At 53.4% G+C, this 56,939-nt stretch carries 59 protein-coding genes, 3 tRNA genes and 2 pseudogenes (2 of these 64 cut by a window edge); 51 read left to right on the forward strand and 13 right to left on the reverse strand.

From position 1 onward, the window contains the following. From thrS to QMN23_RS10555, 14 genes are all read left to right on the forward strand, one after another. Positions 1-276, forward strand: partial view of a threonine--tRNA ligase gene (thrS, locus tag QMN23_RS10490; protein ID WP_281999263.1) — the 3' portion only. It extends 1,635 nt beyond the left edge of the window; only the last 276 of its 1,911 coding nucleotides appear in the window; the start codon falls outside the window, past its left edge; its stop codon occupies positions 274-276. 11 nt (positions 277-287) lie between these two features. Continuing rightward, positions 288-806 (forward strand): translation initiation factor IF-3, encoded by a 519-nt coding sequence (infC, locus tag QMN23_RS10495; protein ID WP_282003857.1) that lies wholly within the window; start codon positions 288-290, stop codon positions 804-806. Positions 807-844: 38 nt separating this feature from the next. Beyond that, the gene (gene rpmI / locus QMN23_RS10500) at positions 845-1,042 is read left to right on the forward strand and encodes a 50S ribosomal protein L35 (protein ID WP_281999264.1); all 198 of its coding nucleotides are present in this window, start codon (positions 845-847) and stop codon (positions 1,040-1,042) included. 80 nt (positions 1,043-1,122) lie between these two features. After that, positions 1,123-1,476 (forward strand): 50S ribosomal protein L20, encoded by a 354-nt coding sequence (gene rplT / locus QMN23_RS10505; protein ID WP_281999265.1) that lies wholly within the window; start codon positions 1,123-1,125, stop codon positions 1,474-1,476. Between the two features lie 72 nt (positions 1,477-1,548). After that, a complete protein-coding gene (gene pheS, locus QMN23_RS10510; RefSeq protein WP_281999266.1) occupies positions 1,549-2,565 on the forward strand; it encodes a phenylalanine--tRNA ligase subunit alpha in 1,017 nt (338 codons plus the stop codon). A 49-nt stretch (positions 2,566-2,614) separates the two neighbouring features. After that, positions 2,615-5,026 (forward strand): phenylalanine--tRNA ligase subunit beta, encoded by a 2,412-nt coding sequence (gene pheT / locus QMN23_RS10515; RefSeq protein WP_281999267.1) that lies wholly within the window; start codon positions 2,615-2,617, stop codon positions 5,024-5,026. 98 nt (positions 5,027-5,124) lie between these two features. Beyond that, complete coding sequence (locus QMN23_RS10520; protein ID WP_281999268.1) at positions 5,125-5,400, forward strand: integration host factor subunit alpha; 276 nt, start codon at positions 5,125-5,127, stop codon at positions 5,398-5,400. A 20-nt stretch (positions 5,401-5,420) separates the two neighbouring features. Continuing rightward, positions 5,421-5,765 carry a MerR family transcriptional regulator gene (locus QMN23_RS10525; RefSeq protein WP_281999269.1) on the forward strand — a complete coding sequence of 115 codons (345 nt, stop codon included), beginning with the start codon at positions 5,421-5,423 and terminating at the stop codon, positions 5,763-5,765. A 15-nt stretch (positions 5,766-5,780) separates the two neighbouring features. Beyond that, a tRNA-Pro gene (locus tag QMN23_RS10530) sits at positions 5,781-5,857 on the forward strand. A 103-nt stretch (positions 5,858-5,960) separates the two neighbouring features. After that, a complete protein-coding gene (surE, locus tag QMN23_RS10535; RefSeq protein ID WP_281999270.1) occupies positions 5,961-6,707 on the forward strand; it encodes a 5'/3'-nucleotidase SurE in 747 nt (248 codons plus the stop codon). Positions 6,708-6,766: 59 nt separating this feature from the next. Then, a complete protein-coding gene (locus QMN23_RS10540; protein WP_281999271.1) occupies positions 6,767-7,417 on the forward strand; it encodes a protein-L-isoaspartate(D-aspartate) O-methyltransferase in 651 nt (216 codons plus the stop codon). 29 nt (positions 7,418-7,446) lie between these two features. Next, complete coding sequence (locus tag QMN23_RS10545; RefSeq protein WP_281999272.1) at positions 7,447-8,442, forward strand: sigma-70 family RNA polymerase sigma factor; 996 nt, start codon at positions 7,447-7,449, stop codon at positions 8,440-8,442. Positions 8,443-8,474: 32 nt separating this feature from the next. Continuing rightward, the gene (locus QMN23_RS10550; protein ID WP_281999273.1) at positions 8,475-8,990 is read left to right on the forward strand and encodes an adenine phosphoribosyltransferase; all 516 of its coding nucleotides are present in this window, start codon (positions 8,475-8,477) and stop codon (positions 8,988-8,990) included. 51 nt (positions 8,991-9,041) lie between these two features. Further along, positions 9,042-9,118: transfer RNA gene (locus QMN23_RS10555), tRNA-Arg, on the forward strand. A 123-nt stretch (positions 9,119-9,241) separates the two neighbouring features. Here QMN23_RS10555 and hypD read toward each other — a convergent pair. The 5 genes from hypD to QMN23_RS10580 form a co-directional block, all read right to left on the reverse strand. Next, a complete protein-coding gene (hypD, locus tag QMN23_RS10560) occupies positions 9,242-11,605 on the reverse strand; it encodes a trans-4-hydroxy-L-proline dehydratase (protein ID WP_281999274.1) in 2,364 nt (787 codons plus the stop codon). Further along, positions 11,602-12,501: a glycyl-radical enzyme activating protein gene (locus QMN23_RS10565; RefSeq protein WP_281999275.1), complete on the reverse strand. Its 900-nt coding sequence runs from the start codon at positions 12,499-12,501 to the stop codon at positions 11,602-11,604. The genes hypD and QMN23_RS10565 overlap by 4 nt, the downstream gene beginning before the upstream one ends. A gap of 334 nt (positions 12,502-12,835) precedes the next feature. Next, the gene (gene hisG / locus QMN23_RS10570) at positions 12,836-13,711 is read right to left on the reverse strand and encodes an ATP phosphoribosyltransferase (protein WP_281999276.1); all 876 of its coding nucleotides are present in this window, start codon (positions 13,709-13,711) and stop codon (positions 12,836-12,838) included. Then, positions 13,708-14,145 carry a phosphoribosyl-AMP cyclohydrolase gene (gene hisI, locus QMN23_RS10575; protein ID WP_348835147.1) on the reverse strand — a complete coding sequence of 146 codons (438 nt, stop codon included), beginning with the start codon at positions 14,143-14,145 and terminating at the stop codon, positions 13,708-13,710. The genes hisG and hisI overlap by 4 nt, the downstream gene beginning before the upstream one ends. Positions 14,146-14,195: 50 nt before the next feature. Continuing rightward, positions 14,196-14,270, reverse strand: a tRNA-Val gene (locus QMN23_RS10580). Between the two features lie 221 nt (positions 14,271-14,491). On the opposite strand from QMN23_RS10580, the gene cobO reads away from it, so the two are divergent. The 6 genes from cobO to QMN23_RS10610 all read left to right on the forward strand — a co-directional run bounded on the left by cobO (position 14,492) and on the right by QMN23_RS10610 (position 20,889). Continuing rightward, positions 14,492-15,022 carry a cob(I)yrinic acid a,c-diamide adenosyltransferase gene (cobO, locus tag QMN23_RS10585; RefSeq protein WP_281999277.1) on the forward strand — a complete coding sequence of 177 codons (531 nt, stop codon included), beginning with the start codon at positions 14,492-14,494 and terminating at the stop codon, positions 15,020-15,022. A 57-nt stretch (positions 15,023-15,079) separates the two neighbouring features. Beyond that, positions 15,080-15,484, forward strand: coding sequence for a cobalamin B12-binding domain-containing protein (locus tag QMN23_RS10590; protein ID WP_281999278.1), 405 nt, complete (start codon positions 15,080-15,082; stop codon positions 15,482-15,484). A 138-nt stretch (positions 15,485-15,622) separates the two neighbouring features. Further along, positions 15,623-16,582 carry a methylmalonyl Co-A mutase-associated GTPase MeaB gene (meaB, locus tag QMN23_RS10595; protein WP_281999279.1) on the forward strand — a complete coding sequence of 320 codons (960 nt, stop codon included), beginning with the start codon at positions 15,623-15,625 and terminating at the stop codon, positions 16,580-16,582. An 80-nt stretch (positions 16,583-16,662) separates the two neighbouring features. Beyond that, complete coding sequence (locus QMN23_RS10600) at positions 16,663-17,529, forward strand: L,D-transpeptidase (RefSeq protein ID WP_281999280.1); 867 nt, start codon at positions 16,663-16,665, stop codon at positions 17,527-17,529. 44 nt (positions 17,530-17,573) lie between these two features. After that, positions 17,574-20,216, forward strand: coding sequence for an A-adding tRNA nucleotidyltransferase (locus QMN23_RS10605; RefSeq protein ID WP_281999281.1), 2,643 nt, complete (start codon positions 17,574-17,576; stop codon positions 20,214-20,216). A 280-nt stretch (positions 20,217-20,496) separates the two neighbouring features. Continuing rightward, complete coding sequence (locus tag QMN23_RS10610; RefSeq protein WP_281999282.1) at positions 20,497-20,889, forward strand: hypothetical protein; 393 nt, start codon at positions 20,497-20,499, stop codon at positions 20,887-20,889. A gap of 178 nt (positions 20,890-21,067) precedes the next feature. On the opposite strand, the gene bioD is transcribed toward QMN23_RS10610, so the two are convergent. Continuing rightward, positions 21,068-21,796: a dethiobiotin synthase gene (bioD, locus tag QMN23_RS10615; protein WP_281999283.1), complete on the reverse strand. Its 729-nt coding sequence runs from the start codon at positions 21,794-21,796 to the stop codon at positions 21,068-21,070. Then, complete coding sequence (gene bioB, locus QMN23_RS10620; RefSeq protein ID WP_281999284.1) at positions 21,789-22,778, reverse strand: biotin synthase BioB; 990 nt, start codon at positions 22,776-22,778, stop codon at positions 21,789-21,791. Before bioB ends, bioD begins: the two co-directional genes overlap by 8 nt. Before the next feature lie 219 nt (positions 22,779-22,997). Here bioB and rimP point away from each other — a divergent pair, with 219 nt between their 5' ends. The 27 genes and pseudogenes from rimP (at position 22,998) to QMN23_RS10755 (ending at position 46,783) form a co-directional block, all read left to right on the forward strand. Then, entirely contained in the window at positions 22,998-23,477 is a 480-nt protein-coding gene (gene rimP, locus QMN23_RS10625) for a ribosome maturation factor RimP (RefSeq protein WP_281999285.1), read from the forward strand. A gap of 40 nt (positions 23,478-23,517) precedes the next feature. Then, a complete protein-coding gene (nusA, locus tag QMN23_RS10630; protein WP_281999286.1) occupies positions 23,518-24,678 on the forward strand; it encodes a transcription termination factor NusA in 1,161 nt (386 codons plus the stop codon). Positions 24,679-24,680: 2 nt separating this feature from the next. After that, a pseudogene (locus QMN23_RS10635) lies at positions 24,681-24,887 on the forward strand (YlxR family protein); the annotation flags it as partial. 27 nt (positions 24,888-24,914) lie between these two features. Beyond that, the gene (locus QMN23_RS10640; protein ID WP_282003861.1) at positions 24,915-25,298 is read left to right on the forward strand and encodes a L7Ae/L30e/S12e/Gadd45 family ribosomal protein; all 384 of its coding nucleotides are present in this window, start codon (positions 24,915-24,917) and stop codon (positions 25,296-25,298) included. Beyond that, positions 25,276-27,870 carry a translation initiation factor IF-2 gene (gene infB / locus QMN23_RS10645; protein ID WP_281999287.1) on the forward strand — a complete coding sequence of 865 codons (2,595 nt, stop codon included), beginning with the start codon at positions 25,276-25,278 and terminating at the stop codon, positions 27,868-27,870. Before QMN23_RS10640 ends, infB begins: the two co-directional genes overlap by 23 nt. A gap of 41 nt (positions 27,871-27,911) precedes the next feature. Then, positions 27,912-28,268, forward strand: coding sequence for a ribosome-binding factor A (locus tag QMN23_RS10650; protein WP_281999288.1), 357 nt, complete (start codon positions 27,912-27,914; stop codon positions 28,266-28,268). Then, positions 28,261-29,211, forward strand: coding sequence for a DHH family phosphoesterase (locus QMN23_RS10655; RefSeq protein WP_281999289.1), 951 nt, complete (start codon positions 28,261-28,263; stop codon positions 29,209-29,211). Before QMN23_RS10650 ends, QMN23_RS10655 begins: the two co-directional genes overlap by 8 nt. 4 nt (positions 29,212-29,215) lie before the next feature. Further along, positions 29,216-30,130 carry a tRNA pseudouridine(55) synthase TruB gene (truB, locus tag QMN23_RS10660; RefSeq protein ID WP_281999290.1) on the forward strand — a complete coding sequence of 305 codons (915 nt, stop codon included), beginning with the start codon at positions 29,216-29,218 and terminating at the stop codon, positions 30,128-30,130. A 115-nt stretch (positions 30,131-30,245) separates the two neighbouring features. Then, the gene (gene rpsO, locus QMN23_RS10665) at positions 30,246-30,512 is read left to right on the forward strand and encodes a 30S ribosomal protein S15 (RefSeq protein ID WP_281999291.1); all 267 of its coding nucleotides are present in this window, start codon (positions 30,246-30,248) and stop codon (positions 30,510-30,512) included. A gap of 253 nt (positions 30,513-30,765) precedes the next feature. Beyond that, positions 30,766-32,859 (forward strand): polyribonucleotide nucleotidyltransferase, encoded by a 2,094-nt coding sequence (gene pnp / locus QMN23_RS10670; RefSeq protein ID WP_282003863.1) that lies wholly within the window; start codon positions 30,766-30,768, stop codon positions 32,857-32,859. 51 nt (positions 32,860-32,910) lie between these two features. Then, positions 32,911-34,167, forward strand: a complete 1,257-nt coding sequence (locus QMN23_RS10675; RefSeq protein ID WP_281999292.1) for a M16 family metallopeptidase — start codon at positions 32,911-32,913, stop codon at positions 34,165-34,167. A 7-nt stretch (positions 34,168-34,174) separates the two neighbouring features. Further along, positions 34,175-34,648 (forward strand): dUTP diphosphatase, encoded by a 474-nt coding sequence (gene dut, locus QMN23_RS10680; RefSeq protein ID WP_281999293.1) that lies wholly within the window; start codon positions 34,175-34,177, stop codon positions 34,646-34,648. Further along, positions 34,645-35,748 (forward strand): aminopeptidase, encoded by a 1,104-nt coding sequence (locus QMN23_RS10685; RefSeq protein ID WP_281999294.1) that lies wholly within the window; start codon positions 34,645-34,647, stop codon positions 35,746-35,748. Before dut ends, QMN23_RS10685 begins: the two co-directional genes overlap by 4 nt. A gap of 4 nt (positions 35,749-35,752) precedes the next feature. Beyond that, on the forward strand, positions 35,753-36,361 hold the full coding sequence (locus tag QMN23_RS10690; RefSeq protein ID WP_281999295.1) for an L-threonylcarbamoyladenylate synthase: 609 nt from the start codon (positions 35,753-35,755) through the stop codon (positions 36,359-36,361). Continuing rightward, positions 36,361-36,720, forward strand: a complete 360-nt coding sequence (locus QMN23_RS10695; RefSeq protein WP_281999296.1) for a hypothetical protein — start codon at positions 36,361-36,363, stop codon at positions 36,718-36,720. The genes QMN23_RS10690 and QMN23_RS10695 overlap by 1 nt, the downstream gene beginning before the upstream one ends. A 197-nt stretch (positions 36,721-36,917) precedes the next feature. Continuing rightward, positions 36,918-37,457: a YceD family protein gene (locus QMN23_RS10700; protein WP_281999297.1), complete on the forward strand. Its 540-nt coding sequence runs from the start codon at positions 36,918-36,920 to the stop codon at positions 37,455-37,457. A 12-nt stretch (positions 37,458-37,469) separates the two neighbouring features. Then, positions 37,470-37,652 (forward strand): 50S ribosomal protein L32, encoded by a 183-nt coding sequence (gene rpmF, locus QMN23_RS10705; RefSeq protein ID WP_281999298.1) that lies wholly within the window; start codon positions 37,470-37,472, stop codon positions 37,650-37,652. A 44-nt stretch (positions 37,653-37,696) separates the two neighbouring features. Further along, positions 37,697-38,737, forward strand: a complete 1,041-nt coding sequence (plsX, locus tag QMN23_RS10710) for a phosphate acyltransferase PlsX (protein ID WP_281999299.1) — start codon at positions 37,697-37,699, stop codon at positions 38,735-38,737. Positions 38,738-38,747: 10 nt separating this feature from the next. Further along, positions 38,748-39,728 carry a beta-ketoacyl-ACP synthase III gene (locus QMN23_RS10715; RefSeq protein ID WP_281999300.1) on the forward strand — a complete coding sequence of 327 codons (981 nt, stop codon included), beginning with the start codon at positions 38,748-38,750 and terminating at the stop codon, positions 39,726-39,728. A 21-nt stretch (positions 39,729-39,749) separates the two neighbouring features. Then, the gene (fabD, locus tag QMN23_RS10720) at positions 39,750-40,685 is read left to right on the forward strand and encodes an ACP S-malonyltransferase (protein WP_281999301.1); all 936 of its coding nucleotides are present in this window, start codon (positions 39,750-39,752) and stop codon (positions 40,683-40,685) included. Then, the gene (gene fabG, locus QMN23_RS10725; RefSeq protein ID WP_281999302.1) at positions 40,682-41,422 is read left to right on the forward strand and encodes a 3-oxoacyl-[acyl-carrier-protein] reductase; all 741 of its coding nucleotides are present in this window, start codon (positions 40,682-40,684) and stop codon (positions 41,420-41,422) included. Before fabD ends, fabG begins: the two co-directional genes overlap by 4 nt. A 95-nt stretch (positions 41,423-41,517) precedes the next feature. Next, positions 41,518-41,751, forward strand: a complete 234-nt coding sequence (gene acpP, locus QMN23_RS10730; RefSeq protein ID WP_281999303.1) for an acyl carrier protein — start codon at positions 41,518-41,520, stop codon at positions 41,749-41,751. Positions 41,752-41,845: 94 nt separating this feature from the next. Next, positions 41,846-43,078 carry a beta-ketoacyl-ACP synthase II gene (gene fabF, locus QMN23_RS10735; RefSeq protein ID WP_281999304.1) on the forward strand — a complete coding sequence of 411 codons (1,233 nt, stop codon included), beginning with the start codon at positions 41,846-41,848 and terminating at the stop codon, positions 43,076-43,078. Between the two features lie 8 nt (positions 43,079-43,086). Next, positions 43,087-43,533 (forward strand): ribose 5-phosphate isomerase B, encoded by a 447-nt coding sequence (gene rpiB, locus QMN23_RS10740; RefSeq protein ID WP_281999305.1) that lies wholly within the window; start codon positions 43,087-43,089, stop codon positions 43,531-43,533. A gap of 91 nt (positions 43,534-43,624) precedes the next feature. Next, positions 43,625-44,872 carry a serine hydroxymethyltransferase gene (gene glyA, locus QMN23_RS10745; RefSeq protein WP_281999306.1) on the forward strand — a complete coding sequence of 416 codons (1,248 nt, stop codon included), beginning with the start codon at positions 43,625-43,627 and terminating at the stop codon, positions 44,870-44,872. Between the two features lie 99 nt (positions 44,873-44,971). After that, complete coding sequence (locus tag QMN23_RS10750) at positions 44,972-45,256, forward strand: hypothetical protein (RefSeq protein ID WP_281999307.1); 285 nt, start codon at positions 44,972-44,974, stop codon at positions 45,254-45,256. Between the two features lie 27 nt (positions 45,257-45,283). Next, positions 45,284-46,783: a TolC family protein gene (locus tag QMN23_RS10755; RefSeq protein WP_281999308.1), complete on the forward strand. Its 1,500-nt coding sequence runs from the start codon at positions 45,284-45,286 to the stop codon at positions 46,781-46,783. Between the two features lie 8 nt (positions 46,784-46,791). On the opposite strand, the gene QMN23_RS10760 is transcribed toward QMN23_RS10755, so the two are convergent. From QMN23_RS10760 to QMN23_RS10785, 6 genes are all read right to left on the reverse strand, one after another. Next, positions 46,792-47,487, reverse strand: coding sequence for an A/G-specific adenine glycosylase (locus QMN23_RS10760; RefSeq protein ID WP_281999309.1), 696 nt, complete (start codon positions 47,485-47,487; stop codon positions 46,792-46,794). A 161-nt stretch (positions 47,488-47,648) separates the two neighbouring features. Next, complete coding sequence (locus QMN23_RS10765; protein WP_281999310.1) at positions 47,649-48,053, reverse strand: CoA-binding protein; 405 nt, start codon at positions 48,051-48,053, stop codon at positions 47,649-47,651. 317 nt (positions 48,054-48,370) lie between these two features. Continuing rightward, positions 48,371-49,234 carry a chemotaxis protein CheX gene (locus QMN23_RS10770; RefSeq protein WP_281999311.1) on the reverse strand — a complete coding sequence of 288 codons (864 nt, stop codon included), beginning with the start codon at positions 49,232-49,234 and terminating at the stop codon, positions 48,371-48,373. A gap of 36 nt (positions 49,235-49,270) precedes the next feature. Then, positions 49,271-49,630: a response regulator gene (locus tag QMN23_RS10775; protein WP_281999312.1), complete on the reverse strand. Its 360-nt coding sequence runs from the start codon at positions 49,628-49,630 to the stop codon at positions 49,271-49,273. A 188-nt stretch (positions 49,631-49,818) separates the two neighbouring features. After that, positions 49,819-51,927, reverse strand: a complete 2,109-nt coding sequence (gene ldhH / locus QMN23_RS10780) for an L-lactate dehydrogenase (quinone) large subunit LdhH (RefSeq protein WP_281999313.1) — start codon at positions 51,925-51,927, stop codon at positions 49,819-49,821. Between the two features lie 2 nt (positions 51,928-51,929). After that, the gene (locus QMN23_RS10785; RefSeq protein ID WP_281999314.1) at positions 51,930-52,427 is read right to left on the reverse strand and encodes a LutC/YkgG family protein; all 498 of its coding nucleotides are present in this window, start codon (positions 52,425-52,427) and stop codon (positions 51,930-51,932) included. 184 nt (positions 52,428-52,611) lie between these two features. Here QMN23_RS10785 and QMN23_RS10790 point away from each other — a divergent pair. From QMN23_RS10790 to QMN23_RS10805, 4 genes and pseudogenes are all read left to right on the forward strand, one after another. Then, a pseudogene (locus QMN23_RS10790) lies at positions 52,612-54,147 on the forward strand (L-lactate permease). A 42-nt stretch (positions 54,148-54,189) separates the two neighbouring features. Continuing rightward, on the forward strand, positions 54,190-55,563 hold the full coding sequence (locus QMN23_RS10795; RefSeq protein ID WP_281999315.1) for an FAD-binding oxidoreductase: 1,374 nt from the start codon (positions 54,190-54,192) through the stop codon (positions 55,561-55,563). A 30-nt stretch (positions 55,564-55,593) separates the two neighbouring features. Next, positions 55,594-56,844 (forward strand): (Fe-S)-binding protein, encoded by a 1,251-nt coding sequence (locus QMN23_RS10800; RefSeq protein ID WP_281999316.1) that lies wholly within the window; start codon positions 55,594-55,596, stop codon positions 56,842-56,844. Positions 56,845-56,930: 86 nt separating this feature from the next. Then, positions 56,931-56,939, forward strand: partial view of a FadR/GntR family transcriptional regulator gene (locus QMN23_RS10805; protein ID WP_281999317.1) — the beginning only. Its footprint extends 717 nt past the window's final position; 9 of the gene's 726 nt are visible here — the first part of the coding sequence; it begins with the start codon at positions 56,931-56,933; its stop codon lies beyond the right edge, outside the window.

Consider the following 56,939-nt stretch of genomic DNA (forward strand, 5'->3'; position numbering starts at 1 on the left):
ACGGTAACTGACAATCAGATACCATATGCGACCCAGGTTTTTGAGCAGCTCAGAGCAAATGGCGTCAGGGTGCAAAAAGATTGTCGTAACGAAAAGCTTGGTTTCAAGATTCGCGAGGCCCAGCTACAAAAAGTCCCGTACATGCTGGTTATTGGCGACAAGGAAATCGAGACTGGCACGGTAACTCCCCGTTTCCGTGACGGATCGAATCTCCAGTCAATGACTCCTGAAGAATTTATTACTTTTGTCAGTAATGAAGTGAAGCACTTCAAATAGGAGGTGGCGCCATAGCGAAGCCCACAGTAAACATAAACCAGGCCATTCGGGCACGGGAAATCAGGGTCATTGGCCCGAACAGCGAGCAGTTGGGAATCCTGTCTCTCCAGGAAGCGCTTTCACTTGCCGAAAGCCAACAGCTTGACCTGGTTGAGGTGTCTCCTACAGCAGTTCCTCCCGTGTGTCGGATCATGGACTACGGAAAGTTCAAATATCAGCAGAGCAAAAAGCTGCAAGAGGCCAAGAAAAAGCAGTCTCATGTCCAAGTGAAAGAAGTGAAACTTCGCCCAAAAACCGACGAACACGATCTCCTTTTCAAGATCAAAAATGTTCGCCGGTTCCTCGAGGAAGGGAACAAGGCGAAAATCACGTTAGTATTTCGTGGCCGTGAGATTACCCACGTTGACATCGGGATGAAGGCCCTGGAGCGTTTTGCTACTGATCTGGAAGATATTGCCGTTGTGGAATTCAAACCTAAAATGGAAGGGCGCAATATGTTCATGATTGTTGCCCCCAAGGCCAAAAAATAATCGATCGATAATCTGCATAAAGCACAAGGGAGGAAGCAATGCCGAAAATCAAGACAAATAGGGGCGCTGCAAAGCGTTTTAAAAAGACCGGTACGGGTAAGATTAAGCGTAGCCACGCCTTTACGAGCCACATCCTCACCTCCAAGACGAGGAAGCGAAAGCGCCAGCTGCGTTCGGGCGCCGTTGTCGCCGCAGTTGATCAGAAAAATATTGCCAAGCTCATTCCGTACATGTAACGGATGACATAAGTCCGTGAACCGTGAGGACACGTCTCCCCTTGCGGATCCGGCGAAATACCATGAAAAAGGAGTAGTAGATGCCACGCGTAAAGAGAGGCTTTAAAGCGAGACAGAGAAGAAACAAGGTACTGAAACTGGCGAAGGGATTCCGTGGTGCACGGAGCAAACTCTTCAGAAGTGCGACTGAAGCGGTTGACCGGGCATTGAACTATGCTTTCCGCGACCGGAAAGTGAAAAAACGCGATTTCCGGGCACTCTGGATCACCCGGATCAACGCTGCATCGAGAGATAACGGGCTGTCCTATAGCAAGCTGATTTACGGGTTGAAAAAGGCGAATGTCGAAATCGACCGAAAAGTTCTTGCAGATCTGGCGGTTTCTGATCCGAAAGGATTCTCGGAAATCGCCACTCTGGCAAAAGCACAGAATTAAACATACGGATGCAGTTGAAAAAGAAATGGAATGCCTGGCGTTCCATTTCTTTTTTTATAAAGGATAAACTCCATGAAAGAACAGCTGGAACGCTTGCTGTCGTCAGCATTGGAAGAAGTTGCCCGAGCAGACAGTGAAGATCTCCTGCAAGAGATACGAATTAAATATCTTGGCAAGAAGGGTGCGTTAACCGCAGTAATGAAGGGCCTTGGCGCGCTATCGAATGATGAGCGTCCGGTCATTGGTCAACTTGCCAATTCTGTAAAAGTAGAACTCGAAGAAAAATTGTCGGACACACTGCTGCAGATGCGGGAGACCACGCGCCAGCAGAAATTGGAGAGAGAGCGAATCGATATTACGCTGCCGGGCCGTAGGCAACATCTCGGCACGCGTCATCCGATCACGCTCGTTGCCGATGAAATTGCCGAGATTTTTGCAGGCCTTGGTTTCCAGGTGGCCGAAGGGCCGGAAATCGAACTCGATTTCTATAATTTCGAAGCACTCAATTTCCCCAAGGATCATCCCGCCCGTGACATGCAGGACACCTTCTTCGTCGACGATAACATTCTGTTGCGCACTCATACTTCACCGGTGCAGGTTCGCACGATGTTGAAACATGCACCTCCGGTCAGAATTATTTCACCGGGCACCGTCTACCGCTGCGATTCTGACGCGACTCACTCGCCAATGTTTCATCAGGTTGAGGGGCTGATGGTGGATAAAGGAGTGACGTTTGGTGATCTTAAGGGGATTCTGACCATTTTTGTCAATCAGTTCTTCGGAAAAGGGACTGGTGTTCGCTTGCGGCCGAGCTTTTTCCCTTTCACCGAGCCGAGCGCCGAAGTCGATATTGCCTGTGTCATGTGCAAGGGCAAAGGATGCCGGGTCTGTAAGCAGAGTGGATGGCTGGAAATTCTGGGAGCGGGCATGATTGATCCGGAAGTATATCGACATGTGGGCTATGATCCGGAATCTGTTTCGGGTTTTGCCTTCGGCATGGGCATTGAGCGTATCGCCATGCTGAAATACGGGATTGGCGACATGAGGCTGCTATTTGATAACGATGTACGTTTTCTGGGCCAATTCTAACCGCAAATCTCTCAGTGAAACACAACTACAAAGTGGATAGTGTGAAATTATGATAGTTACCTATAACTGGCTCAAAGAATTTGTCGATTTCGAACTGCCGTCTGCCGAATTGGCCGATCTTTTGACGATGCTCGGTCTGGAAGTTGAGGGAATAGAGCACGTAGGAAGCGGGCTTGATGACGTCGTTGTTGCGGTAGTCCAGGAAAAGAACAAACATCCCAATGCGGACAAATTGTCACTTTGTCAAGTCAATGACGGGACTACGACCTTCACGATTGTTTGTGGCGCACAGAATTTCAAGACTGGCGACAAAGTTGCCCTTGCCCGGATTGGCGCCGTACTTCCCGGCGATTTTAAAATCAAGCGATCAAAGATCAGGGGCGAAGAATCATGCGGGATGCTTTGTTCCGAAAAGGAACTTGGCCTTGCTAACGAATCGGCCGGGATCATGATCTTACCGGAAACAACCCCGCTTGGGGGGCCGGTTTTTGATGCGCTTGGCCTCAAAGATACCATTTTCGAGATTGGCTTGACACCGAACCGAGCCGATTGTCTCAGCGTAATCGGGATTGCCCGCGAAATCGCCGCAAAACTCGGTAAGTCTGTTAAATATCCGGAGATCGCTATTAACGAGTCAGCGACCGATGTGCAGTCACTGGCAAAAGTTATCATCAAGGATCCCGATCTGTGCCCGCGCTACACGGCTCGGCACATCGGCGGCTGTACGATCGGTCCGTCTCCCGCGTGGCTTGTCAAACGACTGGAAGCGGTCGGACTGCGTTCCATCAACAACGTTGTTGATGTGACGAATTACGTACAAATGGAGTATGGTCACCCGCTCCACGCCTTCGACGCCGATTTTCTTGCCGATCGTTCGATTATTGTCCAGCGCGCCGGAGAGGGGGAGTGTTTTCTGACTCTCGATGGCCAGGAACGCCCCCTGACTACCGCCGATCTGACCATTCGGGATGCCGAAAAGGCAGTAGCGCTTGCCGGGATCATGGGGGGGAGAAATTCTGAAATTCAGGATACCACGGTTAATATCCTGCTGGAGAGTGCGTATTTTTCTCCCTCCGCGATCCGCAAAAGCGCCCGCAGACTCGGGATACACACCGAATCCTCACACCGTTTTGAGCGTGGGGCCGACATAAACATCCTGCCACGGGCGCTTGACCGGGCAGCTGCACTGATCGCCGAACTTGCCGGTGGGGCTGTTGCGGCAGGGGTTATCGATGTCTACCCGCAGCAGATCGCACCACGAACGATCCCATTCCGCATTGACCGTTGCACTTCGTTGCTTGGCATTTCTCTGAGCAGCGCCGAAATGACCCGACTCTTGGAAAGTCTTGAGATGGTCGTCAAGCCTGATTCAGAAGCCAATGGTGTTTTATTGGTTACCGTCCCGTCGTTTCGCGTCGATGTGGAACGCGAAATCGACCTGATCGAGGAAATCGCCCGACTGAACGGATATGACAAGATCCCGGTAACCATGCCTAAAGCCCGGGTTCTCTCTGACCGTCCGTCCTCCCACTTACGTCTCGAACGGCAACTCAAGTCGCTGATGACCGGTCAAGGTTTTAATGAAGTGATCACCTTCAGCTTCATGGCTCCCGGCCATCTTGACAAAATTCGTCTCGATAGCGAAGATCAACGGCGCACAGTCGTGAAGCTCCGCAATCCGCTTGTTGAAGAACAGTCGGTTATGCGAACCACGCTTCTCCCTGGTCTTCTGGAGACTACCGCCCGCAATCTGAATTATCGCTCACTGGACCTGAAGATGTTCGAACTTCGGAGGATTTACCAACCGGTAGAAGGGGCTGAACTCCCCCATGAGCCTCTTTACCTGGGGGGGGTGTTGACCGGAAAACGATTCACCGACGGGTGGAACCAGAGCAATGAATCGCTTGACTTTTACGATGTCAAAGGAGTTATCGAGAATATCTTCGCGTCATTTAGGTTTTCGGGAATATCCTACCGGCAAGAAGTCATCCAACACTATTATCACCCGGGCAAATCATGCTCCGTTTTCCACGGCAACGAATTACTCGGCTCTTTTGGTGAAATCCATCCGGATGTGCAAGAAAATTTCGCGATATCACAACCGGTTTTCTATTTGGAGCTGAATTTCGAAAAATTAGTTGCCTTGCATAATGAGAAAGTGACCATTGTGCCTCCTTCGCGGTTCCCTGATTCGTACCGCGATATTGCCATGCTGGTGGCTGAAGAACTGCCAGCAGATTCTATCACTGATAGCATTTACGGGCTAAAAATTGGTGAAATAGAGCAGGCAATGATCTTTGACCTGTACAAAGGTCCAAATATTCCTGACGGATACAAGAGTATCGCCGTCAGAGTGCGTTATCGTTCCCGGGAGAAGACTCTCAACGATGATGAAGTTTCATCGCTGCATCAGCGGGTTGTAAGCAATCTGCAAAAGAAGCTGGATGTCTCGATCAGGTAAAAACAGGTTGATTATATCGACTCGCTGTGATATAAAACCAAGCGCCTTAGGTAAGCGAATTTAGTTGAAAATAATGCAATAAACACTGAGGGATATGTATGACCAAGGCCGATATTGTTGAGCAGATTTATGAAAAGGTGGGGTTCTCGAAAAAGGAGTCTGCAGATCTCGTCGAGCGTGTTTTCGGCTTGATCAAGGAAACCTTGGAGCAAGGCGAGAAAATTAAAATTGCTGGATTCGGCAATTTTGTGGTTAAGGAAAAAGCTGATCGTCGCGGACGCAACCCCCAGACCGGCGACGAAATTATCATTTCAGCTCGCAAGATTCTTACATTTAAACCAAGCCAAGTCCTCAAGTCGGCGATCAATTCGTAGCGGTCTTCCCTGGAGGGAAGGTGGAAGCGACGCTTCCGGACAAGCTCTATTTCAAGATCGGTGAGGTTTCCCGCTTGACGGCACTGAGACCTACGGTGCTGCGTTTCTGGGAAACCGAGTTTGCCGGCTTGTCTCCGGTTAAGAGTCGTTCCGGCCAACGCCTCTATACGAAGAGCGATATTGAGCTGGTCATGGCGATCAAGCAGCTGCTGTATGGTGAAAAGCTGACTATTGAGGGGGCCCGGCACCGGCTCCAGCAACGAAGCAAGCTAATAGTGCCGGAACCGACAGGTGACCGACCGGAACGGCAACGGCTCATTGCAGAGATAAAAGCGGATTTACTGAAACTGAAGAATATGCTGTAACATGCGCGTTTTTGTCGGGGCGTAGCGCAGCCTGGTAGCGCACCAGACTGGGGGTCTGGTGGTCGCTGGTTCGAATCCAGTCGCCCCGACCAATAAAAAACAGGGGGTTAGCTTGAAAAGCTGCCCCCTTGTTTTTTGCCAAATATTCCTACAATTTCTCACATCAAGCTCTTCACTCCTTTCAGGTGGTGACGTATGCATATTCTTGTGACCAATGATGACGGCGTGCATGCCCCAGGGATTGTTGCCCTCGCAGATGCATTGCGGCCCTTGGGGAACGTGACCGTCGTCGCTCCGGATCGCGAGATGAGTGCGGTAGGCCATGCCCTGACCCTTCATCATCCCCTGCGGGCCACGGAACTTGCTCCAGATGTCTTTGCCGTTGAAGGCACGCCAACGGACTGTGTCAACCTAGGGGTTCACCGCCTGCTTTCCAACCGCCCCGATTTGGTTGTGTCAGGCATCAACAGGGGTGGCAACCTGGGAGATGACATTACCTATTCGGGTACGGTGTCAGCGGCTATGGAAGCTAACCTGATGGGTTTTCCGGCATTCGCTATCTCTCTCGCCACCACGGGCCATGACGGCTATTATAATACCGCCGCAGCCTTCGCCGCCCAATTGGCGCGTACTATCATTGTCAATGGATTGCCGGCCGACACCTTCCTCAATGTCAATGTTCCGGATCTTCCCGAGGACCAAGTGCAGGGCGTGGCAATAACCACTCAAGGAAAGCGTGTTTATGAAGGGCAAATCGTTGCCAAGACCGATCCACGGGGGCGCCACTATTTTTGGATTGGCAGCGGTATCCCCGATTTTAGCGACGAAGCCGGCACAGATTACTTTGCAGTGAGTCGTGGCAAGATTTCCATTACCCCCCTTCATCTTGATCTGACCAATTACGCTTCGCTCGAAGTATTGAAGAATTGGCGGCTTTCCTAGAACTGGACACGATCAAGGAGGTCTGTTATAGTCAGCACGCTGCTTGACAGAGAATATGCATGAATTTTGAGATCGCCCGAAAAAGAATGATTGAAACGCAGATCGTGGCACGCGGGATATCCTCCCCCCGCCTGATCGAGGCTATGCTCAAGATTCCGCGCCATATTTTTGTCGAAGAAGCCATGGCGGCCCAGGCGTACGGCGACACATCACTGCCGATCGGAGAAAAGCAGACCATCTCCCAGCCTTATATGGTCGCCTTAATGACTGATCTGCTCGTACTGACCGGAACAGAGAAAGTGCTCGAAATCGGAACCGGTTCGGGATATCAGGCAGCCATCTTGGCCGTTCTGGCCGATCGCGTCTATACAGTCGAAAGAATTCGCCCTCTGGCGCTCAGAGCCCGGAAGGCGCTCGATAGCCTCGGGCTGCTCAACGTCAATATCCGGATGGCGGACGGTACCATTGGCTGGAAAGAAGAAGCCCCATTCGATGCCATCATGGTTACTGCCGGTGCTCCCGACGTTCCCAATGACTTGATCGAGCAGCTCAAGCCGGGGGGGAGGCTGGTGATCCCTCTTGGTAATCAGGCGGCACAGACTCTGGTTAGAATAACAAGAAATGCTGACGGTTCTTTCGGTCGGGAGGAGATCACCGGCTGCAGATTCGTAAAGCTGGTAGGGAAATTCGGCTGGTCCTCAGAGGAATAGGAATATCACTCCGATGAATGAGGTTTTCTATGACAAGCGATAGCTTTGCTGAAAACGGGCTGGTTGAAGCGGAAGAGCCGCTGGAAGAACGCGCTGATGAGTTGACGGAACCAGAGCCGACCACCTTCGATTTTGAAGAGCAGGAGGAAGAGGAAGAGCAAGAGGAGAGCGAGGAGGAAGCCAAGCCTCTTGAGGAGGAGCATTTTGATGATGCCATCAAACTCTATCTCCGCGAAATCCAAAGGACTACACTTCTTTCTGCCGACGAGGAAAAAGCCCTGGCGAGCAGGATTGCCAAAGGGGACAAGGCGGCACGCGATAAGATGATTGAATCCAATCTCCGTCTTGTCGTTAAAATTGCCAAGCGCTATATCAATCGCGGTCTACCGTTCCTCGATCTTATTGAAGAGGGGAACATGGGGCTCATCAAGGCCGTGGAGCGGTTCAAGCTTTCCAAGGAATGCCGCTTTTCAACTTACGCAACGTGGTGGATTCGTCAATCAATCGAGCGCGCACTCGTCAATCAATCGCGAACCATCCGCTTGCCCGTGCATGTCTCCGACGACATCAACAAGATGCTTAAGGTTACCCGGGAGCAGGTACAAAAACTCAATCGCGAGCCAAGCGTCAAGGAAGTTGCCACTGCCATGGGAGTTAATCCCGCCTATATCCGCAGGCTCATGGTGTTGCTGAAAAAAACCTACTCCATCGAGCGGCCCATGGGCGAGAACAGCGACTACTTTCTGATCGATACCATCGAGGATACCTCCACCGTTTCACCTGCCACACTGCTTGAAGACCTGAACAAGTACGAGATCGTCTCAAAATGGTTTTCCTCTCTTTCGGAAAACGAGCAGAAGATTTTGACGCTCCGTTTCGGATTGAATGACAATGAACCACAGACTCTCGACACCATAGGGCGGAGCTTTGGCGTCACGCGTGAACGGATCAGGCAGATTGAAGCGAAATCACTTGAAAAGTTAAGGCGCTTCATTGAAAACACCGATGGCGCTAGCGTCGAGTGATTACAATTTTCACCAAGTAGAAGGAGAGCAGTATGGACGACCTGAAGAGCATTATTCGCGATGTTCCCGATTTCCCCAAAAAGGGAATCATCTTCAAAGACATAACTACCTTGCTGGCCGATGCAAAGTCATTCCAGCGGATGGTCGATCTTCTCTCCCACCGGTATATCGGCCAGAAAATAGACAAAGTTGTCGGCGTTGAGGCGCGGGGGTTTATTATCGGTGCTGCCCTGGCATATAAGCTCGGGGCCGGTGTCGTACTCGTCAGAAAACCGGGCAAGCTGCCTTCCGAAACCTTCAGCAAGAGTTACGCTCTCGAATATGGCTCGGACACCCTGGAAATCCATAAAGACGCAATTAAAAAGGGTGAGAAGATTCTTCTCGCCGACGACGTACTTGCAACGGGGGGAACGATGTCGGCGGTAGTCGATATGGTCAACGTTCTCGGAGGAGATCTCGTCGAGTGCTGCTTCATGGCAGAGCTGGAATTCCTTAAAGGGCGCAGCAAGTTACCGCAGGGCAAAGTATTTTCGCTCTTGAAATTTTAAGGAAAGAAGTTGCAATACCCCGGCATTTGGGCTATAGAAAAAAGTTCCATCGTCCCCGTAGCTCAGTAGGATAGAGCGTCGGATTCCTAATCCGCAGGTCGCACGTTCGAATCGTGTCGGGGACACCAAATATCAAAAGGCCACTTGAGCACGAAGTGGCCTTTCTCTTTTGATCCTCACCGTTGCTCGGTCAGATAGGTCGGGTATCAGCTCCGCACCACCTCACGGTATTCAGCAGGACAGTGGGGACATTACAGCGAACGATGCTCGGTCCTCGCGATGATCTCATCCTGCAGCTCGTCAGAGAGATCGCAGAAATAATCGCTATACCCAGCCACCCTGACAATTAAGCCGCGGTATTCCTGAGGATTTTCCTTCGCCCTTCGCAAAGTCTCCGCATTCACCACGTTGAACTGGACGTGATGGCCGTCCATCCTGAAGTAGCTTCTGACCAGTGCGGCAAGCCCGTCGATGCCATTCTCCCCACTTAACAGGGTTGGTGTGAATTTCATGTTCAGCAGCGTCCCGCCAGTCCTTATGTGATCCATCTTGCCGGCAGAGCGGATCACCGCCGTCGGTCCGTTGCGGTCGGCCCCCTGAACCGGGGAAATTCCTTCAGAGAGTGGCGCCCCACGACGTCTGCCGTCGGGCATGGCGCCTGTCGCCGTGCCAAAGTAAACATGGCAGGTGGTTGGGAGCATCTCAATGCGGTAGACGCCACCCTTGGTATTCGGCTTACCGTCCACCTCCTGAAAGAATGCCTCGAACACCAGCCGCATCAGTTCGTCCGCGTAATCGTCGTCATTACCGTATTTGTGGGTCTTGTTGAGCAGGCGCTGCCGGAGCGGCTCGTCATCCTCGAAATTGGCGTCAAGCTTGGAAACCAGCTCGGCGAGAGGAAGCCTTCGCTGATCGTACACAAGCGCCCTTAAGGCCGCCAGTGAATCGGTAATACTGCCGATGCCGACTCCCTGAATGAAGCTATTGTTGTACCTGGCACCACCGGCATTGTAGTCCATACCGCGACTAATGCAGTCGTCGGTCAAGACGGAAAGGAACGGAGCCGGCATCAAGGCGGCATAGATCATCTCGATCAACCGGTTGCCACGCATCTTTATGCCGATAAAGTGGGAGAGCTGGACTCTGAACGCATTAAAAAGATCATCGAAGGAAGCAAAATTATCCGGATTGCCGGTTTCCGGGCCGAGCCTTTCACCACTCATGGGATCAATACCGTTGTGCAGAGCCAGTTCCAGCACTTTCACCAAATTGAAATAACCAGTAAGAATGTATGCCTCCTTGCCGAAAGCGCCAACCTCCACACAGCCACTGCATCCGCCGGCCCGCGCGTCCACGAGACTTTTCCCCTGGCGAAGCTGCTCCTCCACCACGCTATCAGCATTGAAAATAGAGGGAAAGCCGTAGCCATTTCTGACCACCCTCAGGGTATGTTTCAGGAAGGCGTCCGGAGATTTTCTGGAGAGTTGGATGTTACTGGAAGGCTGCAGCAGGTGCATCTCGTCGATAATATCCAAAAGCAGGTGCGAGACCTCGTTGGAGCCGTCGGAGCCATCTGGAAGCAAGCCGCCCAGATTGATATTGGCAAAGTCGGTATAGGTGCCGCTCTCGGCGGCGGTCACCCCGACTTTGGGCGGGGAGGGATGGTTATTGAACTTGACGAAGAAACACTCCAGAAGCTCCCGCGCCCCATCTCTGGTCAGTGTGCCGCGGGAAAGGCCTCGCTCGAAGAAGGGCCAGAGGTGCTGATCAAGATGGCCAGGGCTGAAGGCATCCCAGCCGTTCAATTCGGTAATCACGGCCAGGTGGCAGAACCAGTAGGACTGTAACGCTTCCCAGAAATCAGTAGGGGCATGTGCCGGCACCCAACGGCAGTTGGCGGAGATTTTCAGTAGTTCCTGTTTTCTGACCGGATCGGCAGTGGCTGCTGCCATGCTCTCAGCAAGTTTCGCATGCCGCTCGGCAAAGAGGATTACCGCATCGCAGGAAATATCCATCGCCTTCAACTCTTCCCGCTTGTTAAAGGCAGCGGGATCGGTTGCAAAATCAAGAGCATCAACGGCCTGGGCAATGTCCTGTTTGAAGTCGAGCAGTCCCCTGTGATAAATCTTGTCGTCCAACACGGTGTGCCCCGGGGCACGCTGCTCCATGAACTCGGTGAACATTCCGTTATTATAGGCTTGGTGCCACTCTGCCGGCAGCGCTTCGAAAATCTTGTTCCGAAGCGCCCTGTTTCCCCAATACGGGATGATTGTCTCCTCGTATGCTTTCAAACAGCTGTCATCGACGCGATAGCTGGTTTTCTGGCGTGAGTTGAGAATACGCAGATCCTCAACGGAATGGCAGGTAAGTTCGGGATAGGTCGGGACCTGCTTCGGCGCCGGTCCCCGCTCGCCGACAATCAACTCGCCATCACCAAGATAGATGGTCTTCTGTTCGCAAAGATAATAGAAGGACTTGGCGCGCATCACCGGAATGGACCAACACCCCTCGTTTGCCCGGTAAAATTCCGTAAGCAGTTGAGCACGCTCGGCAGAAATTGCCGGTTCGGCTGCAAGGCTCTCCTGCCGCAGACGTCTCGTTCTTCCCGTCATCATTGTCCTCCTATCGATGTCGGGACTCCTATGTCCCTGAATATCTTGGCGAAAACTTCTAAAACTTCCATGGTCGGAGGAGCCGGTTGCGTCGCTCCCGTTGCCATCGTGCCAAAGCGGGCCTGTTTCCCCGTCCAGGTTGCATGGTAGGGGAGAAGCCAGACGTGGCGTATCCCAGGGGTTTCGGAGGAGACCTTGGCGAGGGCGCACATCTCCTCCTCACTGGCATTAAAGCCCGGCACGACTGGAATTCTTAGCCAGATGTTCGCATGCAACCGAGAGAGCAGCGCCAGGTTTGACACAATCCCGCCGTTGTCAATGCCGGTTCCCTGAAGATGTCGCTTCCCCTCAGCACATTTCAGGTCGAAGAGAAAAAGGTCTACAAGCGGCGCTATTTCAGCGAGCGTCTCGGGAGGACACAGCCCGGCGGTATCCACGGCAGTATGAATCTCATGGTCTCTGCAGCGGCTAAGGAGGGTCTTAAGAAAATCGGGCTGGCAAAGCGGTTCCCCGCCAGAGAACGTAACGCCCCCACCGGAGTCTTCATAAAAGAAACGATCCTTCAACAGGCTTGCCATCACCTCGTCAGCCGACATCTCGCGGCCGACGATCTGGCGTGCTCCGGTGGGGCAGGCTTCTGTACATGCACCACAGAGGGTGCAAGTGGTAGCCGTATCGAGCCGTTCGGGGCAGGCATCGAAACAAGCGCCACAAGAGAGGCAAACTTTCTGAAAAGAGGAGATTTCCGGCATCGGAAGCTGGCTTTCAGGGTTGTGGCACCACCAGCAGCGCGCCGGACACCCCTTCAGAAAGACCGTTGTCCTGATGCCCGGTCCGTCATGCAGAGAATAGCGTTGCAGGTTGAAGACCATCCCTTGCGAAGTCACATCATCTCCCATCGTTGCAATGCATTGCCAACCGGCGATTACCTCCCTTTATAAAATATTTCCGGCAAAAAATCACCATTTGACGTGCAAAGGAAGAGCGAGCACCATCATGACGTAATCATCGTGGCCGAGCATTTTTGGCTGGATGGGCGCACGAGATAGCGGTGCTTATCGTCGCAAGAGAAGGGGAGGGGGAATGCTCCTTAACGTTATCGGCAATTATGCCTGTTTGCGGGGCGCATGTCCGAGGAGATATAAACGTGCGGCGGGGCTGGCGGACGAAACACGGTCCAGCGTTACGGCAATATGCCGCGCCCCTGGACCGTGATAACGGGTGGGGTCGAAACTAAATGATCTTATTAAGCGAATATTCGATAATGCCTTCCGCCCCTAGCTTGATCAGTTCCGGGACAATTTTACGCACTTCTTTTTCGTTAAGGACGCTTTCAATCGACACCCAGTTCGAATTGAACAGATGGGCAACCGTCGGATTGTTCAGGCTGGGGAGTATCTTGATGATTTCTTCCACGCGATGATTTGGCGCATTCATCTTTAAGCCGACCATGCTCTCAGCCCGCAGTGCAGCCTGGAGAAGCGTCGCAATTTGCTCGATTTTCCCCCGTTTCCAGGGATCATTCCATGATTGCCGGTTGGCGATGACCACGGGAACCGACTCCATAAGATCCTGGATAATGCGCAAACCATTGGCCCGAATCGTGGACCCGGTTTCGGTTACTTCGACGATGGCATCGCACAGCCCCTCAACAACTTTTGCCTCGGTTGCGCCCCAGGAAAATTCAACCGTAACGGGAATGCTCCTTTCGGCAAAATAGCGTTGGGTGAAACCGACCAGTTCGGTAGCTATGGTCTTGCCTGCCAGGTCCTCGGCGGATTGAACCGGGGAATCCTGAGCCACGACCAGAACCCAGCGGGCAGGGCGGCGTGATACTTTCGAATAGATCAACTCACAGACGGTCATCACATCAGAGTCGTTTTCCCTGACCCAGTCGCGGCCAGCAATCCCTACGTCAATCGTCCCTTTTTCGACATATTTACTCATCTCCTGGGTTCTGATAAGGCTGCAGCGCAGTTCGTCATCATCAACCGTCGGGAAATAACTTCTCGAAGACACCGAGACGTTCCACCCGGCCTTGCCGAAGAGATCAATGGTGGCATTTTCGAGGCTCCCCTTCGGGATGCCGAATTTCAGCTGTTGGGTCATTTTTTATAAACCTCCTCCGGATCGAAAAGAGGATTTGAATGCTCAACCCATTGGCCGTTTTCCCAGCGGGTATAAAAACAGCTCCGGTTGCCGGTATGGCAGGCCGCTGGACCGTTCTGCTTCACCTTGATGACCACCGAGTCATAATCACAGTCGGTCAGAACTTCGACGACATCCTGGGTGTTGCCGGATTCTTCACCCTTCATCCAGTATTTGTTGCGGCTTCTGCTGAAAAACCATGTCTTACCCGTTTCAAGTGTTGACGAAAGAGTCTTTTCATCCATGAACGCGACCATCAGCACTTCGTTTGTCTCGTGATCCTGGATGATGGCAGGGATCAGCCCGCCCATCTTGGCAAAATCAATTTTGGACATCGTGACAGTCTCCTCTCTCTTTGGTGGCATTTTTCGGGACGCGAACAGGCTCGACGCCATAGTCCGCAAACGAAAAAAGGGGTGGTCGCTTGACCACCCCTTCGGTATTCTGGTGGGCGATACTGGGTTCGAACCAGTGACCCCTGCCGTGTGAAGGCAGTGCTCTCCCGCTGAGCTAATCGCCCGAAAAGTACGTTTCAAATAGCAGAATGAGAGAGTCGTGTCAAGAGCTGTTTTGGCCGGACGGTCCTCCGGTCGGGATAATTTTACTGGCAATAAAAAATCGTTCTATCTGTTTTTAATTCACCTTGACAGAGAATTGACACAGTTGTTATAGTTTCGGTCCGCAGATTTTATCATGACTAAACGAGCGCGGGTTTTAGACTTCAGTTGAAAAGAGACACCAATGCCTCTTGAACAAGGCTTGATTCAGGTTTATACCGGCAACGGCAAAGGTAAAACGACCGCTGCCCTCGGTTTGGCGTTCCGTGCTCTTGGCCGCGGATTCAAAGTCTGTATGATTCAGTTCATGAAAGGTGGCGGCCCATACGGCGAGCACTTTGCGGCGCAGCATTTCCCGGACCAGTTCACTATTGTGCAAACCGGCCGGCCAGGATGGGTCAACCGCGAAAACCCCGACGCAGAGGATATCCGCCTGGCGCATGAGGCTTTGCAAAAGGCAAAGGCGATCTTGGCCGAAGAGTGCTACGACCTGGTAATCCTCGATGAGATCAACGGGGCCATTTCCTTTGGCCTGCTGGCCGTCGATGATGTTCTGGATGTGTTGCGTCAGAAACCGCCGCGGGTTGAACTGGTTCTGACCGGGAGGAATGCCGATGAGCGCATTATCGAGCTGGCTGATCTTGTTACCGAGATGCGAGAAGTGAAGCATTATTACCGGGCAGGCGTACCCGCCCGGCTTGGCATTGAAAAATAACCGGCCTGCCAGGGTCTGGAGCGCATTGATACGATAAACCCGTGAAGGAGAAAATTCATGTCAGAAAGAACGTTACGCATTCTCGTGGGGAAACCGGGGTTGGACGGTCATGATCGGGGAGCGAAGATTATCGCCCGGGCCTTCCGCGATGCAGGCTTCGAAGTCGTTTATACCGGTTTGCACCAGACTCCCGAGCAAATCGTCGCCGCGGCGATCCAGGAAGATGTCGATGCAATCGGCTTGTCGATCCTTTCCGGGGCGCACAACTCGTTGTTGCCCCGGGTCTGTGAACTGTTACGCGACAGACAGGCCGATGACATCGTTGTGTTCGGTGGAGGGGTCATTCCCGAGGACGATATCCCCGGTCTGAAATCGGCCGGGATCAGCGAAGTGTTCACGCCCGGCACTTCGACCGAAGCGATCGTTGCCTGGGTAAGGGACAAAATCGCGCCACGCGCCTGATCGCAATTCCCGCTTCGCCCCGCCAAATGCACCGGAATCGCAGAGTTCGGCCCCGGCACACCCGTTTCTCGTTTCATCTCCACCGTCGGGAGTACGCCATGAGCACGTCGACTCTGCCGCTAACAAAAGGAAGATACAATGTCTTTGGCCGACAAGATTCTTGCAGGCGACCTCAGGGCCGCCGCACGGCTAATGCGTGACCTGGATGACGGCTTTCGCAGCGCTGCCGAGGAGATGAAGCTCCTGTTCCCGCGGACGGGCAATGCCTTTATTCTCGGGATCACCGGCCCTCCCGGCGCAGGGAAATCAACCCTCGTCGACCAGCTGACCGCCGCTTTCCGCGCACAAAACAAACGGGTTGGCGTTGTTGCCATCGACCCGACCAGCCCTTTCACTGGCGGGGCGATTCTAGGCGACCGGATCAGAATGAATCGCCACGCCGACGATCCCGGGGTGTTTATTCGAAGCTTGGCTACCCGCGGCCATATGGGAGGCTTGTCCCGCTCGACCGGCGATGTGGTGAACGTCATGGATGCCATGGGGATGGACATTATCATTATCGAAACCGTTGGGGTAGGGCAGGACGAAGTCGATATTGTCAGGATGGCACATACAACGGTGGTAGTATCAGTGCCCGGTCTCGGCGACGATATCCAAGCTATCAAGGCCGGGGTACTGGAAATCGGCGATCTGTTCGTCGTTAACAAAGCCGACCGCGATGGAGCAGAACGCACCGCGCGCGAACTCTCCACAATGCTGGAAATGAAACAGATTCTGCCCGGCGGCTGGCTCCCCCCGGTACTTCTGACCGAGGCAAGCCGCAATCGGGGGATCAATGAACTCGTCCAGGAAATCGAGGCGCACCGGCGATACCTCGAAGAGTCCGGCAAAGGGGAGAAAATCCGCGAAGAAAGGACGGTCCGGCAATTCACCGACCTGTTGAGGGATCGTCTATTTGCCGAAGTTTACGAGCACTTGCATGTCAACGGGCGGTTCAGGGTGCTTATCGACGAGATGATTGCCCACCGAACCGACCCGTATTCTACGGTTGACAAGATTCTCCGGGAACGCGCAGTCCGCGCCGGTAATCCTTCTTGACCTGACCGGGCTGGCGTGATATTTTGTAGAAGTTTTACGGGGCCTTGGCCCCGTTCATTTTTTAGAGTAGGCAAAAACTCATGACTCGCCGGATCGCAGTACTTCTCGCCCTGATTATCTTCGTTGCCATCGTTGTCCGGAAACCGCAGAGTATTTCTCTCCCCGCAGCATCGCCGCAGGACCCGGCAAAGGAAGATCTCACCCGGATCGACTACCCGAGCCAGCAAACCGTAGCCTGGCGGCCTCACTTCATCCGTCCGAACGAAACACTTGAATCGCTCTTCGGCAAGAACTGGATTTATGTCGCCCGATTCAACCGGATTGATCGCCGCCACGCCTATCCGGGGATGACAATCAAGGTTCCGCTCGATATGACGGCGGCCAGGAACTATCAACCACTGCCGATGGAATATCTACCGGCAAAGCGTTACGAAAAATTTATTCTCATCAACCTGTCCGAGCAGTGGATCGGTGCCTACGTAAAAGGGAAACTCCAGTTCTCCATCCCGGCAGCGACCGGAGGGGACGGCCATGAAACCCCAGTGGGCCTTTACCGCATTGATGCGCGCGACCAGACCCATGCGTCGTCGTTGTACAAAACCGAGGACCAGACGGCCCAATATCCAATGGACTATGCCATGCGATTCCATGTTGGTGCGGACAATGTCGCCTACTGGATTCATGCCCGGGATTTGCCCGGCCGGCCCGGCTCCCACGGCTGTGTCGGTGTCTATGATGAGCCGATGCAAAATCGAGTGTATGGCATTCCCGCCCAACCGGTGCTCTTCGATGCAAAAAAGCTGTACGACTGGGCCGTCGGGAACCCGGAATATGGCGAAGACAGTGGTCACGCCGAGCTGATTGAGGATGGCCCGGTTGTGGAGGTGGTCGGCAAAAACCCGACCTATTGTGCCACGCCGCTGAAACCGCTCGTTGCCACCCGCTAAGCCTTCAGACTTTACTTTGATCGCTCTTGAGGCACACTGTCAGCATGGACGTTATTACTACCCACGTAAATGCCGATTTCGACTGTCTCGGAGCGATGGTCGCCGCTAAACGATTGTATCCGGACGCATTAATGGTCTTTTCCGGTTCGCAGGAAAAGAGCGTTCGGGACTTTTTCCTCAAATCGTCCGGCTATGCACTTGACTTCACCCGGCTCAAGGATCTCGATCTCAGTTGCGTCACCCGCCTGATTATCGTCGATTGTCAACATTCCTCAAGAATTGGCCGTTTTGCCGAAATTCTCAACAAAGCGGGATTAGAAGTACATATCTACGATCACCATCCCAGTTCTCTCGGCGACATCCCGCCTCAAGGCGGAACGATCAGGGAATGCGGTTCATCGACGACCATTCTGGTCAAGATGCTCATGGCGCAAGGCCAATCTGTCACTGCAGTGGAAGCTACCCTGATGATGCTCGGGATTTATGAAGATACCGGCAATCTTACCTTCCCGTCGACGACTACCGATGATTACCACGCTGCCGCCTGGTTGCTGGAGCAGGGGGCAAACCTGAATACCGTTGCGGATTTTGTCACCCAGGAACTCACCTCTCCCCAGATCGCCTTGCTCAACACTCTTCTCCAGTCGCTGGAAACTTTTTCAGTCAACGATCTCGACATTTCCCTCGCCCATGCCACGGTTGATTACTATATCGGCGACATCGCCGTTCTTGCCCATATGATGCGGGACATGGAAAATCTGGGGGCAATTTTCGTGGTCGTCGGCATGGGGGACCGGGTTTACGTCGTCGCGCGCAGCCGGATTCCCGAAGTGAATGTCGGCAAGATCCTCCGCGAGTTTGGCGGTGGCGGCCACGCCACGGCGGCGTCGGCAACGATCAGAGACCGATCGGCGATCGAGGTTTTAACCGATCTTCGCCAGTTGCTCCATAAAATGGTCAATCCGAAGCGGTCGGCTGCTGACCTGATGTCTTCCCCCGTAAAAACGCTGCCATTAGCCACGACAATTGCCGAAGCTCGCGAGGTTCTCACCCGGTACAACGTGAACGCCATGCCGGTCCTGGATCGGGACCGAATGGTCGGGATAATTTCGCGCCGTATCGTCGAGAAAGCCCTTTACCACGGCTTGGGGAATCTGCCGGTGGGCGAGTATATGCACACCGAGTACCTGCGGGCGACTCCTGATACCCCGATCTCCGAGATCCAGGATTATATCGTCACCCAGCACCGCCGGCTCGTGCCGGTCTTTGATGGCGACCGGTTAAGCGGCATCGTCACCAGAACCGACCTGCTGCGCTACATGTACGCGGGTATGCAGCAGCAGAATGATGCCGTCTACGACCTCGCCCGCGAGAAACTCCCGGTGCGCAAGAAGGATGTGCTTCACCTGATGGCCCGACACCTGCCGAAGAGGACTGTGCAAGTGCTCCGCGATCTGGGCGGAGCGGGCGATTCGCTGGAGCTGCCGGTTTATGCCGTGGGCGGCTTCGTCCGGGACCTGCTGCTCGGCAACGAAAACAGCGACATCGACGTCTCCGTCGAAGGTGACGGGATTTTTTTCGCGGAAACATTTGCCGCTCGATACGGCTGCCGGGTCAAGAGCCATATCAAATTCGGCACGGCAGTGATCGTTTTTCCGGACGGCTTCAAAATTGATGTCGCCAGCACCCGTCTCGAATATTACGAAACGCCGGGAGCCTTGCCGACGGTTGAGCGTTCATCGCTCAAGATGGATCTCTATCGGCGCGATTTCACCATCAATACCCTGGCGATTCGGCTGAACAGCGCCGATTTCGCCCTACTTATCGACTACTTCGGGGCATATCGGGATCTCCAGGAAAAGTCAATCCGCGTATTGCACAATCTCTCGTTTGTCGAAGACCCCACCCGTGTCTTCCGGGCAATCAGATTTGAACACCGCTTGAACTTTGCCATCGCCCGGCACACAGAGAATCTGATAAAAAACGCCATCAAAATGGGCTTTCTCGAAAAAGTCGGCGGCAGACGTCTACTGAATGAACTGATGCAGATTTTCAAACATAGCGATCCGATCGGGGCAATTCAGCGAATGGCCGGTTTTGGCCTTCTCCGCTTCATACATCCCGATCTCGTTTTGACGACGGAAAACCTTCGGGTCATCGAAGAAGCAAAAAAAGTGATTACCTGGTTCGATCTACTCTACCTGGGCCAACGGGTTGAAAATTGGGTGGTGTATCTCCTGGCCCTCACATCGTCGCTCAGCGACGACCGCTTCTGGAAGATGTGTACTCGTCTTGCCGTCTCCGAACATTACCGGGAAAAGCTCATAGAACTGAGAATCCATGGCGAGCAGGTATTGGAAGTCATGGAACGTCGGGTCGCCCAGCACGAACCCGTAGTGCCTAGCGAGATTTATTTCTGGCTTGCCGGACTGACGCCCGAACTGCTTCTCTACATAATGGCCAAGTCAGGCAATGATGATGTGAAAAAGTTTGTTTCCCTTTACGTTACGAAGCTGCAACACGTTGCCAGTTCAATCACAGGCAATGATTTGAAAGCGCTTGGTCTTCCCGTCGGCCCTCGTTATCGCAAGATACTCGATCGTGTGCTGGCCGCCCGCTTGAACGGTGAGGTATTGACCCGGGAAGAAGAGCTTCAGCTCGCAACACGTGAAATCGACCAAGTGTAGCTTTTGTGCAACACAGGCACGTGAAATGGCCTTCTCTATAATTTCATACGCGCTCTCAAATAGTTATGCCGGGCAAAGCTCGTCACAACAGCGTGCTTACCAGCGAGCTGTTGCATTTTTACCTCGACATCCTGAACCGTTAGGGTCAACCGAATACATTCGCCTGGATTTTGTTCTGCAATTACAAGCAATTACAAAAAATGTTTAAATTTCTCTTCTCTGGCTTGCCGATTGCCCTTCAATTTGATACTATTTTGTTACCATTGACTCGGGAGGTGACATGGGTATCGTAAAACGAATCGGCTGGTACGGGGTAGTAGCTGCCTGGTTGATCGGTCTGAGTTCGCCTTGCTTTGCCGACGATTCCGGGTTTGAATCGATCTTTCGCAATGCTTTATACGGCGGGATGGCGGGGGGCTTGGTTGGTGCGGCAGTGCTTGCTTTTACCCATAAGCCGGCCAACCATCTCGATTATATCGGTTACGGAGCCGCCGGCGGCGTTCTTGCCGGAGCGGCATATGGGGTGGTTAAGTCTGCACACGCACTTGCCGAAGTTGAAAACGGTAAAGTCAGGCTGGCGGTGCCGACGGTTGTTCCAGACTACGTTCCGGCAGGAGCCCATGGACCAGGAGCCGTCGTCGTTTCTGCCGAATTGTTACGCGGTAAATTCTAGTTTTTCACGACCGTCATAATGAAAAAGGGGGCACCAGCCCCCTTTTTCATTATATGCCAAGCCGTCAATCCGATAATGGTCGGGCCGGGCGACTCGATTTCATTTACTGGCGGCACAATATCACCGGTCGCATGGCAAACAATGCCGTCTTGCCGTCGGCCAAACGCATTGTGCGCTTTCAGAGATCGTTAACGCCAATCTCTCGCAAAAGGATGCGGGTTGTCGCTTCTCGATCGAGGCGTTCTGCGAGATCGGCGACCATCTCCCGAGGGTCCGACGCGACAATCCGGGGAAAGATACCGAGCAGTGGCGCTCCGGAGAGAGAATCTATCAAATGGGGTGCATATTCTTCCGTCATATCGGGCTGATCGGGATAGCTATTGACGATGACGCCGCTGACCTTGATTCCCAGTTGTTTGGCTGAGTAACAGGTCAGGACAGCATGGTTGATCGTCCCGAGATTCGGCCGGGCGACCACCAACAACGGCAGGTTGAGGGCCGCGATCAGGTCTGCAATGAGCAGGCCGCCGCTCAAGGGAACCATCAGGCCGCCGGCACCTTCCACCAGCAGATAATCGTGTCGTTCTGCCAAACAGCCGTAAGCTTCTCTGATCCGGGCAAAGTCAATCCGGGTTCCCTCACGGGCAGCGGCCACGGAAGGAGCTATCGGCGTTCGCAGACAATAAGGCGCGCACGCATCATCCGGAGGGGTTCCCGCCGCCCACGCCAACAGCTCTGCATCCTCTGAAACCAGACGCCCGTCCTTCTCAATGCACCCGCTGGTCACCGGCTTCATCACTCCGACATTGATCCCACGATTTTTCAGCAGCCGGGCAATGGTTGCCGTAACAATGGTCTTGCCGACACCGGTATCCGTACCGGTTATGAAAATCCCCCGCTTATTCACCACAATTCCTCGTAGTAAGCCCTAAATCCGTGAACATCTGCCGATCTAGGGCTGCATTCCTGCCGGTTGTCGTTAAGTAGTTGCCGATCATGGTTCCACTGGCACCGGCTATAAACATCCATGATTGGAGATCACGTAGATTATATTCTCGACCGCCACACACAGTAATCTTTCGCTCAGGGAGGAGCAACCGAAAAAGAGCGATACTTTTCAAACACTCCAAGGGAGTTATCTGCGTAGCGCCCGCCAATCCGGTCCCCACAACGGGATTAAGGAAATTCAGCGGCACCGAATCAACGCCGAGTTCGCGAAGGGTTATTGCCAGTTCGATCCGTTGCCCTGCCGATTCCCCCAAGCCCAGAATCCCTCCGCAACACACCTTGAGCCCGGCCTGTTTAACTACCCGGATCGTCGCAACATCCTCCTCGTAATCGTGAGTCGTACAGATTTGGGGGAAAAAGCTTCGAGCAGTTTCGAGGTTATGGTGGTAGGTTTCGACGCCGGCCGCCTTGAGCTGGCAAGCAGTTTCGAAATCAATGATGCCGAGTGAACAGGACGGAGAAATGGCGGTCTCTTCTTTTATTCGGCGCACCGCCCGGCAGATTTGATCCAATTCTGCCCCTTTGCCGATTGAAGTTCCGCTGGTGACAATGCCATAACAGGTCGAGCCCGCACCCTCGGCTTCCTTGGCACCGGAGAGCATTGCATCTTCGTCAACGAGCGGATAAACGGGAACCTCTGTCGTATGATGAGCAGATTGCGCACAAAAGGCGCAATTCTCTGGACACCGTCCCGACTTGGCATTAATGATGGAGCAAAGCTCGATGTCACGACCGACATAGTGGTCTCTGACCCTGCTGGCGGCCAGGAACAGTGCCAAGGCGTCGGTACCATCCAATGAAGCGAGTTGCAACGCCTCTTCCGGGGTGAGTTTCTGACCGCCAATAACCTTCGTGGCGAGCAATTCTATCTGTGTAGCCATCAAACACCTCCCAGGTATCGAGTAGCATAGCAAACCGCTCGTTGTCAACCGTTTACGCACTACAAGTTAACGACCACCTTTCTGAAAATCAAAGCCGGGTCGCTTGGCAAAAAAAACTTGCATTTTCCACTAGTGCGTGATAAACACGACATACAAGTTAATGTTCACTAAAAAGTGAGCTCCTCCAGCTCACTTTTTTTATTTTTGAGGTATTGATAGATGGCAAAAGAAGATACTCTGAGTCATGCAACAGCTCTCGCAGAAGGTCTTCTGGCTCCCATGGGACTGCAGCTCGTCGACATTGAGTACCGAAAAGAAGGCCGGGATTTTGTCCTTCGGCTGTTTATCGACAAAGAAGGCGGTGTCACCCTTGATGACTGCGCTGCCGTCAGTCGCGAATTTTCTGAACTCCTCGATATTGAAGACTTCATCCAGGAGCATTACACTCTTGAAGTTTCATCACCGGGGCTTAACCGCCCCCTGAAAACTGATGCCGATTTCGAACGCTACCGAGGTCGTCTGGTCAAAATCAGGACTTTCGAGCTGGTGGCCGACGAAGAGGGCAATAAACGCAAAACATTTCTGGGCGATCTTGTCGGCAGTGAGAACCAAATAGTGGTTGTCAAACTCAGGGAAGGACAGCTGGCGAGAATTCCCCGGAACAAAATTGCCAAAGCAAATCTTGAATTCGAGTTCTAGATACCAGTTAAATCAATTAGTCTGTTAAGGAGATACGGACGTGGAAACAACCTTAAGCCTCAAGCATATCATCGATCAGATTGTAAAAGAAAAGGGGATTGACCGGGAGATCGTTGTTGATGCTCTCGAGCAGGCGGTTCTGACTGCTGCAAACAAGAAGTTTCGCAATACCCGTGATCTTGAGGCGCATTTTAACCCTGAAATCGGTGAAGTTGAGCTGTTTGAATTTGTAACGGTTGTTGAGGAAGTCCAAGACTCCTACAAGGAGATCGACCTCGAAGAAGCCCGGGAAATCGATCCCGATGTGGAAATTGGCGACTCCCTCGGCATGAAGCTGGATGCCAGTGGTTTTACGCGGATTGCCGCCCAGACTGCCAAACAGGTCATTATCCAGAAAGTGCGCGAAGCCGAGCGTGAAACGATCTTCAACGAATTCAAGGACCGTATTGGCGAGCTGATCAACGGCGTAGTGCGCCGTTTCGAAAAAGGCGATCTGGTTGTCGATCTTGGCCGGGCGGAGGCAGTCCTCTCGCAAAAAGAACAGGCTCCTCGCGAAGTGTATCGACAGGGAGACCGAATCAAGGCACTTATCACCGACATTCGCATGACCCCCAAAGGCCCGCAGATTCTGCTTTCCCGCACCCATCCCGGCGTACTGGCCAAGCTTTTCGAAGCAGAGGTCCCCGAAATTGCCGAAGGAATCGTGGAAATCAAAAACGTAGTTCGCGAACCGGGGAGCCGCTCGAAAATAGCGGTCTATTCGAATGATTCCGACGTGGATCCGGTTGGGGCCTGCGTCGGAATGCGTGGAACGCGGGTACAGAATGTGGTTTCCGAACTTCGCGGCGAAAAGATCGATATTATCCCCTGGTCGGAGGATCCGGCGCGATTTGCCTGCAATTCACTCCAACCGGCCGTTGTTTCCAAAGTATATATTGATGAAGAGAATCGCGCGCTGGAAATCGTTGTTGCAGACGACCAACTGTCGCTTGCCATTGGCAAGAAGGGGCAGAATGTCCGGCTGGCCGCCAAGCTCACCGGTTGGCGGATCGATATAAAGAGCGAGACACGGGCCGCCGAAGCCGAATTGCTCGAATATTCATCGTATGATGGCTCATTGGCCGAAGAGGTGGAAGAACCTGCTGAGGAATCTCTTGCCGTTAATGAAGCCGAAGCTGTGCCGGAGGGGTCTGAAGAATAACGATGCCTCGTCAGGAACCGCAACGGACATGTCTCGGCTGTCGACAGGAAAGGAACAAGACGGAACTTTTGCGTTTCGTCCTGGCGCCTGATTCTTCGGTAGTCCCGGACATTCTGGGCAAACTTCCCGGTCGAGGGGCATACACCTGTTTCAGCGACCGCTGCGTACGGGCGGCAATTACTCGCAAACAGTTTAACCGTGCCTTTCGGGGCGAAGTACGGGTCGACGGAGCAGATGTGGTTATCGACCAGGTGCTGGCCCGGCTTGAAGAGCGAATAGCCTCGTACCTGGCACTTGCCAACAAGGCGGGTAAGGTGGTTTCCGGAAGCGACACGGTCCTGGAGAACCTCCGCAGGCAGAAAAGGATCGGGTTGGTTCTCCTTGCGAGCGATATTTCAGAAGATATCGGCGCTAAGATTGCGCAGCAGGCATCCAGAAGCGGGATTCCACTCTTTCGCCTGCTCGACAAAGAGCGGATCGGCACACTTCTCGGCAAAAGTCTGCGAAGTGTGATAGCCATTGAAGATGGCGGTTTCGTGCCGTCGATCGTCAGCGTGTTGAAACATTATGGTAATTTCCTTGATGGGGGTGCGGTAGATGAGCAAGACCCACGTATATGAATTGGCAAAGAAGATGGGAATCGACAATAAGGAGCTTATTTCCCGGCTCAAGAGCCTGGGTATCGAGGTGAAAAGTCACATGTCGGTGCTTGAAGAAGAAGAAGTCAACAAAGTAACTGCTCCTCCCGCCCCCCCCAAAGAAGTCTCACAAGAGGAAGTCAGGGTAACCACGACCATCATCCGCCGACGGCCTAAAGTCGTTGAAGCCGCACCGGCCGAAGCGGTTACCCCCGCACCCGAAGTCGAGGCTCCTGCGGCACCGGCTGCGATGGCCCCGGCACCTGTTGCCGAACCCGAACCTGCCGAAGCGCCGGCAGCGATCGTCGCCGAGGCACCGGCACGCGCCCCGGAAGCCGAGACCCCGCCGTCACCGTCGGCCGCTGCTGCGCCGGTGACAGCACCGGCAGAGGAGCCTGTCGTGGAACGGCCTACAGCTACGAAAGCCCGGATTCTCGGGCGGGTGGAGATCCCCGGAATCACCCAGACCAAACCACCGGAAAAGCGTGAAGTCTTCATTCCCAAGAAAAGGGTTGAAGAGCGGCCGGCTCCGGCAGCGGCGCCCTCACCTGAAACCGCCGCCGCAGCCGAAGAGCGGAAAAAGGCACGGAAAGGGAAAGAATTCGTGGCTGTGCCGGAACCCGAACGGGCTCCGAAAAAGGCGCCGGCCGGCGGCAAAAAGAAGGAAGTGTTTAAGAAAGCTGAATTACTGGAGAAGCGCGAGAGAATTTTCGAGCCGGGGCCACGTTCTGGCAAAAATAGAAAGCGGGAACGCGAGCAGGTATCTGTCGGCAAGAAAACTGAGATCACGACGCCTAAGGCAATCAAGCGGATAATCAAAATCACCGAAACAATCACGGTTGGAGAACTGGCAAAACGGATGGGGGTTAAGGCTAATGATCTGATCCGCTCTTTGATCAAGATGGGGATGATGGTAACCATTAACCATCCTCTCGATGTCGATACGGCCACTCTTCTCGCCAGTGATTTCGGCTATGAAATCGAGAATGTCGCTATTGATCTCGACGAGATATTCGAAGCCGTGCCCGATGCGCCGGAGTTTCTGCAGAAGCGACCGCCGGTCGTCACCATTATGGGCCACGTCGATCATGGCAAGACATCGCTGCTCGACGCCATTCGCGAAACCAACGTCATTGCCGGCGAAGCTGGCGGCATCACTCAGCACATCGGAGCCTATGATGTCGAGCTGAAAGGGCGGAAAATCACGTTCCTCGATACCCCTGGTCATGAGGCGTTTACCGCTATGCGCGCTCGGGGTGCCAAAGTCACCGATATCGTTATTCTGGTTGTAGCAGCAGACGATGGAGTCATGCCGCAGACCCGCGAAGCGGTCAACCATTCCAAAGCGGCCGGTGTCCCCATTATCGTGGCAGTCAACAAGATCGACAAGCCGGAAGCCAAACCGGAAAGGGTCAAACAAGAACTCATGGAACTCGGACTCGTTTCCGAGGAGTGGGGAGGAGACACCATCTTCGTCGAGGTCTCTGCCAAAAAGCACATCAACATCAGTGAGCTGCTTGAGATGGTATTGCTACAGGCAGACGTTATGGACCTCAAGGCAAATGCCGACAAGGCCGCCCGGGGAACAATCGTCGAGGCAAAACTCGATCGCGGCCGCGGACCGGTAGCAACGGTTCTCGTCCAGGACGGAACGCTCAAGGTCGGTGATTTTTTTGTTGCGGGGGTTCACTCCGGCAGAGTTCGGGCGATGCAGAACGACCGTGGCGACAAACTTGTGTCCGCCGGCCCCTCCATGCCGGTCGAGGTAATTGGCTTTACCGGGGTTCCCGACGCCGGTGATGTCTTCATCTGTCTTCCCGACGAGAAAAAAGCGAAAGAAATCGCTTCGCATCGTCAGCAGAAACTCAGGGAGACCGAGCTTGCCAAGCACAGTAAGCTTTCTTTGGAGCAACTTTACGAAAAGATTCAGAAGGGCGAAGTCAAGGACCTCAACGTTATCGTCAAGGGCGACGTTCAAGGTTCAGTGGAAGCCGTTACCGAGTCGTTGCGAAAACTTTCGACCGATGCGGTACGCCTCAATGTAATCCACTCCTCGGTCGGGGCGATCACCGAAACAGACGTCAACCTGGCCACGGCAAGTAACGCCATCATCCTCGGTTTTAACGTTCGACCGGAGCCCAAGGCTGCCAACCTCGCCGAAAAGGAAGGGGTGGACCTGCGGCTGTACAACATCATCTACGACGCGGTGGAAGACATCAAAAAGGCCATGGAGGGCTTGCTCGAGCCGACACTTCGTGAAAAGCACCTGGGCCGTGCCGAAGTCCGCGAAGTCTTCTCTGTACCGAAGGTGGGAAATGTGGCCGGTTGCTACATTCTCGATGGCAAGGTGCTGCGGAATGCCCATGTCCGGCTGTTGCGCGATAACATTGTGATTTACGAAGGCAAGATGTCGAGTCTCCGCCGGTTCAAGGATGATGTCCGCGAGGTTGCGGCTGGCTACGAGTGCGGCATCGGCTTGGAAAATTACAATGACATCAAGGTTGGCGACGTCATCGAAGCATTCGAAATCGAAAAGATCGCTTCGACACTCTGATCGTAACATATTGTGTCGGCGCGGAAGTAAAGTGGGTACTTATGTATAAGCGATCTGACAAGGTTGCCGAGGCAATACACGAGCTTGTTTCCGGGCTGCTCATCAAGGGGCTCAAGGATCCGCGTATTGGTTTCGTCACGATCACCGGCGTAAAATTGACCGACGACCTCCACTTGGCAACGATCTACTACACGGTCATTGGCAGCGAGACGGAGCAGAAATCGACTCAGGACGGGCTCACGCGGGCTGCCGGCTTCGTGCGCAAGGAAATCGGCAAGGCATTGCGGATGAAGTACGTCCCGGATATTCTTTTCAAATATGACGAATCAGTCGACTACGGTAACCGTATAGAACGCCTGCTGAAGGAAATTCATTCCGGGGAAGGTGACAATGATTGAGAGGATTCTCGGGGAGATCCACGCGAACAGCAGTTTTCTGGTTACGACTCACGAGAACCCTGATGGTGATGCCGTAGGCTCATCTTTGGCACTTGCCGGTTACCTCAAGGCGTTGGGTAAAGATGTCACGATACATTTTTGCGATGCGGTGCCCGACCTGTACACCTTTCTCCCCCTGGCTTCGGAAGTGGTGCAGCAACTCCCGGAACGTGACTACGATGTCTGTTTCGTTCTCGATGTCGGCGAATTCCGCCGGGCTGGCGCACAGATCAACCAATGCCGCAGGGTCGGTAAATTCATCAACATCGATCATCACCTGACTATCGATAATTTTGGCTCGATCAATTACATCGACCCGGCTGCCGCAGCAAGCGGAGTGCTCGTCTATCGGATTATCAAGGCCTCCGACTGGCCAATCGACCTACCGATAGCCCTCAGCATTTACACCGCAATTATTACCGATACCGGCTCGTTCCGTTATTCCAACGCTAATCCCGAAGCATTTGCCATTGCCGGCGAAATGATCGAAGTTGGCGTAAATGCCTGGGACATATCGGAAAAATTGTATGAAAGCCAGCCACAGGAACGGCTCATGCTCCTGGCACTGGCCCTTTCTACGCTGACGACATCTTCCTGCGGCAAGTTCGCGTCACTCGCTGTAACCCTTGAAATGTATGCCCGGACAGGGGCGACTGCCGAACTGACCGATGGCTTTGTGAATTATCCCCGATCAATATCAGGGGTCGAAGTTGCGGTTTTTTTTCGCGAAATCAGCGCGGGTTTTTTCAAGGTCGGCTTCCGCTCCAAAGGCAAGGTTGACGTATCCAGTATTGCCGCCGCTTTTGGTGGAGGAGGACACCACAATGCTGCCGGCTGCAATCTGAAGGGCTCACTCGACGACGTTAAAACTCAGATTTTCAGCCACCTGGAGAAGGCTATTTAACTCGATGGATGGCTTTCTCGTTCTCGACAAGCCTGCAGGGATGACCTCCCATGATGTCGTTTCTGTCGTTCGGCGCACTCTAGGAGTGAAAAAAGTCGGGCATACCGGAACTCTTGATCCGTTTGCAACCGGCGTCCTTCCTATCGCCATCGGGGAAGGAACAAAAGCGATCCCCTTCCTCGACGAGCAGGTGAAGGAATACCAAGCAACTATGGCCCTCGGGATTGCTACCGATACGCAGGATTGCACGGGGACCGTCCTCTCGGTTGCCGACTGGCATAAAATAGAGGGACAGGATTTCGAGCGCGTGCTCGCCTCGTTCGTTGGCCGAATAGCCCAGACCCCTCCGATGTTTTCGGCAATCAAACGGGATGGCGTCCCTCTCTATCGACTGGCGCGAAAGGGAATCGATATCGAACGTCCATCCCGGTTGATCGACATCCATTCCTTGCATGCTGACCACATCTGTTTGCCTCACATTACGATGACGGTGAGCTGCTCTCGTGGAACCTACGTGCGGACATTGGCCCACGACATAGGAGCATCGCTAGGCTGTGGCGCCCATCTGGTTGCTTTGAGAAGGACGCGGAGCGGCCCTTTTTCACTGGCACAGGCAATTAAACTCGATGATTTGGCTGCCCTCGTCAAAAGTGGAACCCTTCGTGACCTATTTGTACCTGTCTTGACAGCTTTGAGCTACTTGCCCGCGTTGGCTTTGTCAGAGCAGGGAGAACGACAGGTTCGATGCGGGAGAATGCCAGCGCTGGCTGAAATCGAGTTATGCTCCCTTAATGATCTCCCCCTTGGTGGACGCGTCAGACTTGTCCGTGAGGACAAACTTGTTGCCATTGCGGAAAATACCAATCCCTTCTGGCAGGACGGCTGCGAAAACCTCAAGCTTTTAAGGGTCTTTAACTAGGTTTTCCCCTTTACAGCACTGGCCGTTTATGGTACAAGACACACTACCGAAGTGTGAACGTACCAGAAAACTGGTCGAGAATTTTACCGAAACAGAGAAAGGAGGTGTACAGAACGTGCTTGTAACCGAAAAGAAGCAAGAGATTATTTCGTCATTCAAGCGCCACGAAGGCGATACGGGGTCTCCCGAAGTACAGATTGCGCTGCTCACCGAGAGAATTACCTATCTGACGGAACATTTCAAAGTCCACAAGAAAGATCATCACAGCCGTCGGGGTCTTTTGAAGATTGTCGGCCAAAGAAGACGACTCCTCGACTATCTCAAGAAAAAAGACGTCGAGAGATACCGGACCATCATCGAACAGCTCGGCATTCGTCGATAAGAAGAGGCAGTATACTCCCGCAGGAGTATATTGCCTTTCCTTTTAACAGCCCCCCAGTAGCAGCTCCCGGTTGAGAACCGCTGGAGCTGATGCCGGTTGCACCGGACGGGGGCTTGTTTGTTGGCATTTACAGGGCGGGCTTTACAGCCCTATATTTTTGTCAGTTGGGGGCGTGGATTGGCCGGCCAAGATAGCCTTGGCCGGCCAATCGACGGCCCCAACATACCCCACAAGGCTAGGAGGCCAGTACATAATGACAGAACAAACTGTAGCGGTAGAAGTAGGCGGTAGGACCATAACGATTGCAACGGGTAAAATGGCCAAGCAGGCCAGCGGTGCCGTCGTCGTTAGCTGTGGCGATACAATGGTGCTCGTGACCGCCGTAGCGGCTAAAAACGCCAAGGAAGGTCAGGATTTTTTCCCGCTGACCGTCAACTATCAGGAAAAAGCTTATGCCGGTGGTAAAATCCCGGGCGGATTTTTCAAGCGGGAAGGGCGCCCTTCGGAGAACGAAACCCTGACATGCCGCTTCATCGACCGGCCGATCCGGCCGCTTTTCCCCGAAAACTTTTTGAACGAAACACAGATTATGGCAACGGTAATTTCGGCGGATCAGGACAATGACCCCGGAATACTGGCGATGATCGGTGCTTCTGCAGCACTTGAAGTCTCCGATATCCCTTTCCTTGGACCGATCGCTGGCGTCAAGGTCGGAAGGGTGGACGGAACTTTCGTTGCCAATCCTTCCGCCGAGCAACTGGCAAACAGCGATTTGGAAATCGTTGTTGCCGCGAGCAAGGATGCGGTAATCATGGTGGAGGGCGGTGCCGCTGAAGTTTCCGAAGCCGACCTGCTGGAAGCAATTTTCTTCGGCCATGCCGCCGTTCAGCCGCTTATCACTGCCCAAGAAGAACTCAAGCGGATGGCTTGTGTCGCCAAACGGGAAATCGTTACCGTGCCGGTGAACGAAACACTGAAAACCCGGGTCAGGGAGTTGGCCTATTCACGCATCGACGAAGCAGTCAGAATCCGTTCTAAACAGGAACGTCACAACTGCATTGCCACCATCACCCAGGAAACCCTTGAAGCCCTGTTGCCTGAATTCGAAGGACTCAACAGCGAAATCAAAGATTTCCTCGGCGACTTCGAGTACGAATTGGTACGTGAGCATATTCTGAAAGACGGCGAACGGATTGACGGCCGTGACACCAAAACCATCCGGCCCATCACCTCCGAAATCAACCTGCTGCCCCGGGCCCACGGCTCGGCACTCTTTACCCGTGGGGAAACGCAAGCGCTGGTTGCCGCCACTCTCGGCACCTCCATCGATGAGCAGCGCATCGACTCGCTGTACGGTGAAAGCAAAAAACGATTCCTGCTCCACTACAACTTCCCGCCGTATTCCGTTGGGGAAACAAGCATGCGCCTCGCTCCGGGGAGGCGGGAAATCGGTCATGGGAATCTTGCCGAGCGTGCGCTTGAGCGGGTTGTGCCGAAGCATGAGGAATTCCCTTACACGATCCGGATCGTTTCCGACATTCTCGAGAGCAACGGCTCCTCCTCAATGGCCACTGTTTGTGGCGGTTCCCTTTCCATGATGGATGCCGGGGTTCCGATCAAAGCGCCGGTTGCCGGGATCGCCATGGGTCTGATCAAAGAAGGTGACCGTATCGCCATCCTTTCCGATATCCTCGGCGATGAAGATCATCTCGGCGATATGGACTTCAAAGTCGCCGGTACTGCAGCAGGTGTTACCGCGATTCAGATGGATATCAAGATTACCGGGGTAACCCGTGCAATCATGGAGCAGGCGCTGAAACAGGCTAAAGACGGCCGTATCCACATCCTGGGCAAAATGGCAGAAGTGATTTCCCAGCCGAAGGGGGATCTTTCGCCGTTTGCACCGCGCATCACCACGGTCTGGGTCAAAACGGACAAGATTCGCGACGTCATCGGTGCCGGCGGCAAGAACGTACGGGGCATCACCGAAGCTACCGGCGTGTCCATCGATATCGAAGATACTGGCAGAATCAATATTGCCAGCACAAGCAAGGCTGCCTCCGAACAGGCGATCAAGATGATCAGGGACCTTACGGCTGAAGCCGAAGAAGGAAAACTGTACATGGGCACGGTCAAGAAAGTGATGGATTTCGGCGCATTCGTCGAAATCTTCCCCGGCACGGACGGCCTTGTCCATATTTCCGAACTCGATACCGAGCGGGTCAAGAACGTATCCGATGTGCTCAAGGAAGGCGACAAAGTTCTCGTCAAGTGCATTGGCATTGATAAACAAGGGAAAATAAAACTGTCCCGCAAGGAGGCTCTGGGGGCCGTTCTCCCGGAATAATTACCAGGCCGGCCTCTGGTAAACTCTACCATTCAGGGTATAGTTTTAAGCATGATCAGCAAAACGATCCTCGATAACGGCGTGCGGATAATCTCCGAATACATGCCTCATGTTCATTCCGTATCTATCGGAATCTGGGTTGCCAATGGCTCCCGCCATGAACGGCGGGAGCACAATGGCGTTGCTCATTTCACCGAGCATCTGCTTTTTAAGGGGACAAAGAAACGCACTGCGCTTGATATCGCCTGCGAAATCGATTCGGTCGGCGGCATCTTGAATGCTTTCACAAGCCGCGAGTACGTTTGCTATTATGCGAAGGTCCTCGACAAGTTCTTACCGAAGACAGTTGACCTGTTATCCGACATCTTTCTCCACTCGACATTCGATCCCGATGAAATAGAAAAAGAGCGCAAGGTTGTTCTCCAGGAAATCAGCATGATGGAGGACACCCCTGACGATTACATCCATGATCTTTTTCATCGCAGCATCTGGCGAGGGCATCCGCTGGGTATGTCAATCCTCGGTAGTGTTGAAAGCATCGAAAACCTCTCACGTGATGCAATCGTCGCACACAAAGAGCAGATGTATTGTGCTGAAGATATCATTATTGCAGCCGCAGGCAATGTGCGTCACGATGATCTCCTCAAACTCTTCAATGACATGTTTGCGAGGGTTACTGCAGGTACCGGCCGTGATTTTTGTCATCTGCCGGTTTATGAAAAACGGATTGAGTCGATCGAGAAAGAACTCGAACAGTTGCACATTTGCCTGGGGACAAAGGCACTGCCTCAGAACCATCCCCGGCGGTTCGAATTGTATCTCATCAACACAATCCTCGGCGGCAGCATGAGTTCCCGGTTGTTCCAAGAGATTCGGGAACGGCTTGGTCTGGCATATTCGGTCTATTCCTATGTAGTTTCCCACACCGACGCGGGTTCGCTGGTTATTTACGCGGGGACGAGCCCGGAAAAACTTGAAGACGTCCTTGACGTCACGTTCTCGGAATTCCGACGGCTGGCGAACGAAGCGGTGCCGAATCAAGAGCTCGATTCGGCGCGGGAACAGATCAAAGGTAATATGCTGCTCTCGCTGGAAAGTACCGACAATCGCATGACCAAACTGGCCAAAAATGAGATTTACTTTGGCCGTTATCTTTCCTTGTCCGAACTGACGGACGGTTTCGACGCAGTTACTCCCCACGACATTCTCAATCTTGCCGGCGATCTATTCGATTCGAGGTATTTCACCTTGGCGCTGACCGGCAAACTTGGCGGTAAAAGCTTCGACACCTCCCTTCTAACCTGCTAGGTCGCCGATGAACCAGTGCACTGTAAAAATTCGTCTATTACGCCCCGACAGGAATTCCCACCTTCCTCGCTATATGACAGCCCATGCGGCAGGCATGGATCTTCAGGCAGTTCTTGATGAGGACATCGTTCTGCTCCCCGGTCAGCGACAACTTATTCCGACCGGAATTGCCATCTCACTTCCGGACAGCTTCGAAGCCCAGATTCGCCCGAGAAGCGGACTTGCGCTTCGGCATGGGATAGCGCTGGTCAATTCACCCGGGACCATCGATCCCGACTACCGTGGGGAAATCGGGGTTATCCTCATCAATCACGGAGCCGAGCCGTTTACCATAACCAACGGTGAGCGGATCGCACAGATGGTTTTTGCCCCCTTTGTCAGAGCCGACCTGGTTGAAGTGACCGAGCTGGATCAGACGCTGCGGGGAGAGGGTGGCTTTGGTCATACCGGCAGAGATAGTATCGCAAAGGAAACCCCATGAACGATCCACGAATACACCAGTTAGCGGAGATTCTCGTCGACTATTCGACGAACGTCAAAAAAGGAGATATTGTCTTCATTAACGCAACTGGAAGCGAATGCCTGCCCCTGATAAAGGAAGTTTACTCACTGTGTCTGGCGAGAGGCGCCAAATACGTCGAGTACGCTTTCCAGTTTCCGGAGATCGACCGGCATTTTTTCAATAACGCCGGCAAAAGCCAGCTCTCATATTTCCCCCAGCACAAGCTTGATTTTATGAAACAGGTATCGGTTTACATCGGTATTTCGGCAACCGATAATTCGATGGTGATGGCAAAGGCAAATCAGCGGAATATGATCGCCTGGTCGAAACTGACACGGCCAATCGTCGATTGGCGGGTAAAGAACACTCGCTGGGTCATCACCAGATACCCGACTCATGGGGCGGCACAGGAAGCGAAGATGAGTCTCGAAGAGTATGAAGAGTACCTTTTCGCGGCCTGCTGTATCGATTGGCGTGCCGAATCGCGCAAGCAGGAAAAACTCAAACAACTTGTCGACCGGGCCGACAAAGTGCACATTAAGGCATCAGACACCGACCTCCATTTCAGCATCAAAGGGCTGAACGGGATCAAGTGCGATGGGCGTTATAATATCCCCGACGGTGAAGTTTTCACGGCGCCTGTCAAAGACTCGGTTGAAGGTTACATTACCTATAACTGCCCAACACTGTATCAGGGGAAGGAATTTTCCGGGGTTCGTCTTGAATTTAGGGAAGGAAAGATAGTTTCCGCCACGTCGCCAGGGCTGGACCGGGAATTGAACAACATCCTCGATACCGATCAAGGTGCCCGCTATATCGGGGAATTTGCCATCGGGGTCAATCCGAACATCAGAGAGCCGATGCGGAATATCCTTTTTGATGAAAAGATTTTCGGCTCCATCCATTTCACCCCCGGCCAATGCTATGATGAATGTGACAACGGTAACCGCTCAGCCGTCCATTGGGATATGGTAAAGTTGCTCAAGGGTGATGGCGAAATATGGTTTGACGATACGCTTATTCAGAAAAACGGCATCTTCGTTCATAAAGAGTTGACGGAGCTCAACCCCAAGGACTGACACCATGGTACTGTCCATCAACCCGCAAAATCCGCAGGCTCGACTCGTTTCGAAAGTGGCTGAGACGCTTAAAGGCGGGGGGATTATTGCATACCCGACCGATACGACATACGGGATCGGCTGCAGCATTTTCAACAAGAAAGGGATTGAGCGCATCTACCTCATTAAGCAGCGGGAAAAGAAGAAACCTTTTTCCTTTATCTGCTCCGAGCTTTCCGAAGTCGCCCGCTATGCCAAGGTGAGCAATTACGCTTACAAGATCCTCAAACGCTATCTGCCAGGCCCCTATACCTTCGTTTTGGACGCCACCAGCATTGTGCCTGATCTACTGGTCACCAAGCAAAAAACGGTTGGTATCAGGATCCCGGCCAACCGCATCTGCCTGTCGATCGTTACAGAGCTCGGGCATCCAATTATCACCACCAGTGCCAACATCTCCGGTGAAGAACCAATCGGCGACCCGTTTCTTGTTGAGGAAGCGCTTGGCAATCAACTCGACATGATCATAGACGGCGGGGTCTTGTCGGCTGAGGTAAGCTCCGTGGTGAGCCTGATCGGTGATTACCCGCAGGTATTGCGCCGTGGAGTAGGCGATGTGAGCTGGTGTGAATAATGCGCAAGCGCACGGTTCGATTTGGCCTGAACTTCATTATTGCCGCAGTTTTTATCGTGATTCTCGGGACGTTTTATCACTCTGTCATTGCGGACCTGTTTCATTTCCTGCCAACCGATGAAGAGCGTTTTGTCTTTCTGTCGTTCTTTATTGGGGGGATAATGGGTGGATTTGGCGCCTTTGTCGTCGCAGCAGGGTTTCTTCTCGGCAGCAGTCAGGATGAAGGCCCTCGGATCAGGTTGTTACCGAACATCATCATCCTTTGTGCCGTGGCCCTCATATTTTTTATGCTTTTTGCCTCCTCGCTGCACACCACGACCACCCCGGAATTACGCCCTGGCGAAACCATCACCATTTAATTTATTGTCGCTGAGGTTTGTTGACAAGACGGTACGTCGGAGATTATCCCTTAGGGCTTGCAAAAACGGCTGGAATGGAGTAATAGGGAAATCCCTCGCCTATTGGGATGCTGCCGTTATCCGGCCGTCATTTTTCTTGACAATTCGGGTCCATTTTATATACTGCAAAGCTTCGAGCATGATCAATCGGGAGTCTTGTGAAAGTACGTGTAGACGACATAAAAGAGCGGGAAAAACAACTGTTCTACGAAGAAGCTCCCGATGCGTTTCCATCATTGGCGGCAGTAACAACAGACAAGTTTTGCACCTTCATTGCTCCTGTTACGGTAAGCCTGACCGTTTTCAGGGAATATGACCATATTCGCACCAACGGGAAGATTAAGACTCGGGTGCGGATGAAGTGCTCGCGCTGTCTGGCAGAATTTGATGTAGACGTCGATTCATCGTTTATTTTGATCTACAGCAAAGCCAACCAACTGTCCAACGATGAAGATGAGATCGAGCTGGGTGATGAGGACTTGATTTCTGTCGCCTATACCGGTGATGAGATTGATTTTTCTCCAGAAATTGCCGAGCAGGTAATTATGGAGTTACCGATAAAACCATTGTGTAAAGAAGATTGTCAGGGGCTTTGTCCACAATGTGGGGCAGACCTGAACGAAAGCGAGTGCGGTTGTGAAAAATCAGTTCATAATCTCACGTTCAGTGCACTCAAGAATTTCAAAGTAGAAAAGTAAAGGAGAAATACAATGGCTGTACCCAAGAAGAAAACGTCTAAATCCCGGAAAAATATGAGAAGAGCTCACGATTTCCTGACCCCGCCGGCAGCATCCATCTGCCCGCAGTGCAAGGCGCCCAAACTCCCCCATCGCGCCTGTACCTCATGTGGTACCTACAAAGGTAAAGAAGTCATCAAAACAGAGGAGCTGTAGACAGCTCCTCTGTCTATTCCGAATTTTTCTATCCCAGGGTTACCATGAGAGTTGCTGTTGATGCAATGGGAGGCGACAACGCTCCAGCCATTGAGGTGGCAGGCGCTGTCGCTGCTGCGCGTGAGTATGGAATCCCCATCACCCTCGTTGGGGATACCGAGCGACTTCGCCAAGAACTTGACAAGCATGATGTCCGCGGGTTGGATATTTCCCTGCATCATGCCAGCGAAGTCGTTGGAATGCATGACGCTGCTTCTGATGCCGTGCGCCGCAAAAAAGACTCTTCGATCCGTGTTGCGTTTGAATTGGTGAAAAGTGGCGAGGCGGACGTCGTGGTAAGCGCCGGAAATTCTGGCGCGACCATGGCAGCGGGGATGTTCGTCTTGAAGCGCCTCAAGGGGATTGATCGCCCGGCGATAGCCCAGATTTTTCCAACGCTGCGCGGCAAGACACTAGTCCTTGATGTGGGCGGCAACGTTGATTGCAAGCCGATTCATCTCGTGCAATTTGCCATCATGGGTGAAGTGTACGCCCGTCACGTGATTGGCGTTGACCAGCCCCGTATCGGACTTTTGTCGAATGGCGAAGAAGATAGCAAGGGCAACGAGCTGACGCGCGAAACGAACTCCATCCTGAAAAATATCTCTTTCGAATATGTGGGTTACGTTGAGGGGCGGGATATCTTCAACGGCATGGTTGACGTCGTCGTATGTGACGGATTTGTCGGCAACGTTGTGCTCAAGCTTTCGGAAGGCTTGGCGGATGCCGTCGGGAAAATGCTCAAATATGAGATCAAGCGGAGTTTCCTCTCCAAACTAGGTTATCTCTTTGTCCACAAAGCATTCAAAAATTTCAAGAAAAAGGTCGACTACGCCGAGTACGGCGGTGCCCCTTTGCTCGGAATTAATGGAGTGGCGATGATTTGCCACGGCGGATCAAACGTCAAGGCAATCAAGAATGCTATTCACTTCGCCCACGAATACGCCCGGAAAGGGGTCAATCAGCGCCTTGCGGAGAAGCTGGAAACAGAATTCGTGGCGTACATGCAACAGCGGGATGCAGTAAAAGAAGCTGTTGCAGGCTAGAAGAGGTGCAATGATGAGAGCGAGGATTACCGGCACCGGTTCAGCGGCCCCGGACAGGATACTGACAAATTTTGATCTGGAGAAGATGGTTGAAACCAGCGATGACTGGATAACTACCAGGACAGGGATCAAAGAACGCCGCATTGCGGCCGATAATGAATATACTTCGACTCTTGCCACCAAGGCGGCCGAACGTGCCCTTCAGATGGCCGGCATCACCCCCGATGAACTTGACCTGATAATTCTTGCCACGGTCACACCGGATTTTCCTTTTCCGGCTACCGCATGTCTCGTACAAAATAATCTCAAGGCTACGAAAGCGGCGGCTTACGATATATCGGCTGCCTGTTCCGGCTTTATCTACGCCCTGACGCAAGCGAATAACGCCATAAAGCTGGGAACTGTGCGCAAAGCCCTCATCATGGGTGCAGAAGTCTTGTCGCGGATCGTAGACTGGACCGATCGCAACACGTGTCTCCTCTTCGGCGATGGCGCCGGGGCCGTCATCCTGGAAGCAACTGAAGAAGAGCGCGGCATACTGTCGACGCATATCCACAGTGATGGTTCCCATTGGGAACTACTCTATCAACCTGGTTGCGGTAACCGCAATCCGGCTGTCCAGCAAACGCTGGACAATCGTCTGACCTTCCTGCACATGCAGGGGAACGAAGTCTTCAAGCTTGCCGTGCGTGCGATGGGAGAAGCCGCCATCGAGGCCCTCGAAACGAATGGGCTGAGTCCTGCGGATGTAACGCTGTTGATTCCACACCAGGCAAACCGCCGCATCATCGATGCCACCGCAAAGCGGCTCGATCTTTCTGCACACCAGGTATTCGTCAATCTTGATCACTATGGGAACACCTCAGCCGCATCAATTCCCCTCGCGCTCGACGAAGCACATCGTACCGGCAAGATCAAGGCGGGGGACCTCATCCTTCTCGATGCATTCGGTGGCGGACTGACCTGGGGATCAGCATTAATCCGCTGGTAATTTCTGACGAAGGAACAATCAATGAGCAAACGTGCGTTTATTTTCCCGGGACAAGGTTCACAATATGCCGGGATGGGCAAGGATCTGGCGGATAATTTCCCCCTGGCAGCCCAGGTTTTTGAAGAAGCCGACGATGCTCTCGGAAGCCGGTTATCTCGTCTCTGTTTTGATGGACCGGAGAGCGATCTGAAACTGACCGCCAATACCCAGCCGGCCATCCTGACGGTCAGCACGGCCGCGTTCAGGGTCTTGGCTGCCGAAACGGGCCTTGTACCTTCTTTTCTGGCCGGCCACTCTCTTGGAGAGTATTCAGCCCTCGTTGCTGCGGGTTCACTTGCTTTTGCCGATGCAGTACGGACAGTTCGTGCCCGTGGTACCTTCATGCAGGAGGCCGTACCGGTGGGCGAGGGGGCGATGGCCGCGATACTCGGCGTCGAACCAGACATCCTGCTTGAAATTTGCACCGAAGCATCTCAAGGCGAAGTAGTTTCACCGGCCAACTTCAATTCTCCGGGGCAGATCGTTATTGCCGGGCATACCGGAGCGGTGAACAGGGCCATCGAGATTGCCAAGGCTCGTGGATTCCGGAAAGCGATGTTGCTCCCGGTCAGCGCACCATTCCATTCGAGTCTGATGGCTCCGGCAGGGGAGCGGCTTGCGGAGACCCTGGCAGCAGTGACTGTGCATGAGTTGCAGACCCCTGTGGTAACAAATGTTGAGGCAACGCCGAACACTCAGTGTGAACGGGTCAAAGAGCTGCTTGTCCGACAAGTCAGTGCTCCGGTCCTCTGGGATGCGTCGGTGCGCGAGATGGTCAACCTCGGGGTGGGGGAATTTATCGAAATCGGTCCCGGCAAGGTATTGTCAGGGCTGGTAAAACGGATCAATAAGGAAACCACCGCCAGAAACGTCGAAGATTCAGCCGGGCTCAAGGAGCTTATTCGGGAGGTCGCATGACACTTGCAGGTAAAGTTGCGGTCGTTACCGGGGCATCCCGCGGAATCGGCAAGGCGATCGCCCTCAAGCTGGCCGCGGAAGGGGCCGCTGTTGTAGTTACGGCAACAACCACTGAAGGAGCCCAGAGCACGGTCGATGAAATTGCCGCTACAGGTGGCTCCGCTCAGGCTTTCGCCCTCAATGTCGCCGAATCGTCCGCTGTGGATCAGTTCTTCTCCACAGTCATAGAACGCTTCGGCCACATCGACATTCTGGTGAATAATGCCGGGATTACCCGCGACGGTCTCTTGTTGAGGATGAAGGATGCCGACTGGGATGCCGTATTGGATGTCAATCTCAAAGGCGCTTTCCACTGTACCCGGGAAGCGGCAAAACTGATGACAAAAGCCCGCAGCGGCCGCATCATCAACATCAGCTCGGTCGTCGGCGAGATGGGAAATGCCGGCCAGATTAACTATTCCGCCAGCAAAGCGGGGATGATTGGGCTGACGAAGTCGGCAGCGCGCGAGCTGGCAAAACGTGGAATTACCGTCAATGCAGTGACCCCGGGATTCATTGAAACCGACATGACCTCAGTCCTTTCGGACAAAGTCCGGGAAAACCTGTTGCAACAGATCCCCCTTGAGCGGCTTGGCACGCCGGAAGACATTGCCAATGCAGTCTTTTTCCTGGCATCCGAGATGGGTGGGTACATCACGGGGCACGTTCTGTCGGTCAACGGTGGCATGTACATCTGAAAATTATCTTTTGCAATTTGGGCAATTCATGATATGTAGCTAGAAAAATTACCTGAAAACCTTAACAGGGTTAAAAACAAACGGAGGTGAACAGCATGTCCACAATAGAAAAACGAGTTAAAGAAATCGTTGCCGAGCAGTTGGGCGTCGATGAAGCTCAGGTAACGAATGATGCTTCTTTTATGGATGATCTTGGCGCAGATTCTCTCGATACGGTTGAACTGGTGATGGCTCTCGAGGAAGAATTCGATATCGAGATTTCCGATGAAGACGCCGAAAAAATCCAGACCGTTCAGGACGCCGTGGATTATATCACCGAGCACACCTAGTCACTGATCACCAAGGGGAAGGGCAACCTTCCCCTTTCCGCGATTTGCGGCACATCACCTGGCTTACCGATTTGACAATTGCAGGAGCATATACATGAGAAGAGTTGTGGTTACGGGAGTGGGTGCCGTTTCTCCGCTGGGGACCGGCAACCAGAAGAACTGGGAGGCCCTTGCCGCTGGCAAATCCGGCATTAATCTGATCACCCGCTTTGACGCCTCCGATCTTCCCGTCAGGATTGCCGGAGAAGTCAAGGACTTCAATGCCGAAGAGTACATCGACAAAAAAGAGGTCAAAAAAATGGACCTCTTCATCCAGTATGCCATGGGCGCGGCACACTATGCGATGGAAGACTCGGGATTGCAGATTACGGAAGAGAATGCCGAGCGCGTCGGCGTTCTCGTCGGTGCCGGTCTCGGCGGACTCCCGACTATCGAGAAATACCATTCGGCATTATTGGAGGGGGGATACAAGAAAATTTCTCCTTTCTTCATCCCGATGCTCATCATCAACTTGGCTCCCGGGCACATTTCCATCAAATACGGTGCTAAAGGCCCCAACCTGTCGTCCGTTTCGGCCTGTGCGACCGGGACTCATTCCATCGGTGACGCTTACCACATCATCAAGCGCGGTGATGCCGATGCGATGATCGCCGGCGGGACCGAATCGACGGTGACCCCGCTCGGGATTGGCGGTTTTTCGGTGATGAAGGCATTGTCGACCAGGAACGATAGCCCCACCGAAGCGTCACGTCCCTTCGAAAAGAGCCGCGACGGTTTCGTCCTGGCGGAAGGCGCCGGTATTGTGGTCCTCGAAGAGTATGAGGCCGCGAAAAAGCGCGGGGCAAAAATCTATGCCGAAGTGATCGGTTACGGGCTGACGGGCGATGCCTATCATCTTACTGCCCCGGCGCCGGAAGGAGAGGGCGCTGCCCGCTGCATGAAGATGGCTCTGGCCAATGCCGGGGTTCGTCCCGAGGAGATCGACTACATTAACGCCCATGGTACTTCCACACCCTTCAACGACTTCTTCGAAACCCAGGCCATCAAACGGGTTTTTGGCGACCACGCGAAGAAGCTGATGGTTTCGTCAACCAAATCGATGACCGGGCACCTGCTTGGCGCCGCCGGGGGGGTCGAAGCGGTCTTCACTATGATGGCCATGGACAAGGGCGTTGTACCGCCGACCATCAATTATCAGGAAGCCGATCCGGAATGCGATCTCGACTATGTGCCGAATACCGCCCGTGACGCTAAGATTACCTGTGCGATCAGCAATACGTTCGGCTTTGGCGGCACCAATGCTTCGCTGCTGTTCAGGAAGATTTAGGAGGAATTGTGATTGTCGTCGGTAGTGACCATGGCGGGCTAGAACTGAAAGAAGCAATCAAAGTCCTCTTGCGTGAGCGCAATGTTTCTTTTGAAGATTGCGGGACTGACAACGGGAACTCCGTCGATTACCCCGATTTCGGAATAAAAGTTGCTCGCAAAGTCTCCAGCGGCGAGGCGGAAAAAGGCATTCTTTTTTGCGGGACCGGAATTGGGATGTCGATTGTTGCCAACAAATTCCCCGGTGTCCGCGCCGCGCTGGCGACAGATGCCTTCATGGCTCAGATGGCAAAGGAACACAATAACGCGAACATCCTCGTGCTCGGCGGCAGAGTTCTTGACAGGGAGATCGCACGGAAAATGGTCGGGGTCTGGCTTGACGCCACGTACGAGGGTGGAAGGCACCAGAATCGGCTGGACAAAATTGCCGCGATCGAACGGGAGCTAATGAAATAGCCATCCCTGGCTAAGGTAATGTACAGCTTGGTTTGTGCGGGACCGGATCCGGTCCCGTTTTCCATTTTAAACTCAGTGTAAGGAGCAGAGGATGTCAAATCTTGAAGCTTTTGACCCCGAAGTGGCAACAGCAATCCGTCATGAAACCGAACGACAGGAATATAACCTTGAGCTGATTGCCTCGGAAAACTTCGTCTCCGAGGCGGTGCTTGAAGCGCAGGGATCGGTCCTGACCAACAAATATGCCGAGGGCTATCCCGGTAAGCGGTACTACGGCGGCTGCCACCAAGTGGACGTGGTGGAAAATCTTGCTATCGATCGGGCAAAGGAACTCTTTGGAGCCGACCACGCCAACGTCCAGCCACATTCAGGCTCTCAGGCAAACATGGCGGTGTATTTCACCGTGCTAAAACCGGGCGATACCATCCTCGGCATGAACCTTTCCCACGGCGGCCATCTCACACACGGCAGTCCGGTAAACTTTTCCGGCCGCTTCTTTAACGTCGTTCCCTATGGGGTTTCCCGCGAAACCGAAACCATTGATTTCAACGAAGTTGAACGGCTCGCTCTGGAGCATAAGCCGAAGATGATCGTAGTCGGTGCTAGCGCCTATCCGCGTATCCTTGATTTCGCCGCTTTCCGGACCATTGCCGACAAGGTTGGAGCCGTCATCATGGTCGACATGGCACATATCGCCGGTTTGGTGGCCGCCGGTCTCCACCCGAATCCGGTGCCGCATGCCGAATTCGTGACCACAACTACCCACAAGACTCTTCGCGGTCCTCGCGGTGGGATGATCCTTTGTCGTGAAGAATTCGCCAAAGCGCTCAATTCAAACATTTTCCCGGGCATTCAGGGCGGTCCGCTCATGCATGTCATTGCCGCCAAGGCCGTAGCCTTCAAGGAAGCGCTCGCTCCGGAATTCAAGAGTTACCAGGGACAGATCGTCAAAAATGCGGCAAAACTTGCCGATGAACTGATGAAGCGCGGGTTTAAACTCGTATCGGGCGGGACCGATAATCACCTGATGCTGGTTGACTTGAGCGGCACAGAATTGACCGGCAAAATTGCCGAAGAAGCACTCGATAAAGCCGGTATTACTGTGAACAAGAACACCGTGCCGTTCGAAACCCGTTCGCCGTTCGTTACCTCGGGGTTCCGCATCGGTACCCCTGCGGCAACTACCCACGGGCTCAAAGAAGCCGAGATGGCCGACGTAGCTGGTTTTATAGCTGAGGCTCTTGCCAACGCCGATAACGAGAGCGCGCTGGCCAACATCAAAGAGCGGGTCAATGCACTGATGCGCCGGTTCCCCCTCTATGCCCACCGACTGAAATAGCTCTACTTCTTTGGCTGCAAGGAAGTGCTGCTCTAAAGGGGTGTCGTAAGCGACACCCCTTTTATATTTATGCTTATCTCTAGGCATTTCTGTGTTCGGATGCCGCCCGCCGAAAAAGTATTTTATCTTGACAAGGTTGCCCCATTTTTAGAAGATTCGCGCGACATGGCAATCGTGACTGACCGGCCAATTTTGAACAATCAGGCGTTTCATTGCCATCGCTATCAAAAATCTAAAGTGGCTTTCTTGATTATTTTAGCCAAGCAGCGCCTGATGATTGCCGCTATAATCGGTCTTGGCGTCGTCAGCAATAATTCGCTGATCGATATACCGCTGAAGAGTTACCGTCCACTGTCAAAGTCTGCACGGTTTCATAGCCGGTAGGTTTCATAGGGCTATTGAGGAGGATACATGAAGGTAATCACTACCGCTCTGCTGCTCTCCCTCTGCACCACCAATGTCATTGCCGCAGAGAGTCAGCTGCGTCTGCCATTGGCCGAGGCAATCAAGTCGGCAGTTGAAAAAAACCTCGACGTTCAAGCCGAACGGTACAACCCGGCGGCCGCTCTGGCAGATGTTCGCGCCAGTGAAGGGATCTACGACACTGCACTCAATTTTTTCACCGGGTATTCTCAGTCAACCACTGAGCCTGCAAGCACTTTTCTGTCGGGCAATGTAACCAATCGGCAAAAGTCCGTCCAAATCAATCCCGGTGTCAGCCAATTAGTCCCAACGGGCGGTACGATTGGCCTCACCTTTAACAACACCTTCAACAACAATAACTCTTCAATATCTCTAAACAATTACTGGGAATCCAATCTCACGCTGAACTTGAGCCAACCACTTTTGAAGAACTTTGGCCGCGAGGCTACCGACTTGAACATCAACGTCGCCAAATTCAATAAGGAAGGGACACTGGAGCAGTTCAAGACCAAGCTACTGGACACTATTACCCAGGTCAGAAATGAGTACTTCAAGCTGTACAGCCTCCGTGAGCAGCTGGAAGTCAAGAAAACCTCTCTGCTTCTCGCCCAAAAGATCCTGACCGAGACCCGCGGGCGGGTCAAAGCCGGAGTACTGCCGGCAATGGAAATTCAAAACGCCGAATTCGGGGCGGCCAGCAGGGAGAAAGACCTGATTGATGCCGAGCGGGCAGTTAGGGACGAAAACGATCTTCTTCACGTTTTGCTGCAACTGCCGGGCAACGAAGAGATTGTGCCGGTCGATGTGCCATCGAAGGCATACTATTCGGCAAATGTCGACGAGATGATCAAGCGCGCCCTGACACTACGGCCGGAAATCAGAGGACAGCAAATTGTCGTCAGGACCAATGAACTCCAAACCCGGGTTACCAGGAACCAGACACTCCCCGATCTCAATCTGACTGCCAGTGCGGCTTTAACCGGGCTGGACCGCCATTACAACCGCGATCTTGAAAAGATCGGCTCAACCGACTACCCCGAGTGGAATGTCGGCCTGCAGTTCGTTTATCCGCTGGGGAACAACGCGGCAGAAAACGCGTACATAAAAAGCAAGCTCAGACTGGAGCAGGCCAAAGTACAGGAAAAAAGTCTGGAACAAGGCATCGCAAACGAGATTAAAACGGCAATTCGGGGGATTGAGGCAAGTTACAAGCAGATCGATGTCACCGAACGAGGGCGACTCTACGCCGAAGAACGGCTGCAATCGTACATCAAGAAGAATGAAGTGGGATTGGCAACCACGAAAGATGTCCTTGATGTCGAAAATGACCTGGTCACCGCCAAAGGAAACCAGATCCAGGCGCTAGTTGACTACAACGACGCTATTACCCAGTTATGGCGAGCAACCGGCGAGTTGTTGGAGAAGGAAGGGATTCATATCACCAGTGAGTCTGGCGACACACTCTATGCCAAGCAGGCACAGAACTGATGTATTAGTCAAGGGACCGTATAGCCATTGTTCTGATCCACAACGATAAACCCTTCTTTTACCAGAGCGTCGAGATTTTTCCTCACCAGTTCGTCTTCCCGGCCAAGTCCGGCAACGATTTGCTGGACTGTTACGCCGGGGGAGTCGAGGATTTTCCGCAGGATCATGCTTCGCAATTCCCGGTTCGAGCCCTTGAAAGGGGCTTGCCTGACGTGGTGGGCGCTTTTCCGGGCGGGATTAGCATGCTCCCTTTTCAAAAACACCCCATAATCCATAAGGGCATAGTACCATTCGCGAACGTTGTCCCGATCCAGTGTTGCCTCGACCAGCGGGAGTATCTCCCGGTCGTGGACATTGAGTCGTTCCGGGAAAAACAGATGAATGAACACGGCCCGAATATTGGTCTCAATGAAAACCTCAGTGCGATGGAAAGCAAATGCCGCCACAGCGCGTGCAGTATAATGGCCGATGCCCGGCAGGCATTCCAGTTCGTCTGGGAAAGAGGGCAGGGCGCCACCAAAGTTACCGACCACCATTTCAGCAGTCGCCTTTAACGAAATGGCGCGCCGGTTATAGCCGAGTCCTTGCCATGCAGTAAGCACCTCGGCAAGCGGAGCGGCTGCCAGGGTGCGGAAATCGGGAAATATGGCAATAAATTCCCGATATTTTCCCTTTACCCGCTCCACCTGAGTCTGCTGCAGCATGATCTCCGAGACGAGAATAGCATAAGGATCGATGGTTTCCCGCCAAAGCAGGGCGCGCCGGTTCAGTTGATAATAATCGTAAATTATCCGGTGAAAAAGAGAAGCTGTCCGGCCGTTACACCCTTGGAGAGCAAAAGAGCTTCGCAACGATTCGATAGCGCTCAATGTTCGTGATAGCCGAGCACGACCAGAATACAGCTCCCGTCGGCAATTACGTTAATACCGTGGCGCCGGCATTTTTCAACAGCAAGCGGACTTTCGGCGCCGGGTTGCATCCAGACATTGTTGATCCCTTTGCTTGCTGCAAGATCAACAATCTGTTCGGTCACCACGGGCGGCGTGATCACGGAGATGCTTTTTACTTCGGGAGGCAATCCCGCAACACTGGCGACACATGCTACCCCCTCAATTTCTTTCTCATGCGGGTTGACCGGAATTGCCCGCATACCTTTCTGTTGATAGACCCGTAGCACTTTATTCCCGTATTTATGCCGGTCTGTTGATGCACCGACCACACCGAATGCCTCGCTCTGCAGGAATACATCAATCTGTTCTTTGATACCCATTAATTACCTCCTTACTTTTCCTCAATTGTACGCATTTTCAAAGTGATTTCCAAGGCACTCTTTACGGCAACGCCTCATCATAGATATACATAGGTAAGTATGCGATTACCCATAATATAAACAAAATTGTCTACATAGTAGTACGTTACAGTAAATAATTAATGTATTACTAAATAATTGTGAACGTTTAAAAGAGAGCGCCTCCGAACCAAAAGAAAACCTGAATATCCCCCTCTTGAGGATCGTAATAAAAAACGAAGGGGCCACAGAAATGGCCCCTTCGTTTTTTACCAGGCGGAAATAAATGTCTACGGTAACTATCCAGCAATAAACACTGCCAACTCAACCCGGTCTCCATCCGCCAAACAGACAGGAAAACGCAACACTTTAGTCGTCTCCCCGGCAACAAGCCCGGAAGAACTGTCTATAATCTCCGGAGGAGCAATCTCGATGGTTTTCCCCTGTTGGGCAGCCTTCGCCGCAATATTGCCGCAGACGACGTTGACAAATTCCATCACCGTGTCGTCGAGAACCTCCTTCGGTTCATGATCGACCTGGGTCTCGTTCAGAATCTCCCTGGCAATTTTCTTCTGGGTCGGAGCTGAAACCCCCATAAGATATCGCCCACTGACATCGCCGGAGAAATTCATAACGGCATAGGTATGCATCGCCGGCAACCCTTGAGCAACGACAATCGGTTCGGGACGAAAAGTCAGCATCGCGACGCGGGTCAACATTTTATAGGAGAGATCGATAACCATTTCCCACAAGCGGGGCTCCTCCACCTCCCCGGGAATCGCCAGGCTTTCGGTGGCATACTGGGCTTGGTCGGCTTTGAATTCTTCCAACAGTACGGCAAGATTTTCAGCTTTGATCCCGCCGATCTTAACAAGTGCCTCCCCAATGTACAGGTGGGCATTTTTTTGTTTTGTCAGGACCTGCTGCATCTGCTCGGTAGTCATAATTCCGAGCTTTACAGCCATATCACCAAAACGCAAATCCTCATTCCGCTGAGCATTATGGACTCGCTCAATATCAGCTTCGTTCAGAAAACCCATAGAAAGAGCGGTGGCACCAAAACTAAGGTTTACCGACTCTTGCAGCTCCACGGCCTGCAGCAGGACTTCCCTGGAAACAATCCCTTGTTCTACGAGAAACTGCCCAAAAAACTTGACCGCCATATCCGGTCCTCCTTGGGAGAATAAATTTAAGTAATCCTAAAGCTCGCGGAGAATTTTCAAGACATTATCCGCTTCAAAAGGCTTGGAAATCACCGTACGCGCGCCGAGCCGCAATGCCTCGGTAAATTTATCTCCAACCCCTCCAAGCGACGTTACCATGACCACCTTAACGTTTTTGTCGAGCGCCACAAGAGTGCGCAAGGCGGTCAGGCCGTCCATCCCCGGCATATTCATGTCCATGCAGATGATATCCGGATGCTCCGTCTGATGCATCCGAATGGCCTCCATGCCGTTCTTGCCATGGCCGACGACCTGGAACTCGCCGCTTTCCGTAAGGATTTTCTCCAGCTGGCGGGCTACCGAGATGCTGTCGTCCACTATCAAAACCTTTTTCATGCGCTCCTCCTTCCTATGGTCACGCTGTGACAGGCGAGTTAAAGACATACATTATTCCTATCGGCAGGCAACCGATATTATTTAGTCAAAAATAAGAATACCGGGCCGCCAACCAGCATGCCCGGTAACAAAACAACAAATGCTAGATCATCACCTTGAGTTGCCCATTGCTCAGCCGACAAACGCCTTTACTGGGCAAGCCGCCTGGCGACCAGCGTTGCCGAATGTTCGACGGAAAGAGTACTGCCAGCGGCTTCCAGCCCTCCTTCTATTTGTAGTTTGCAACCGGGGCAATCAACGGCAATCATTGCCGCACCAACAGCGACGATCTTTTCTAACTTATTCTTGAGAACTTCCTGAGAAATCTCGGGATATTTGATGGAATAAGAACCGCCAAAGCCGCAACACTTGTCGCAATCTTCCATTTCGTTGATTTCCACCCCGGCCAAGCGGGTCAGCACTTCCCGCGGTTCGCGGAAGACCCCACATCCCCGCTTGAGGTGGCAGGCATCATGATAGGTAACCGCCAAGACTGGTTCCACCGGCGGGTTGCCTCCGTCCAGGTGCCGCACCGCCAATTCGGAAAAATTCACCGTTTTGCTGGCCAGGGCAACGGCCTTGGCATGCCACTCCGGATCGTGCTGCAACAATTTGGAGAAATCATGGCGCAACGACATGGTGCACGTCGGGCAGATGGTCACGACATAATCGACTTCCCGGTCTAAGAGCACCTGAATGTTGATCTTTGCCAAATCTCTCGCCACGTCCATCTCGCCAGAATAGCGTGCCGGGATTCCGCAACAGCTCTGTTCTGGAGGGAAGAGGACATCGTAGCCCAATGCTTCGAGACTGGTCACCGTATCCTGGCACATTTCAGGGTAAACAAAATCGGCAAGGCACCCGGAATAGAAGATAACTTTGCCGGCCTTCTTTTCTGTGGAACCTTGTCTTGGGCGTTCTGTAACCAAATTGCGGAATGGTTTTTCGGCAATGGGAGGAAGCGACCGATTGGCGGTCTCCCGATTAAGGACCAGTGGCAGATGACGAATGCGTCCTCCTTCCCCCTGAAAGGGCTTTTGGGCCAGATACAAGGCTCGGAGCGTCGTATGAAAAAGCTTACGGTTTTTCATCAGGGTGGCAAACAGGAACTTTTGCCCCACCGGCTTTCTGATCTTGTCCCGAAGATCAACAATCAGCCCCTCGATATCAATCTTGGCGGCACAAACTTCGTTGCACTTCCGACAGCCAATGCAAAGTTTGAGAATCTCCTCGGCCTTGTCGAGGCCATGGAAAAAGGGCGTAAGGATCAGCCCGATCCCGCCAATATAAATATGCCCGAAGACATGGCCGCCAACAATTTCATAAATCGGGCAGACATTGGCGCAGGCGCCACACTTCACGCACTTCAAGGCCTGGGCAAAATCGGCGTCGGCAGCCAACTGCCGTCGACCGTTGTCGAGAAGAACGATGTGGAGTTGCCGACCAGCGCCGGTCGGCCCTTTGATCAGCGATACGTATGAGGTGATCGTCTGGCCAGTGGCATTCTTCGGCAGGATAGTGACCACATCCAGCGCCTCCTTGAGGGCAGGCACGATCTTCTCAATGCCAACCACGGCGATGTGGATGCGGGGCAGGGTAGTGACTAGTCGGCCATTCCCCTCGTTGGTGATAATACCCAGGGCACCGGAGTCGGCAATGGCCACGTTTGCCCCCGAAAGCCCCGCCTGACCGGAAAGGAAACCGCTGCGCAGGGTTTCCCGCGCAATCCGGACGAGAGAGGGGATATCGGCCGGGCACTCTTTCCCGGTTGCCTTACTGAACAATTCCGCAACCTCTTCACGATTTTTGTGGATCGCCGGCATAACCATATGGGAAGGGCGCTCGCCGGCAAGCTGGATAATCCATTCTCCCAGATCGGTTTCAAGACATGTTACGCCATGCTCTTCCAGATACGGATTCAACTCGATCTCTTCAGAGGTCATCGATTTCGATTTAACCAGGAAATCGGCCCCGTTCTGACGAAGGATTTCGAGAATTTTCTGCCGTGCATCGAGGGCGGTACGGCAGTAGTGAACTACGGCACCAGCCGCTTCCGCAGCACTCGTAAAGCGTTCGACCAGTTCGGGCAGAATCTGTAGATTCGTTTCTTTCGCCGTCGAAATTTCGTTACGCAGCTGCTCGAAATCGGTTCCGGCAAAAGCTTTGGCACGGGCAACCGGATAAGCCGCAGCAAAATTCCTCAATGCCCGCCGCAGGAATGCATCATTGATTTTTTGCCGGATTACATCCCGTGCCATGGCTACACTCCCTCCAGAATGAGAAGATGCAATTCGCACGGCCCATGAACGCCAATTGTCAGCACTCTCTCAATATCGGCAGTCCGGCTCGGACCGGTGATCAGTGAAAGATAGACCCCCCTGCCAGCCGCAAGAAGTGCCGCCAGCACATCGTGCAATGCATGGAGGTCGGCGACAACGGTCGAAGCCTTAAGTACCACGTAATGGATGGGGGGCAATGCTGTGGCGCTACGAGCGACGGGATCGGTCAACTCAAGAAGCAGACTGCCGGTCCGGGCCACACCCGCCTGGGCAAAACTGATGCCGATATCAGCCTTGTCACTAGCCTCAGGAGTAGCGATCCCTGCCAGCCACGTCGACATTTCATCGGTGATGCCCGAAGCAGCCACCGTTTTCCCCTCAATCGCCCCCCGCAGATATAAGAAGCCTTCGTCCGGCACGGAAAAACGTTTTACCACCGTGCCAGCAGCCTCCGCTGCCGAAATAAACGTTTCAAGCATTCAAGCCTCACTTTGGTGGTAATACCAATTGCAGAGAAAGAATAACCGAGCGTTTTGTGCGTGTCAACGGCAATATAACCTAGAAGACGACAAATAATATTGACAAAACCAACCCGTTACTGGTAATTGGTATTACCAAACACAAAACCTTTTTTGATTTTTGCCAGACAAAAAGGAGCTTTCGATGCCTTGGGTCCAGACCTATATCCCCGTTTCGGGAAACCTTGGCTTGTCAGCCTTGACAGCCGCCGCGCCGCTGGCCGTTATCTTTATCTGCCTTGCACTGCTGCGGATGAAAGCACACAAGGCCTCACTGCTGGCCGTCGCTGCAGCATTAGTTCTGGCAGTGACGATCTGGGGCATGCCCGCCGGCCTAGCAGGGCTTGCCACTCTCCAGGGGGCAGCCTTTGGAGTGTTCCCGGTTTTTTATATTGTAGTCGCCACAATATTTCTTTACAACATCACGGTGGAAGGCGGGCAGTTCGAAATACTGCGGGCTTCCCTGGCAAGCGTAACTGCCGATCGCCGTCTGTAGGCACTACTGATCGCCTTCTGTTTTGAGGCTTTTATCGAAGGCTCAGCCGGTTTTGGCACCCCCGTAGCTATTGCCGGCGCAACACTCGTCGGGCTCGGCTTCAGGCCGTATTACGCAGCGAGCGTCTGCCTGTTGGCCAATACCGCACCGGTGGCATTCGGCGCGATCGGTATCCCGGTCGTTGCCCTAGCCGGAGTGATGGGATACGGAGATGCCGGGATGATGAAACTTTCCGCAATGATTGCCAGACAGCTCCCCTTCATCTCGTTTTTTATTCCCCTCTATGTCATTGTTATCATGGCCGGGTGGAAGAATTCGCTGGAAGTCCTGCCGGCAATTCTGGTCTGTGGCGCCACATTCGCGACCACTCAATGGGCAGCAGCCACCTACCTCGGCCCCTACCTCCCCGACATCATTGCCTCCCTCGCATCAATCGTTGCCTTGATACTACTGTTTCGCGTCTGGCACCCGCGAACTATCTGGACCTTCGATCACGAGCCGGACTTTGCCGAAAAGGAACAGCACAGCTACTCTTCCAAAGAAGTCTTTCGAGCCTGGGCTCCCTACCTGGCACTGACCGTAATGGTGTTACTTTGGGGAATCCCCAGCCTGAAACACGGTCTCGATCATGGCACCCTTGAATTCAGGATCCCTGGGCTGGACAGAGGGATCGTTAAAAATATCTCCCGGCCCGGCGAAGGCATGGGCAAGACCGCGCGGATCAACACCGAACTGGACAAGGCAATGGCCCTCCTTTCCGCATCCGCACCACAGGCCACCGAACTTCTGAGCCAGTTGCAACAACTCAAGGCCCAAGAGAACGCCCTCTTTGCCATCGAACAATCCATGGCGGGACACGACCGATTGTTGACCGTGGACCGACTAAAAGCCTTTGCCGAGATCGACAATAGCGCCTCTGTCCTGAAGAAAAGCGCCGCAAGGTCGGTCCCTGCGGGGTCCGCACTTGCAAATGAACTGAGGGTACTTCAGCTAGCTCTCAATGATCAATTGCCGGTCAGAATTCCGGCAGCATTCAAGCTGAATATTCTTTCAGCTGCCGGAACATCGATCATCATTGCGGCACTCCTTTCCGCTTTGATCTGTGGGATTGACGGTACCAGCCGTCGGGATCATCGTCTACCTCGAAGCGTATTACTTCCCGTGGATGGTCCCTTGAGGGCTTAGACAAGCCATGGCATAACGAACGTCGCCGAGAGAGGAGAAGTCATGGAGCAAAGCTTCATCAGAGATCTTGCCAGCATCGTCGGCAGCGAATATGTATTATCCGACCGGGAAAGCCTTGCCTGCTATGGATACGATGCCACTCCGGAGTTGGAAAGTGCCCCCGGAGCTGTTGTCCTTCCGGCGCATGCCGACGAACTCGCCCGAATCATGGCCCGCTGCCACAGTGCCGGGGTGCCGGTTACGGCACGTGGCTCGGGGACAAACCTTTCGGGAGGCTCGCTCGGCACTCCGACTGGAATCGTTCTGCAAACAAGCAGAATGAACAGGGTCATCGAAATCGACAAAGAGAACCTGACCATCAGCGTCGAACCTGGAGTGATTACCAGCGCCGTCCATCGGGCCGTCGAAGCTCTCGATCTTTTCTATCCTCCCGACCCCGGCAGCATGAACATCTCCACCATCGGCGGGAACGTTGCCGAAAACTCCGGAGGCCTTCGCGGCCTGAAATACGGGGTAACCGCCGATTATGTCATGGGACTGCGAACGGTGCTCGCCGACGGGAATCTGCTCGCAACGGGAGGCAAAGCCGTCAAGGACGTGGCCGGCTACAATCTCAGGCAGCTGCTGGTCTCCTCGGAAGGAACGCTCGGTATCTTTGCGGAAGTCATCCTGAAGCTGATTCCCAAACCGGCGGCAAAAAAGACGATGCTGGCTCATTTTCCCGCCCTAGAGCAGGCGGCATTGGCAGTCTCTCACATCATTGCCGCCAGGATCATTCCATCGACCCTGGAATTCATGGATCGGGTAACCATCAAATGCGTCGAGGAATATGCCCACGTGGGACTCCCACTCGATGTTGACGCTGTACTTCTGATCGAAGTTGACGGCCATGCGGCCCAGGTCGGCGATGATGCCGCAGCAATCGGGGAAATCTGCCGCAAGGAGGGATGCTCACTGTTCCAGGAGGCTACGGATCCGGCAATGGCACTGCAACTAGCTACGGCACGAAGGGTAGCGCTCTCCGCCTTGGCGCGGGTAAGACCAACTACCATTCTGGAAGACGCCACGGTGCCCCGCAGCTGCATTGCACCAATGGTTACCTTTATCCAGAAAACGGCCCGCAAATACGATCTGACGATCGGCACATTCGGCCATGCCGGAGATGGCAATCTGCATCCGACCTGTCTCACCGATGAGCGGGACCGGGATGAAATTGCCCGGGCCCATCAGGCGTTCGCGGAAATTTTTGCTGCGGCTCTCGACATGGGGGGAACCATTACCGGCGAACATGGGGTAGGTTTGGCCAAAAAAGCATATCTTCCCCAACTCGTGGGAACCACCGGGCTGGCGGTGATGGGCGGTATCAAGAAGGCCTTTGATCCGAGTGGCCTGTTGAATCCGGGAAAAGTTTTCTAGCCGGCCCGACATTCCGCTACGGAGCATCCCATGGAATACCTGGAATTGATCAATTGTATGCGTTGCGGCATGTGTCTGCCGCACTGCCCGACCTATAAAGAAACTTTTCTGGAAACGGCGTCACCGCGCGGACGGGTTGCGCTAATCCGCAAAGTGGCAGAGGGAGGACTCGATATCAGCGAACGGCTGCTGACTTTTCTCTCACTCTGTCTCGACTGCCAGGCATGTGCGTCAGCTTGTCCCTGTGGAGTCAACGCGGGCGAACTGGTGGCCGATTTTACCTGTGAACGGCGGGAGGGGAGGGCGCTGACCATAATGGAAGAGCTTATCCTCAGACGACTCCTGCCACATCCGGATCGCCTGGAGGTGGCTATCGGACCGTTACGCGCCTACCAGCGGCTCGGACTACAGAAAATCGTCAGGAGGCTGGGTATTCTCAAGATGTTTCCCGAGAAGGTCGAGCGAATGGAGGGGCTCCTGCCGACGCTGCCGCGCCGACCGCTGCGTCAGCTCATCGATGAGATCACCCCTGCAGAGGGTAAAGAGCGGGGGACGGTCGGTTTCTTTCTCGGATGCGTGATGAGCCTTGTTTTTTCGCAGGCCAGCTACGCTACCATCCGCCTGCTTGCCGCACTCGGCTACCGGGTGATCACCCCCAAGGCCCAGAAATGTTGCGGCGCGCCCAACGTACTGGCAGGAGATCGTTCTGGGCTGCTGGAAGCGGCACGATTCAACAGTGAGCTCTTTAGCCGCTATGAAGTCGACTGTATAGTAACCGATTGCGGCGGCTGCGGCGCCGAACTCAAGAAATATCGTTCCCATCTGGCTGACAATCCGACAGCGGCGGCTTTTAGTGATAAAGTTCTCGATATTTCAGAACTGCTGGCCAGACACTGCGAGGACCTTCGCCCCAGACTGGGAGCCCTGCCGGTCAAAGTCACCTATCACGATGCGTGTCACATTGCCCATGGGCAGGGTATTCGCCAGGAACCCCGCAAGCTCCTTGCGCTGATCCCAGGGCTTGAATTCCGGGAGTTATCGGAAGCCGATGCCTGTTGCGGTAGCGCGGGAACATACAATATCACCAGGCCGGCAATGGCTGACCGGGTGCTCCAGCGAAAACTCGACAACATCAAGGCCACCAGTGCGGCAGTACTTGTCACGTCAAATCCCGGCTGCCTGCTCCAATTGCGCAAAGGCTTAGCCGATGACAACGTACCATTGCGCGTCAGCCATCTTACCGAATTACTATATGAAAGTCTTCGCCGGGGGTTACCATAACAGCCGGTGGATTATTCATATTGCCTTCACGAGACAGATAGTGTATTCATAGCCCTCACATGATTAACTTCTCATCTGGACCGGGTATGAATTTC

Source organism: Geotalea uraniireducens, assembly GCF_027943965.1.
Taxonomy (GTDB): Bacteria; Desulfobacterota; Desulfuromonadia; order Geobacterales; family Geobacteraceae; genus Geobacter; species Geobacter uraniireducens.

Coding starts and splice junctions, on each gene's coding strand:
- pheS (WP_281999266.1), top strand. CDS start 1,549: ATGAAAGAACAGCTGGAACGCTTGCTGTCGTCAGCATTGGAAGAAGTT.
- QMN23_RS10550 (WP_281999273.1), top strand. CDS start 8,475: ATGGACGACCTGAAGAGCATTATTCGCGATGTTCCCGATTTCCCCAAA.
- QMN23_RS10690 (WP_281999295.1), top strand. CDS start 35,753: ATGGTACTGTCCATCAACCCGCAAAATCCGCAGGCTCGACTCGTTTCG.
- QMN23_RS10650 (WP_281999288.1), top strand. CDS start 27,912: ATGTATAAGCGATCTGACAAGGTTGCCGAGGCAATACACGAGCTTGTT.
- QMN23_RS10520 (WP_281999268.1), top strand. CDS start 5,125: ATGACCAAGGCCGATATTGTTGAGCAGATTTATGAAAAGGTGGGGTTC.
- QMN23_RS10800 (WP_281999316.1), top strand. CDS start 55,594: ATGGAATACCTGGAATTGATCAATTGTATGCGTTGCGGCATGTGTCTG.
- QMN23_RS10755 (WP_281999308.1), top strand. CDS start 45,284: ATGAAGGTAATCACTACCGCTCTGCTGCTCTCCCTCTGCACCACCAAT.
- rpmF (WP_281999298.1), top strand. CDS start 37,470: ATGGCTGTACCCAAGAAGAAAACGTCTAAATCCCGGAAAAATATGAGA.
- QMN23_RS10655 (WP_281999289.1), top strand. CDS start 28,261: ATGATTGAGAGGATTCTCGGGGAGATCCACGCGAACAGCAGTTTTCTG.
- rpmI (WP_281999264.1), top strand. CDS start 845: ATGCCGAAAATCAAGACAAATAGGGGCGCTGCAAAGCGTTTTAAAAAG.
- QMN23_RS10715 (WP_281999300.1), top strand. CDS start 38,748: ATGATGAGAGCGAGGATTACCGGCACCGGTTCAGCGGCCCCGGACAGG.
- QMN23_RS10565 (WP_281999275.1), bottom strand. CDS start 12,501: ATGGGAGATGATGTGACTTCGCAAGGGATGGTCTTCAACCTGCAACGC.
- infB (WP_281999287.1), top strand. CDS start 25,276: ATGAGCAAGACCCACGTATATGAATTGGCAAAGAAGATGGGAATCGAC.
- ldhH (WP_281999313.1), bottom strand. CDS start 51,927: ATGGCACGGGATGTAATCCGGCAAAAAATCAATGATGCATTCCTGCGG.
- QMN23_RS10795 (WP_281999315.1), top strand. CDS start 54,190: ATGGAGCAAAGCTTCATCAGAGATCTTGCCAGCATCGTCGGCAGCGAA.
- QMN23_RS10605 (WP_281999281.1), top strand. CDS start 17,574: ATGGACGTTATTACTACCCACGTAAATGCCGATTTCGACTGTCTCGGA.
- glyA (WP_281999306.1), top strand. CDS start 43,625: ATGTCAAATCTTGAAGCTTTTGACCCCGAAGTGGCAACAGCAATCCGT.
- QMN23_RS10590 (WP_281999278.1), top strand. CDS start 15,080: ATGTCAGAAAGAACGTTACGCATTCTCGTGGGGAAACCGGGGTTGGAC.
- QMN23_RS10675 (WP_281999292.1), top strand. CDS start 32,911: ATGATCAGCAAAACGATCCTCGATAACGGCGTGCGGATAATCTCCGAA.
- QMN23_RS10785 (WP_281999314.1), bottom strand. CDS start 52,427: ATGCTTGAAACGTTTATTTCGGCAGCGGAGGCTGCTGGCACGGTGGTA.
- QMN23_RS10685 (WP_281999294.1), top strand. CDS start 34,645: ATGAACGATCCACGAATACACCAGTTAGCGGAGATTCTCGTCGACTAT.
- acpP (WP_281999303.1), top strand. CDS start 41,518: ATGTCCACAATAGAAAAACGAGTTAAAGAAATCGTTGCCGAGCAGTTG.
- meaB (WP_281999279.1), top strand. CDS start 15,623: ATGTCTTTGGCCGACAAGATTCTTGCAGGCGACCTCAGGGCCGCCGCA.
- truB (WP_281999290.1), top strand. CDS start 29,216: ATGGATGGCTTTCTCGTTCTCGACAAGCCTGCAGGGATGACCTCCCAT.
- pnp (WP_282003863.1), top strand. CDS start 30,766: ATGACAGAACAAACTGTAGCGGTAGAAGTAGGCGGTAGGACCATAACG.
- QMN23_RS10610 (WP_281999282.1), top strand. CDS start 20,497: ATGGGTATCGTAAAACGAATCGGCTGGTACGGGGTAGTAGCTGCCTGG.
- fabG (WP_281999302.1), top strand. CDS start 40,682: ATGACACTTGCAGGTAAAGTTGCGGTCGTTACCGGGGCATCCCGCGGA.
- QMN23_RS10695 (WP_281999296.1), top strand. CDS start 36,361: ATGCGCAAGCGCACGGTTCGATTTGGCCTGAACTTCATTATTGCCGCA.
- QMN23_RS10540 (WP_281999271.1), top strand. CDS start 6,767: ATGAATTTTGAGATCGCCCGAAAAAGAATGATTGAAACGCAGATCGTG.
- QMN23_RS10750 (WP_281999307.1), top strand. CDS start 44,972: ATGCCGCCCGCCGAAAAAGTATTTTATCTTGACAAGGTTGCCCCATTT.
- fabF (WP_281999304.1), top strand. CDS start 41,846: ATGAGAAGAGTTGTGGTTACGGGAGTGGGTGCCGTTTCTCCGCTGGGG.
- QMN23_RS10765 (WP_281999310.1), bottom strand. CDS start 48,053: ATGGGTATCAAAGAACAGATTGATGTATTCCTGCAGAGCGAGGCATTC.
- QMN23_RS10600 (WP_281999280.1), top strand. CDS start 16,663: ATGACTCGCCGGATCGCAGTACTTCTCGCCCTGATTATCTTCGTTGCC.
- cobO (WP_281999277.1), top strand. CDS start 14,492: ATGCCTCTTGAACAAGGCTTGATTCAGGTTTATACCGGCAACGGCAAA.
- hisG (WP_281999276.1), bottom strand. CDS start 13,711: ATGACCCAACAGCTGAAATTCGGCATCCCGAAGGGGAGCCTCGAAAAT.
- bioB (WP_281999284.1), bottom strand. CDS start 22,778: ATGGCTACACAGATAGAATTGCTCGCCACGAAGGTTATTGGCGGTCAG.
- hypD (WP_281999274.1), bottom strand. CDS start 11,605: ATGATGACGGGAAGAACGAGACGTCTGCGGCAGGAGAGCCTTGCAGCC.
- pheT (WP_281999267.1), top strand. CDS start 2,615: ATGATAGTTACCTATAACTGGCTCAAAGAATTTGTCGATTTCGAACTG.
- QMN23_RS10775 (WP_281999312.1), bottom strand. CDS start 49,630: ATGAAAAAGGTTTTGATAGTGGACGACAGCATCTCGGTAGCCCGCCAG.
- dut (WP_281999293.1), top strand. CDS start 34,175: ATGAACCAGTGCACTGTAAAAATTCGTCTATTACGCCCCGACAGGAAT.
- rplT (WP_281999265.1), top strand. CDS start 1,123: ATGCCACGCGTAAAGAGAGGCTTTAAAGCGAGACAGAGAAGAAACAAG.
- hisI (WP_348835147.1), bottom strand. CDS start 14,145: ATGGCGTCGAGCCTGTTCGCGTCCCGAAAAATGCCACCAAAGAGAGAG.
- QMN23_RS10770 (WP_281999311.1), bottom strand. CDS start 49,234: ATGGCGGTCAAGTTTTTTGGGCAGTTTCTCGTAGAACAAGGGATTGTT.
- plsX (WP_281999299.1), top strand. CDS start 37,697: ATGAGAGTTGCTGTTGATGCAATGGGAGGCGACAACGCTCCAGCCATT.
- surE (WP_281999270.1), top strand. CDS start 5,961: ATGCATATTCTTGTGACCAATGATGACGGCGTGCATGCCCCAGGGATT.
- fabD (WP_281999301.1), top strand. CDS start 39,750: ATGAGCAAACGTGCGTTTATTTTCCCGGGACAAGGTTCACAATATGCC.
- rimP (WP_281999285.1), top strand. CDS start 22,998: ATGGCAAAAGAAGATACTCTGAGTCATGCAACAGCTCTCGCAGAAGGT.
- QMN23_RS10760 (WP_281999309.1), bottom strand. CDS start 47,487: ATGCTGCAGCAGACTCAGGTGGAGCGGGTAAAGGGAAAATATCGGGAA.
- QMN23_RS10545 (WP_281999272.1), top strand. CDS start 7,447: ATGACAAGCGATAGCTTTGCTGAAAACGGGCTGGTTGAAGCGGAAGAG.